The 53,910-nt window shown below is 69.9% G+C and carries 60 protein-coding genes and 1 pseudogene (1 of these 61 only partly in view); 30 read left to right on the top strand and 31 right to left on the bottom strand.

Features of this window, described 5'->3' with window-relative positions; translation table 11 throughout:
* The 5 genes from ACFZBT_RS33780 to ACFZBT_RS33760 all read left to right on the top strand — a co-directional run.
* On the top strand, nt 1–893 hold the 3' portion of the coding sequence (locus tag ACFZBT_RS33780; RefSeq protein WP_391111890.1) for a methyltransferase. The gene continues 118 nt to the left of window position 1, outside the view; 893 of the gene's 1,011 nt are visible here — the last part of the coding sequence; its start codon lies beyond the left edge, outside the window; its stop codon occupies nt 891–893.
* A gap of 102 nt (nt 894–995) precedes the next feature.
* Nucleotides 996–1,481: a DUF488 family protein gene (locus ACFZBT_RS33775; RefSeq protein ID WP_391111888.1), complete on the top strand. Its 486-nt coding sequence runs from the start codon at nt 996–998 to the stop codon at nt 1,479–1,481.
* Complete coding sequence (locus ACFZBT_RS33770; protein ID WP_391111885.1) at nt 1,478–3,154, top strand: asparaginase domain-containing protein; 1,677 nt, start codon at nt 1,478–1,480, stop codon at nt 3,152–3,154. Before ACFZBT_RS33775 ends, ACFZBT_RS33770 begins: the two co-directional genes overlap by 4 nt.
* 34 nt (nt 3,155–3,188) lie before the next feature.
* A complete protein-coding gene (locus tag ACFZBT_RS33765; RefSeq protein WP_391111882.1) occupies nt 3,189–4,040 on the top strand; it encodes a PhzF family phenazine biosynthesis isomerase in 852 nt (283 codons plus the stop codon).
* Nucleotides 4,041–4,227: 187 nt separating this feature from the next.
* A complete protein-coding gene (locus ACFZBT_RS33760) occupies nt 4,228–5,586 on the top strand; it encodes an AAA family ATPase (RefSeq protein WP_391111879.1) in 1,359 nt (452 codons plus the stop codon).
* A 92-nt stretch (nt 5,587–5,678) separates the two neighbouring features.
* Here the strand turns inward: ACFZBT_RS33760 and ACFZBT_RS33755 are convergent, their stop codons facing one another.
* Nucleotides 5,679–6,074: a Rid family hydrolase gene (locus ACFZBT_RS33755; protein ID WP_391111876.1), complete on the bottom strand. Its 396-nt coding sequence runs from the start codon at nt 6,072–6,074 to the stop codon at nt 5,679–5,681.
* 139 nt (nt 6,075–6,213) lie between these two features.
* Here ACFZBT_RS33755 and ACFZBT_RS33750 point away from each other — a divergent pair, with 139 nt between their 5' ends.
* The 3 genes from ACFZBT_RS33750 (at nt 6,214) to ACFZBT_RS33740 (ending at nt 10,219) form a co-directional block, all read left to right on the top strand.
* On the top strand, nt 6,214–7,188 hold the full coding sequence (locus ACFZBT_RS33750) for a WYL domain-containing protein (protein WP_391111873.1): 975 nt from the start codon (nt 6,214–6,216) through the stop codon (nt 7,186–7,188).
* Nucleotides 7,189–7,409: 221 nt separating this feature from the next.
* Nucleotides 7,410–8,609 carry an AAA family ATPase gene (locus ACFZBT_RS33745; RefSeq protein ID WP_391111870.1) on the top strand — a complete coding sequence of 400 codons (1,200 nt, stop codon included), beginning with the start codon at nt 7,410–7,412 and terminating at the stop codon, nt 8,607–8,609.
* Nucleotides 8,606–10,219, top strand: a complete 1,614-nt coding sequence (locus tag ACFZBT_RS33740) for a VWA domain-containing protein (RefSeq protein WP_391111867.1) — start codon at nt 8,606–8,608, stop codon at nt 10,217–10,219. The genes ACFZBT_RS33745 and ACFZBT_RS33740 overlap by 4 nt, the downstream gene beginning before the upstream one ends.
* Before the next feature lie 20 nt (nt 10,220–10,239).
* Here ACFZBT_RS33740 and ACFZBT_RS33735 read toward each other — a convergent pair whose 3' ends face one another.
* The gene (locus ACFZBT_RS33735) at nt 10,240–10,611 is read right to left on the bottom strand and encodes a VOC family protein (RefSeq protein WP_391111865.1); all 372 of its coding nucleotides are present in this window, start codon (nt 10,609–10,611) and stop codon (nt 10,240–10,242) included.
* Between the two features lie 176 nt (nt 10,612–10,787).
* Between ACFZBT_RS33735 and ACFZBT_RS33730 the strand changes: the two genes are divergently transcribed.
* Complete coding sequence (locus ACFZBT_RS33730; RefSeq protein WP_391111999.1) at nt 10,788–11,435, top strand: hypothetical protein; 648 nt, start codon at nt 10,788–10,790, stop codon at nt 11,433–11,435.
* 34 nt (nt 11,436–11,469) lie between these two features.
* On the opposite strand, the gene ACFZBT_RS33725 is transcribed toward ACFZBT_RS33730, so the two are convergent.
* Both ACFZBT_RS33725 and ACFZBT_RS33720 read right to left on the bottom strand, forming a co-directional pair.
* Entirely contained in the window at nt 11,470–11,613 is a 144-nt protein-coding gene (locus tag ACFZBT_RS33725; protein WP_391111862.1) for a hypothetical protein, read from the bottom strand.
* A 110-nt stretch (nt 11,614–11,723) separates the two neighbouring features.
* Nucleotides 11,724–12,023: pseudogene (locus ACFZBT_RS33720) on the bottom strand (class I SAM-dependent methyltransferase); the annotation flags it as partial.
* Between the two features lie 113 nt (nt 12,024–12,136).
* Here ACFZBT_RS33720 and ACFZBT_RS33715 point away from each other — a divergent pair.
* From ACFZBT_RS33715 to ACFZBT_RS33705, 3 genes are all read left to right on the top strand, one after another.
* Complete coding sequence (locus ACFZBT_RS33715; protein ID WP_391111859.1) at nt 12,137–12,661, top strand: DUF2269 domain-containing protein; 525 nt, start codon at nt 12,137–12,139, stop codon at nt 12,659–12,661.
* Between the two features lie 69 nt (nt 12,662–12,730).
* The gene (locus tag ACFZBT_RS33710) at nt 12,731–13,318 is read left to right on the top strand and encodes a WHG domain-containing protein (RefSeq protein ID WP_391111857.1); all 588 of its coding nucleotides are present in this window, start codon (nt 12,731–12,733) and stop codon (nt 13,316–13,318) included.
* A 4-nt stretch (nt 13,319–13,322) separates the two neighbouring features.
* Nucleotides 13,323–14,510 (top strand): GDSL-type esterase/lipase family protein, encoded by a 1,188-nt coding sequence (locus ACFZBT_RS33705; protein WP_391111854.1) that lies wholly within the window; start codon nt 13,323–13,325, stop codon nt 14,508–14,510.
* 6 nt (nt 14,511–14,516) lie between these two features.
* Here the strand turns inward: ACFZBT_RS33705 and ACFZBT_RS33700 are convergent, their stop codons facing one another.
* The 8 genes from ACFZBT_RS33700 to ACFZBT_RS33665 form a co-directional block, all read right to left on the bottom strand.
* Nucleotides 14,517–15,167, bottom strand: coding sequence for an RraA family protein (locus ACFZBT_RS33700; protein ID WP_391111851.1), 651 nt, complete (start codon nt 15,165–15,167; stop codon nt 14,517–14,519).
* 35 nt (nt 15,168–15,202) lie between these two features.
* Nucleotides 15,203–17,218: a HelD family protein gene (locus tag ACFZBT_RS33695; protein WP_391111848.1), complete on the bottom strand. Its 2,016-nt coding sequence runs from the start codon at nt 17,216–17,218 to the stop codon at nt 15,203–15,205.
* Between the two features lie 51 nt (nt 17,219–17,269).
* Nucleotides 17,270–17,893, bottom strand: a complete 624-nt coding sequence (locus ACFZBT_RS33690) for a TetR family transcriptional regulator (protein ID WP_391111845.1) — start codon at nt 17,891–17,893, stop codon at nt 17,270–17,272.
* A 175-nt stretch (nt 17,894–18,068) separates the two neighbouring features.
* A complete protein-coding gene (locus ACFZBT_RS33685; RefSeq protein WP_391111842.1) occupies nt 18,069–19,022 on the bottom strand; it encodes an ATP/GTP-binding protein in 954 nt (317 codons plus the stop codon).
* Nucleotides 19,023–19,107: 85 nt separating this feature from the next.
* Nucleotides 19,108–19,869 carry an HAD-IA family hydrolase gene (locus ACFZBT_RS33680; protein ID WP_391111839.1) on the bottom strand — a complete coding sequence of 254 codons (762 nt, stop codon included), beginning with the start codon at nt 19,867–19,869 and terminating at the stop codon, nt 19,108–19,110.
* Entirely contained in the window at nt 19,866–20,930 is a 1,065-nt protein-coding gene (locus ACFZBT_RS33675; protein ID WP_391111836.1) for a phosphotransferase, read from the bottom strand. The genes ACFZBT_RS33680 and ACFZBT_RS33675 overlap by 4 nt, the downstream gene beginning before the upstream one ends.
* 300 nt (nt 20,931–21,230) lie before the next feature.
* Nucleotides 21,231–21,959, bottom strand: a complete 729-nt coding sequence (locus ACFZBT_RS33670) for an HAD family hydrolase (protein ID WP_391111834.1) — start codon at nt 21,957–21,959, stop codon at nt 21,231–21,233.
* Between the two features lie 29 nt (nt 21,960–21,988).
* Nucleotides 21,989–22,867, bottom strand: coding sequence for a GntR family transcriptional regulator (locus tag ACFZBT_RS33665; RefSeq protein ID WP_391111831.1), 879 nt, complete (start codon nt 22,865–22,867; stop codon nt 21,989–21,991).
* A 146-nt stretch (nt 22,868–23,013) separates the two neighbouring features.
* Here ACFZBT_RS33665 and ACFZBT_RS33660 point away from each other — a divergent pair, with 146 nt between their 5' ends.
* Nucleotides 23,014–23,202 (top strand): hypothetical protein, encoded by a 189-nt coding sequence (locus ACFZBT_RS33660; protein ID WP_391111828.1) that lies wholly within the window; start codon nt 23,014–23,016, stop codon nt 23,200–23,202.
* Here the strand turns inward: ACFZBT_RS33660 and ACFZBT_RS33655 are convergent.
* From ACFZBT_RS33655 to ACFZBT_RS33645, 3 genes are all read right to left on the bottom strand, one after another.
* Nucleotides 23,197–24,108, bottom strand: a complete 912-nt coding sequence (locus ACFZBT_RS33655) for a GntR family transcriptional regulator (protein ID WP_391111825.1) — start codon at nt 24,106–24,108, stop codon at nt 23,197–23,199. The genes ACFZBT_RS33660 and ACFZBT_RS33655 overlap by 6 nt on opposite strands.
* A 236-nt stretch (nt 24,109–24,344) precedes the next feature.
* Nucleotides 24,345–25,598, bottom strand: a complete 1,254-nt coding sequence (locus tag ACFZBT_RS33650) for a GNAT family N-acetyltransferase (RefSeq protein ID WP_391111822.1) — start codon at nt 25,596–25,598, stop codon at nt 24,345–24,347.
* A 77-nt stretch (nt 25,599–25,675) separates the two neighbouring features.
* Nucleotides 25,676–26,308, bottom strand: coding sequence for an aerial mycelium formation protein (locus ACFZBT_RS33645; protein ID WP_391111819.1), 633 nt, complete (start codon nt 26,306–26,308; stop codon nt 25,676–25,678).
* A 212-nt stretch (nt 26,309–26,520) separates the two neighbouring features.
* On the opposite strand from ACFZBT_RS33645, the gene dtd reads away from it, so the two are divergent.
* Nucleotides 26,521–26,946, top strand: coding sequence for a D-aminoacyl-tRNA deacylase (gene dtd / locus ACFZBT_RS33640; protein WP_030242984.1), 426 nt, complete (start codon nt 26,521–26,523; stop codon nt 26,944–26,946).
* 52 nt (nt 26,947–26,998) lie between these two features.
* Here dtd and ACFZBT_RS33635 read toward each other — a convergent pair whose 3' ends face one another.
* From ACFZBT_RS33635 to ACFZBT_RS33625, 3 genes are read right to left on the bottom strand one after another with little or no spacing between them, the layout of a single operon-like run.
* Nucleotides 26,999–27,964 carry a YgfZ/GcvT domain-containing protein gene (locus ACFZBT_RS33635; protein WP_391111814.1) on the bottom strand — a complete coding sequence of 322 codons (966 nt, stop codon included), beginning with the start codon at nt 27,962–27,964 and terminating at the stop codon, nt 26,999–27,001.
* 10 nt (nt 27,965–27,974) lie between these two features.
* The gene (locus tag ACFZBT_RS33630) at nt 27,975–28,412 is read right to left on the bottom strand and encodes a transcriptional repressor (protein ID WP_391111812.1); all 438 of its coding nucleotides are present in this window, start codon (nt 28,410–28,412) and stop codon (nt 27,975–27,977) included.
* 15 nt (nt 28,413–28,427) lie between these two features.
* A complete protein-coding gene (locus tag ACFZBT_RS33625) occupies nt 28,428–29,003 on the bottom strand; it encodes an FABP family protein (RefSeq protein ID WP_261680433.1) in 576 nt (191 codons plus the stop codon).
* A gap of 234 nt (nt 29,004–29,237) precedes the next feature.
* Between ACFZBT_RS33625 and ACFZBT_RS33620 the strand changes: the two genes are divergently transcribed.
* Complete coding sequence (locus ACFZBT_RS33620; RefSeq protein WP_391111809.1) at nt 29,238–29,600, top strand: DsrE family protein; 363 nt, start codon at nt 29,238–29,240, stop codon at nt 29,598–29,600.
* Between the two features lie 120 nt (nt 29,601–29,720).
* On the opposite strand, the gene ACFZBT_RS33615 is transcribed toward ACFZBT_RS33620, so the two are convergent.
* The 8 genes from ACFZBT_RS33615 to ACFZBT_RS33580 form a co-directional block, all read right to left on the bottom strand.
* Nucleotides 29,721–29,981: a DUF3099 domain-containing protein gene (locus ACFZBT_RS33615; RefSeq protein ID WP_391111806.1), complete on the bottom strand. Its 261-nt coding sequence runs from the start codon at nt 29,979–29,981 to the stop codon at nt 29,721–29,723.
* An 85-nt stretch (nt 29,982–30,066) separates the two neighbouring features.
* Nucleotides 30,067–30,354: a DUF1416 domain-containing protein gene (locus tag ACFZBT_RS33610; protein ID WP_003991226.1), complete on the bottom strand. Its 288-nt coding sequence runs from the start codon at nt 30,352–30,354 to the stop codon at nt 30,067–30,069.
* 42 nt (nt 30,355–30,396) lie between these two features.
* Nucleotides 30,397–31,242 carry a rhodanese-like domain-containing protein gene (locus tag ACFZBT_RS33605; RefSeq protein ID WP_391111803.1) on the bottom strand — a complete coding sequence of 282 codons (846 nt, stop codon included), beginning with the start codon at nt 31,240–31,242 and terminating at the stop codon, nt 30,397–30,399.
* A gap of 135 nt (nt 31,243–31,377) precedes the next feature.
* Nucleotides 31,378–31,458 (bottom strand): putative leader peptide, encoded by an 81-nt coding sequence (locus ACFZBT_RS33600; protein ID WP_350310325.1) that lies wholly within the window; start codon nt 31,456–31,458, stop codon nt 31,378–31,380.
* 204 nt (nt 31,459–31,662) lie between these two features.
* Nucleotides 31,663–32,400, bottom strand: a complete 738-nt coding sequence (locus tag ACFZBT_RS33595) for an LmeA family phospholipid-binding protein (protein ID WP_391111801.1) — start codon at nt 32,398–32,400, stop codon at nt 31,663–31,665.
* A gap of 398 nt (nt 32,401–32,798) precedes the next feature.
* Nucleotides 32,799–33,881, bottom strand: a complete 1,083-nt coding sequence (locus ACFZBT_RS33590) for a hypothetical protein (RefSeq protein ID WP_391111799.1) — start codon at nt 33,879–33,881, stop codon at nt 32,799–32,801.
* Nucleotides 33,882–33,883: 2 nt separating this feature from the next.
* Nucleotides 33,884–34,138: a MoaD/ThiS family protein gene (locus tag ACFZBT_RS33585; RefSeq protein WP_391111796.1), complete on the bottom strand. Its 255-nt coding sequence runs from the start codon at nt 34,136–34,138 to the stop codon at nt 33,884–33,886.
* 39 nt (nt 34,139–34,177) lie between these two features.
* The gene (locus ACFZBT_RS33580) at nt 34,178–35,029 is read right to left on the bottom strand and encodes an alpha/beta fold hydrolase (protein WP_391111794.1); all 852 of its coding nucleotides are present in this window, start codon (nt 35,027–35,029) and stop codon (nt 34,178–34,180) included.
* Nucleotides 35,030–35,200: 171 nt separating this feature from the next.
* On the opposite strand from ACFZBT_RS33580, the gene ACFZBT_RS33575 reads away from it, so the two are divergent.
* From ACFZBT_RS33575 to ACFZBT_RS33540, 8 genes are all read left to right on the top strand, one after another.
* Nucleotides 35,201–35,989 (top strand): winged helix-turn-helix domain-containing protein, encoded by a 789-nt coding sequence (locus ACFZBT_RS33575; protein WP_391111792.1) that lies wholly within the window; start codon nt 35,201–35,203, stop codon nt 35,987–35,989.
* Nucleotides 35,990–36,136: 147 nt separating this feature from the next.
* On the top strand, nt 36,137–37,159 hold the full coding sequence (locus ACFZBT_RS33570) for a substrate-binding domain-containing protein (RefSeq protein ID WP_391111789.1): 1,023 nt from the start codon (nt 36,137–36,139) through the stop codon (nt 37,157–37,159).
* 112 nt (nt 37,160–37,271) lie between these two features.
* Nucleotides 37,272–38,252, top strand: a complete 981-nt coding sequence (locus ACFZBT_RS33565; RefSeq protein WP_391111786.1) for a trypsin-like peptidase domain-containing protein — start codon at nt 37,272–37,274, stop codon at nt 38,250–38,252.
* 58 nt (nt 38,253–38,310) lie between these two features.
* Complete coding sequence (locus tag ACFZBT_RS33560) at nt 38,311–38,493, top strand: hypothetical protein (RefSeq protein WP_391111784.1); 183 nt, start codon at nt 38,311–38,313, stop codon at nt 38,491–38,493.
* A 106-nt stretch (nt 38,494–38,599) separates the two neighbouring features.
* The gene (locus ACFZBT_RS33555) at nt 38,600–39,337 is read left to right on the top strand and encodes a response regulator (RefSeq protein ID WP_391111781.1); all 738 of its coding nucleotides are present in this window, start codon (nt 38,600–38,602) and stop codon (nt 39,335–39,337) included.
* Nucleotides 39,334–40,800, top strand: a complete 1,467-nt coding sequence (locus tag ACFZBT_RS33550) for an ATP-binding protein (RefSeq protein ID WP_391111778.1) — start codon at nt 39,334–39,336, stop codon at nt 40,798–40,800. The genes ACFZBT_RS33555 and ACFZBT_RS33550 overlap by 4 nt, the downstream gene beginning before the upstream one ends.
* 414 nt (nt 40,801–41,214) lie before the next feature.
* Complete coding sequence (locus ACFZBT_RS33545; protein ID WP_391111776.1) at nt 41,215–41,640, top strand: hypothetical protein; 426 nt, start codon at nt 41,215–41,217, stop codon at nt 41,638–41,640.
* Nucleotides 41,641–41,721: 81 nt separating this feature from the next.
* A complete protein-coding gene (locus ACFZBT_RS33540; protein WP_391111773.1) occupies nt 41,722–42,117 on the top strand; it encodes a hypothetical protein in 396 nt (131 codons plus the stop codon).
* A 316-nt stretch (nt 42,118–42,433) separates the two neighbouring features.
* Here the strand turns inward: ACFZBT_RS33540 and ACFZBT_RS33535 are convergent, their stop codons facing one another.
* Together ACFZBT_RS33535 and ACFZBT_RS33530 are read right to left on the bottom strand one after the other, a co-directional pair.
* Entirely contained in the window at nt 42,434–42,655 is a 222-nt protein-coding gene (locus ACFZBT_RS33535; protein WP_391111770.1) for a DUF397 domain-containing protein, read from the bottom strand.
* The gene (locus tag ACFZBT_RS33530) at nt 42,652–43,485 is read right to left on the bottom strand and encodes a Scr1 family TA system antitoxin-like transcriptional regulator (RefSeq protein ID WP_391111767.1); all 834 of its coding nucleotides are present in this window, start codon (nt 43,483–43,485) and stop codon (nt 42,652–42,654) included. The genes ACFZBT_RS33535 and ACFZBT_RS33530 overlap by 4 nt, the downstream gene beginning before the upstream one ends.
* Nucleotides 43,486–43,621: 136 nt before the next feature.
* Here ACFZBT_RS33530 and ACFZBT_RS33525 point away from each other — a divergent pair, with 136 nt between their 5' ends.
* The 4 genes from ACFZBT_RS33525 to ACFZBT_RS33510 all read left to right on the top strand — a co-directional run bounded on the left by ACFZBT_RS33525 (nt 43,622) and on the right by ACFZBT_RS33510 (nt 47,207).
* The gene (locus tag ACFZBT_RS33525) at nt 43,622–43,759 is read left to right on the top strand and encodes a hypothetical protein (RefSeq protein ID WP_391111764.1); all 138 of its coding nucleotides are present in this window, start codon (nt 43,622–43,624) and stop codon (nt 43,757–43,759) included.
* 61 nt (nt 43,760–43,820) lie between these two features.
* Nucleotides 43,821–44,084 carry a hypothetical protein gene (locus ACFZBT_RS33520; protein ID WP_391111761.1) on the top strand — a complete coding sequence of 88 codons (264 nt, stop codon included), beginning with the start codon at nt 43,821–43,823 and terminating at the stop codon, nt 44,082–44,084.
* A 190-nt stretch (nt 44,085–44,274) separates the two neighbouring features.
* Nucleotides 44,275–45,057, top strand: a complete 783-nt coding sequence (locus ACFZBT_RS33515; RefSeq protein ID WP_391111758.1) for a hypothetical protein — start codon at nt 44,275–44,277, stop codon at nt 45,055–45,057.
* A gap of 83 nt (nt 45,058–45,140) precedes the next feature.
* Entirely contained in the window at nt 45,141–47,207 is a 2,067-nt protein-coding gene (locus ACFZBT_RS33510) for a pectinesterase family protein (protein WP_391111755.1), read from the top strand.
* A gap of 69 nt (nt 47,208–47,276) precedes the next feature.
* On the opposite strand, the gene ACFZBT_RS33505 is transcribed toward ACFZBT_RS33510, so the two are convergent.
* The 3 genes from ACFZBT_RS33505 to ACFZBT_RS33495 form a co-directional block, all read right to left on the bottom strand.
* Nucleotides 47,277–48,311: a cellulase family glycosylhydrolase gene (locus tag ACFZBT_RS33505; protein ID WP_391111753.1), complete on the bottom strand. Its 1,035-nt coding sequence runs from the start codon at nt 48,309–48,311 to the stop codon at nt 47,277–47,279.
* 152 nt (nt 48,312–48,463) lie between these two features.
* On the bottom strand, nt 48,464–49,699 hold the full coding sequence (locus ACFZBT_RS33500) for an LmeA family phospholipid-binding protein (RefSeq protein ID WP_391111750.1): 1,236 nt from the start codon (nt 49,697–49,699) through the stop codon (nt 48,464–48,466).
* Between the two features lie 58 nt (nt 49,700–49,757).
* Nucleotides 49,758–51,581 (bottom strand): 5'-nucleotidase C-terminal domain-containing protein, encoded by a 1,824-nt coding sequence (locus tag ACFZBT_RS33495; protein WP_391111748.1) that lies wholly within the window; start codon nt 51,579–51,581, stop codon nt 49,758–49,760.
* 192 nt (nt 51,582–51,773) lie between these two features.
* Here ACFZBT_RS33495 and mshD point away from each other — a divergent pair, with 192 nt between their 5' ends.
* The 3 genes from mshD (at nt 51,774) to ACFZBT_RS33480 (ending at nt 53,828) form a co-directional block, all read left to right on the top strand.
* Complete coding sequence (mshD, locus tag ACFZBT_RS33490; RefSeq protein ID WP_391111745.1) at nt 51,774–52,700, top strand: mycothiol synthase; 927 nt, start codon at nt 51,774–51,776, stop codon at nt 52,698–52,700.
* Between the two features lie 112 nt (nt 52,701–52,812).
* Complete coding sequence (locus tag ACFZBT_RS33485) at nt 52,813–53,637, top strand: Scr1 family TA system antitoxin-like transcriptional regulator (RefSeq protein ID WP_391111741.1); 825 nt, start codon at nt 52,813–52,815, stop codon at nt 53,635–53,637.
* On the top strand, nt 53,634–53,828 hold the full coding sequence (locus ACFZBT_RS33480) for a DUF397 domain-containing protein (protein WP_391111738.1): 195 nt from the start codon (nt 53,634–53,636) through the stop codon (nt 53,826–53,828). Before ACFZBT_RS33485 ends, ACFZBT_RS33480 begins: the two co-directional genes overlap by 4 nt.
* The last annotated feature ends 82 nt before the right edge of the window (nt 53,829–53,910 follow it).

The following is a 53,910-nucleotide window of genomic DNA, read 5'->3' as shown; positions in this document are numbered from 1 at the left end:
TGGACACCGACGCCGAACTGGCCAAGGCGACCGGGGCGAGCGAGCGGGGCATACACCGGCTGATGCGCCTGCTGGTGGCGATGGGCATATTCGAGGGCGGCGAGTCCACCGGCTACCGCGGTACCCGGGTGAGCGCTGCCCTCCTCGAAGGCCCCCAGTCCCTGGGCGACATGTGCCTGCTGTACGGCGAGGAGTTCTACTCCGCGTGGGGTCACGCCCACCACGCCATCAGCACGGAGAGCTCGGGATTCGAAGTCGCCTACGGCCGGTCGTTCTACGAGTACCTGGGTCAGGACGCGGCCATCGCCCGCCGGTTCCAGGTCACCATGAACGCCGCGAGCATGTTCTTTCACCAGGTGCCCGAGGTCTTCGACTTCTCCGGCAGGAAGGTCGTGGACGTCGGTGGCGGCGGAGGGCACCTGCTCGCCACCATCCTCGGCGCGACGCCGGACGCCACGGGCACGCTCTTCGACCGCGAGCACATGATGCCCAAGGCGCGTGAGCACCTGTCCGCCACCGTCGGCCTGGACCGGGCCGAGCTGGTCGGGGGCGACATGTTCCAGGGCGTCCCGGCGGGAGGGGACGTCTACATCCTCTGCCGGGTGCTGGCCGGCCACGACGACGAAGCCGTCGTCGGTGTCTTCGAGCACTGCCGCCGTGCCATGGCGGACTCCTCCTCGCGGCTGTTGATCCTCGACCGGTTCGTCCAGGACGAGAACTCCACCGTGCTGCCCGCCCTGTGGGACCTGCACCTTCTGGTGACGACGGGCGGCGAGCACCGTACCGTCGACCGGATCACACGGCTGCTGGGCCGCGCCGGCCTCGAGATCGCCGGGACCGCGGAGCTGCCCATGGAGACGACCGCCCTGATCGCCGCACCGCGCACCCCGTAACCGCACGAGGGTGCGCTGAGAATGCGCCCGGGCGGCGTCACCGCTCAGGGCCGGACAACCGTCGAGTGGGGCACGAGCAACAGCGCGAACAGGAGATCCTCGGTGGTCAAGTTGGCAACGATCGGCGTCTACGGCTTCGACGGCGATTCCTTCCTGGAACGACTACGGCAGGCGGACGTGCGTCTGCTGCTCGACGTACGTCAGCGCCGCGGGGTCCGCGGACCGGACTACGCCTGGGCGAACTCCCTTCGCCTGCAGGCGGCCCTCGCCGAGGCCGGGATCGGCTATCGGCACCACCGCGAACTCGCCCCGACCACCGAACTGCGTCACCTCCAGTACGCCGAGGACGACCGCCAGGGGGTCGGCAAGCGCTCCCGCCGCGAGCTCGCCGCCGAGTACACCCGCCGCTACACCGCCGAGATCCTCGACCCGGTCGACCTCGATCCGATCGTGGCGGCGCTGCCGAGCGGCGGCATCGCGACGCTGTTCTGCGTCGAACGCGACCCCGAGGCGTGCCACCGGTCGCTTGTCGCCGAGCGGCTGGCCGAGCAGCACCACATCACCATCGAACACCTGAGGCCGCTGTGAGAGATGACATTCTCCGGTCCGGCACGCCGCGACCGCGGATCGCGGTGTTCGCCGGACCGACGGCGACGATCCTGAACACACCGGACCTGGTGACGTCGAACAAGGCCCGCGCACGCCACGGTCTGCCGCTGCGCCCCTCCCGGTTCGACATGCTGCGTCCCCAACGTCTCGCGGCCCCCGCGACGTTGTACGTCGAGGCGTTCAGCGCGCTCCCGCTCGAGAGGGACGCGCAAGGGCTGTACGCCCCGCCGGACGGCTGGCTCGACGAGGACGGCACGTTCCACGCCGAGCAGCCGTCCGACGACGCCACCCCGGTGCACGTCGTCGAGCTCGATCCCGCCGACGGTCTCTACCCCCTTCCCTACATGGGCAGGCAGGCGGACGGATCCGCCTGGGAGGAGACCTCGACGGCACCGTACGCACCACCGGCAGCCGCCCGGCAGACGTTCTACCCCGACGCCCGCCGCCTCTACGAGGAGATCGAGCGGTTCGGTCTCGCCGACCACGGCACCCCCGTCGAGCTGGGGTCCGTCGCCGACTTCGCGTTCTTCCGCGCCGCCCCGTCCGGCGGATACACCACGGGCCCCGAGTCCGAGCGCCTCGGGCAGGACTTCTTCGTCTACTACCCGTACCACCTCCAGAGCGAGCCCGGCCTGGCGAACCTCGCCCAGGCGACCAACCAGGTCCAGGCGGTCCTCGCCACGGGAGAGTTCGCCGGCGTCCAGTGGCTCGAGGGGAGCCCGACCGTCGACGAGACCCTGTACTGGCTCGGACTGATGGTCGACACGAAGGTGCCGCTCGTCGGACACGCGGCGCAGCGCCGCCACCAGTCACTGAGCGCGGACGGCGACCGCAACGTGGTGGACGGCGTGAAGTTCATCGTGTCGGGCGTCGCCCTGGACGAAGGGGGCGAGGACCGCGTCGGTGCCTGCGTGATCGTCGACGAACTCGTGTACTCGGCCCGGGACGTGACCAAGGTCGACGCCCGACCGGGCGGATACGAGGTCACCGGCGGCCACGGCGGAGTGGTCGCCGACCTCGGCGGCTACGGCCCCCCGCAGCTCACCTACCTCCCCGCCCGCAGGCACACCCACCGCTCGGAGCTGCGCCTCACCGTGCTCCCCGAGCGGGTGGGCGGCGTCGCCGGGAGCCTGGACTCGGGCGTGTTCCGCGTCGACGTCGAGACGAAGGACGCCGGGGGACTCGTACCCGCCGCCATGCCGCACGTCTCCCTCACCAAGTACAGCCGGTACGCGGCCACGGGGACCGGCACGGACGACCCGCCCGTCGCCGACGAGGAGGTCGAGATCCTCGCCCGGATCGACGCCAACCTCGCGGGCGCGCCCCTGTCCGGTTTCGTGTGCGAAGGCATGTCGCCGTTCGGGATGGCCGACCCGACGAGGAACGCGGCGCTGAGCGTCGCCGTCTTCGCCGGCATGCCGGTGGTCCGCACGGGCCGCGGCAACACCGGAGGCATGGCGTACCGCACCGACCCGGCGTTCATCTCGGGCAACAACCTCACGGCCACCAAGGCGCGCATGCTCCTCATGGCCGCACTGCTCAAGTTCGGTGCCCTGCCCCCGGCCGCGGACCCCTTCCACCCGACCCTCGACGAGCGCGCGGCCACCGAGAAGGCGGTCGCCCGGTACCAGGCCCTGTTCGACACCCACTGACCCGCGACACGACGAGCCGACGAGAACGGAAACCATGGGTACGTACGAGTATGTGGTGGCCGACGTCTTCACCGGCGTCCCGCTGGAAGGAAACCCGACCGCGGTCTTCCTGGACGCCGCCGGTCTCTCCGCCGAGCGCATGCAGCGGATCGCGCGGGAGATGCACCTGTCCGAGACCGTCTTCGTCCTCCCGGCCGAGGACGACGGCGACGTGCGGGTCCGCATCTTCACTCCGGTGAACGAGCTGCCGTTCGCCGGACATCCCACCCTGGGCACGGCCGTGGTGCTCGGCGAGACGCACGAGGCGAAGGAACTCCGGATGGAGACCGCCAAGGGCACCGTGGCGTTCGAACTGGAGCGTGACGACGAGGGCCGGACCGTCGCGGCCGGCATGTGGCAACCGCTGCCGACGTGGGAGCCCTACGACCACGCGGACGAGGTGCTCACCGCTCTCGACCTGGTGGCCACCGGCAGCACTCTGCCGGTCGAGATCTACGACAACGGGCCGCGGCACGTGTTCGTCGGCCTGGACAGCGTGGCCGCGCTCTCCGCCCTGGAGCCGAACCAGCGGATTCTCGCGAGGCTGCCCGACATGGCCGCCAACTGCTTCGCGGGCTCGGGGAACCGGTGGCGGATGCGCATGTTCTCGCCCGCTTACGGCGTGGTGGAGGACGCGGCAACCGGCTCGGCCGCCGGCTCGCTCTCGGTACACTTGGCCCGGCACGGACTGATCCCGTTCGGGGAGTGGATCGAGATCCGTCAGGGGGTGGAGATGGGTCGTCCTTCGACGATGCGCGCTCGCGCGACGGGGACGCCGGAACGGATCGATGCGGTCCAGGTGGCGGGGGCCGCCGTGGTCGTCGCCAGGGGAACGCTGTACGCGTAGCCGCCGAGAACGTATGAGTGACCTGTCCACAGAGGAAAGGGCCGCCGCGCGTGTCCAGCAGAGCATCGTCCCCCGACCGTCCCGAGGCACGGCCGGTCATCCGGGTGGGCCGGGGCGACCGAGATCCCCGGCCGGCCGGCCGCCCCCGAGACCACCGCGTGCTCGGTGCCGCAGGACGGATGCGGTGATGGCCGCCGAGGACGACGGGCTGTTCGCGTTACCGACGTCGGACGACACTCCGCCCGCCGAGCCCGTACGGGCCGGCGCGCCGCTGGCGGTACGGATGCGACCGCGCACGCCGGCCGAGGTCGTCGGCCAGGCACACCTGCTGCGCCCCGGCGCGCCCCTGCGGCGGTTGGCGGAGGGCGGGGAGGCGGCGTCCGTGCTGCTCTACGGTCCGCCCGGCACCGGAAAGACGACCCTCGCGCGGCTGCTCGCCGATGTCGCCCCGCGGCACTTCGTCGCCCTCTCGGCGCTGTCCAGCGGGGTCAAGGAACTCCGCGACGTGATGAACGACGCGCGTCGTCGCCTCGACCGCCAGAACCGGCGGACCGTGCTGTTCATCGACGAGGTGCACCGTTTCTCCAAGACCCAGCAGGACGCGCTTCTCGGCGCCGTGGAGGACAGGCTCGTGCTGCTCGTCGCGGCCACCACCGAGAACCCGTCGTTCTCGGTGGTGTCCCCGCTGCTCTCGCGCCTGCTGGTGCTGCAGTTGCGGTCCCTGACCGAGGACGAGGTCCGCGAACTGCTGCGCCGGGCCGTGAAGGACGAGCGGGGCCTCGGCGGTGCGGTCACCCTGTCACCCGAGGCCGAGGACGCCCTCGTACGCCTCGCCGCCGGCGACGCCCGGAGCGCGCTGACCGCTCTGGAGGCGAGCGCCGACGGGGTGACCGACACCGGCGGCACGGTGGTCGACGTGTCCGCGGTGGAGCGGGCCGTCGCCGAGACGAGCGTCCGCTACGACCGGCAGGGCGACCAGCACCACGACGTCGTCAGCGCGTTCATCAAGTCGATCCGCGGCTCGGACCCCGACGCCGCGCTGCACTACCTGGCCCGCATGCTCGTGGCCGGGGAGGACCCGCGGTTCATCGCGCGGCGGCTGGTGGTGCACGCCAGTGAGGATGTCGGGCTGGCCGACCCCACGGCACTACAGGCCGCCGTCGCGGCGGCGCAGACGGTCCAGCTCATCGGCATGCCCGAGGCCCGCCTCGCCCTGGCCCAGGCCACCGTGCATCTGTCCATGGCGCCGAAGTCGAACACGGTGATCGTCGGCATTGACGAGGCCATGGCCGACGTCCGGGCGGGCGCCGTCGGCGAAGTCCCCGCCCACCTGCGGTACGGCCGCTACGCGGGCGCGAGGGAACTGGGCAACGCGATCGGCTACCGATACCCCCACAGGACCTCCGAGGGAGTCCTGGAGCAGCAGTACCCGCCGGACGACCTGGTGGGGAAGGACTACTACCGCCCCACGCGGCACGGCGGGGAGCGCGTCCTGCACGAGCGCCTCACCAAGCTCCGCCGTGCCGTCCGAGGCGAGGAGAGATAGCGCTGACAGCGCGCCCGGCCCGCGGCCTGCCCGCCGAGCGCCGCTGCCCGTGCCGGTTCACGGGCACGGGCAGCGGCGGAGACACAGTCACATCATCCGACGGCGGTGCCCTCGAGCTCGACCATCTGGCCGGGGATCGCCAGGCGCGTCACACCGAGCATGGTGGTGGTGGGCGCGACCTTCGCGGCGCCCAGCCGGCCCGCCAGCACACCGTAGTGCTGGAAGAGCAGGTCGACGTCGGTCGTGTAGACGTTGAGCCGGACGAGGTTCGAGAGGGACATGCCGGCCTCGGCCAGCACCGCCTCGATGTTGTCGATGCTCAGCGCCAGCTGCGCCGCCATGTCACCGTCGTGCTCGGGCTTGCCTTCCTTGCTCATCGCGGTCTGCCCCGAGATGTACAGGGTCCGCGAGTGCCCGGATACGACCTCACCCTGGTTGAAGCCCATCTCAACCGACCACGTCACCGGGTTGACCGCGTTACGTTCCATTGCCGATTCGCTCCATCCGTTCGGTTCACTGAAGTGCCTGCGTTCAACGACTCGGCGTCCGCCGGGCTTTGTCGTCGCGCAATGGAGCCTCCCAGTAAAAGGTGACATCCTCGGTCATGTATTTGGTTAGGGTTTTCGCATGCGCGCCGACCGGTTGGTTTCTCTGGTGCTCCTGCTGCGTCAGCGCGGCCGGATGACCGCGGAAACCCTGGCTCGCGAGCTGGAGGTGTCCACCCGCACAGTCCTGCGCGACATCGAGGCCCTGTCCGCGGCCGGCGTCCCGGTCTACGCCGAGCGCGGCAGACACGGCGGTTTCGCACTGCTGCCCGACTTCCAGACGGTGCTCACCGGACTGAATCACGACGAGGCGCTCGCCCTGCTCGTGGCCGGATCGCGGCGCGGCGCACAGCTGTTCGGTCTTGGTTCGGCGCTCGCCTCGGCCATGCTCAAGGTGGTCGACGCCTTGCCCGAGGGCCTTCGGGACACGGCGGCCGATGCGGCGCGGCGCTTACTCATCGACCCGGAGACCGACCTCCTCTCACGCCGCGTGGCCACCGAGGAGATGCCCGACGCCATCGTGGCCGAGGTCCGGCGCGCGGTCTTCGCCGGACACAAGTTGCGCATCCACTACGCGGCACTGGACCAGGCCCCGAAGTGGCGCACGGTGGACCCGATCGGCCTGGTCACCGTTCGCGAACAGGGCTACCTGCTGGCCAAGAGAGCCGGCGAGGACCGCACCTACCGGCTGTCCCGGGTACGGGCCGCCGAGGAACTCGACGAACCCGCGCAGCGACCGGACACCGTCGACCTGGACCGGGCCTGGCAGGAACGCAACGCGCAGTTCCGGACCGGCGGTGACAAGGTCGCCGTACTGGTACGGGTGAACCCGGCTCGGCGGGAGCACCTGGTCGGCACCGTCCTGGCCGTCTGCGCCGAGGAAGCCGACGCGGACGGCTGGCTGCGGCTGAACGTGATCTTCCAGGATTCCCGACATGCCGAATGGGCCCTGTGGCAGCACGCCAACGACGCGGAAGTCCTGGCCCCGCAGTGGCTGCGCACCTCCCTGTGCAACCGCGCCGCCGCGATCGCCGCCCGCTATGGTCCGCCGGCCTGAGGTTCCAGCTGGACGGACCGGCCCGCACACCGAGTACGTCCCGGTTCTCCAGGTGGACGAGCACACCCTCGGGCAGGGCGACGGCCAGGGCGCCGAAGACGGGCCGGCCGATCCGCTCCTCTCCGCCGACACACGGCCCACGTAACGCGCGGCCGTCGTAGTTTCGGGGAAGGGAGCCGTCCCGGGCGGCCCAGCACAGCGCCACCGCCGAGGAGTTGAACATGGACGCACACGACGCGCAGGACACCGCCAAGAGGCTGCGGGCGATCGGCGACGAGTTGTCGGAGCGGTTCTACGAGCGGGACGACGTGGTGCGGACGCTGGTGGTGACGCTGCTGGCCGGGCAGCACTCGCTGGTGCTCGGCCCGCCCGGGACGGCGAAGTCGGAACTGGCCCGGGAGCTCACCGGCCGGGTCGAGGGCGCGGCCTACTGGGAGATCCTGCTGTCGAAGTTCACCGCGCCGACGCGGATGTTCGGCCCCATCGACGTCGCCGCGCTCGCCCGGGGCGAGTACCGCCAGGTCTACGACGGCCGTGCCACGACCGCGCATGTCGCCTTCATCGACGAGATCTTCAAGTGCTCCACGGCCGCGCTGAACGAGACCCTGGGCTACCTCAACGAGCGGATCTACCACCCCGAGAACGGCGGCGAGCCGATCCGCTGCCCCCTGATCGGCGCCATCACGGCGAGCAACGAACTGCCCGCCGGAGAGGACTCGGCCGCGATCTACGACCGGCTGCTGGTGCGGATCGAGGTCGGATACCTGGAGGACCCCTCGAACTTCGCCGCGCTGGTCCGCTCCGCCGTCGGCCGCCCGGCGGCACCGGCGCGGACGACCGTCGAACTGGCCTCCTTGCAGCACGCCGTGGCGCAGGCCGTCCCGGCCGTGGACGTCCCCGACGCGATCGTGGACGCGGTGTGCACGCTGCGGGCCGCCCTGCGCCGCAGAGAGCTCGTCGCCTCCGACCGCCGCTGGCGGCAGGCGGTGGGACTGCTCCAGGCGTCCGCGTACCTCGACGGCCGTCCCGAGGTCGCCGAGGCCGATCTGTCGGTGCTGACGCACGTGCTGTGGGACTCCCCCGCGCAGCGCCCGGCCGTCGAGCGCGAGGTGCTGCACCTGGTCAACCCCGACGCCAAGGAGGCGCTCGACCTGGCCGACACCATCGAGGAGCTGGAGGCCCAGCTCGACGCGATGGCCGGGCAGTCGCGTGAGGCGCTGAGCGAGTGGGTCATCAAGCAGGCCCACAACAAGCTGGCCATGGCCGGGAAGCGGCTGGAGAAGCTGCGCGAGGAGGCGGCGGGCGCCGGCCGTTCCACCGCCGCCATCGACCGGGTCACCGGCCGCCAGCGCGCCGTCCGCGCCCGTGTGCTCACCGAGGCCCTCGGGGTGGACGCGAGCATGGTGCAGGCCCAGCTGTGACCGGCGGCGGGCCGCACCGGCTCGAGGAGTTGGCGGCCCTGGGCGGCACGTGGCTGGGCCGGTCCGCCGCCGCCCCCGAGCGGCACACCGGGGCCGTGGTCGCGGACCGGTTCGACCGGATGGCCTGGCGTGACACCTACGACCAGTCGGCCGGGCTGCGCGAACTGGCCGGGGAACTGAGCGACCGCTACGACCACGCCGGAGACCTCCTGACCGACACGTTCCTGGCCGCCTACAAGGTCGGGCCCCGGTTGCGCGAGCCCGATGCCATGGCCCCCTCCCACCTCGTCAATCGCCAGATCATCAGCTCACTGCTGGAGTCCCCGGAGTTCACCGAGCTGCACCGGGAGACGGCTGGCGATCCCTACGCCGCCGCCATGGCCGTACTCGCCCAGGCCGCCGCGCTGCGGGGGCTGCTGGAGCGTACTCGGCAGGCCCGTGAACAGGCCGAGCGGCAGAAGCGGGCCGTGACGGGCGCGGCCGACGCCGTGAGCGGGGCGCTCCGGCGGGCCGCCGACGAGGCCGAGGCGGACGGCACGGTGCCCGCACCGGCCGCCGACGCCGTACGCCGGACGGTCGAAGCCGCCGAGACCGCCGAAGCCGCCGCGCGGCAGACCGCACAGGATGCCGCGCGGGACCTCGCCGCAGCCGCCCCCGGGATCGGTGCCGCCGCACGAACCGCGGCCGCGAAGGCCGCCGCGGCCGTACGCGAGGAGGCCGCGCTGATGCGGGCCTGGGGCGTCGGCCCCGGTGAGCTGGAGCGGATGCCGTTCGGCGACCGCGCCCGGCTCGCCGAACGCCTGCGCACCGGCCGGCTCGCCCAGTGGGCCGAACTGATCGGCCGCTTCCGGCAGATGGCCGGCGGCGAGCGCGCCCGCAAAGTGGAGAACGCCACCGGGGAACTGGTCGGCGTGACCCTCGGCGACGACCTGTCCCGCGTCATCCCCTCCGAACTCGCGAACCTCGGCCTGCCCGAGCTGCGCGCGGTGTTCGCCGTGCGCTACGCCGCCGGGGAGCTGATGCTCTACGACAGCCAGGGGGAACGGGCCACCGGCCGGGGCGCGATCATCGCCTGCGTGGACACCTCGCACTCCATGTACGAGGCGGGGCCGGGCGGCATCACCCGGGAGGCGTGGGCCAAGGCGTGCGCGCTGGCACTGCTGGACCAGGCCCGCCACGAGGGGCGCGACTTCGTCGGCATCCTGTTCTCCGCCGCCGACAGGCTGAAGGTCTTCCGCTTCCCGGCCGACGAGCCCGCGGGCATCGCCCGGACCCTCGACTTCGCGGAGACCTTCCTCGGCGGCGGCACCAGCTACCAGCGGCCGTTGTCGGCGGCCGCCGATCTGCTGGAGGAGGAGTTCAACGACGCCTCCCGCAGGCGCGGCGACATCGTGATGATCACCGACGACGACTGCGGCGTCACCGAGGAGTGGACACGCGGCTGGAACGAGTCCAAGCACCGGCTGGGTTTCCGGCTCTTCGGCGTGGCCGTCGGCGCCCCGCGCGTCGCCGAGACGGACTCGGTCCTGGACACCCTGTGCGACAACCTCCGCGCGGTGGAGGACTTCACGGATGTCCAGGCGGCCGCGGACCTCTTCAGGGTGATCTGACGCCGGTCACGACACACTGGTCACGACAGCCCCCCGACGATGCAGAAGGGATGCCCGGCCGGATCCGTGAGCACCCGCCATCTGTCCTCCTGCGGCTGATCCGGTTTACCCGCCCCCAGCTCCAGCAGCCGGGCCTCGGCCTCATCGACGTCCACGACCCTGAAACAGCAGTGCAATTGCTGCGGAACGACCTGGCCGGGCCAGTTCGGAGCCCGGTAGTCGTCGACCCGCTGGAACCCGATGTTGAACCCGCCCTCACCGTCCAGCGCCGCGAACTCGGCGTCCGATTGCGGGTGGAGCCCCAGTCCGGTGGCTTCCTGATAGAACGCCGCCAGGGCGAGCGGATCAGGGCAGTCCAAGGTGATCGCGCTCAACTTCATCAGCGGGGTCATGTCGCCTCCGTGCCGATCGCTGGGGACTCTGGCCCTGCACACCCTAGAAGCGGATGGTCGCAAAATCGTTCGACGAATCGGGTCCGGGACGGCCATGATCCGCCCTCGTGACGACTTCGCAGAATCTCCCGCTCCTCCGGGCCGCCGCCCGGAACAACGCCGAGTGGTGCGCGGCGATGTGCCGGGCGCACGGGGGAACGAGTGAGTTCGGGGCCGAAGCCTGGGCCGCCCCGGTGCGGACGCCGCTCTACTACCCCGACGCCGTGACGCTGGAGCCGGACGCCGACGTGGACGCGCTCTTGGCGCGGATCGACACGGCCTCGCCCGGCGCCTCGGTCAAGGACAGCTTCGCCGACCTCGACTTGGCGGAGGCCGGATTCCGGGTGCTGTTCGAGGCGCAGTGGATCCACCGTCCGGCGGAGGCACCCGCACCCGTAGCCACCCTCGCCTGGGACGTCGTGGGCGATCCGGACTCGCTGCGCGCCTGGGCACTGGCCTGGGACGACGGGGCCGGGGACGCGGACCTGTTCCAGCCCGGGCTGCTCGCCGACCCGGAGACCTTCGTGATCCTCGGGCGGGCCGCGGACGGCCGTATCACCGCCGGAGCGGTCGCGACCCGCAGCAAGCAGGTGGTCGGCGTCTCCAACGTCTTCGGGCGGAACGGCGGGCCCGACGCCGCTTGGCCGGTCGTCCTGCACGCGCTCGCCCAGCTCTTCCCGGCCCGGCCCGTCGTCGGCTACGAGCAGGGCGACGATCTGGCGGCTGCCCTCCGGCACGGCTTCGAGCCGCTCGGCCCGTTGCGGGTGTGGACACACGCCGGGTAGTCGGCCGGTTCGCCACCGCTTGGCTGACCTCAGTTCACTGCCAGAAGACCTCCTCGACGACGATCTGAGGATCCTCAGTGCGTCGGATGAAGGTGTAGGTCATCCAGCCGTGCCCGTTGTCGAAGAGGAGGATGCGGGATCCCTTCGACCTGCTGGACCGCAGTGGCCGGACCTTCATGCCGTCGGGAAGATCGGCGTCGCCGTCGATGCCCCGGAATCAGGGGTCCGTTGCCGTGACCAGCTCGGCCCGCGCGGCGTCGACCGTCTTCCGCACGTTCTCAGGCAGGCAGAGCCGACGGTGAAACGGAGTTCCGGGTAGGCCGCCCGGGCCAGTCCGACCATCCCCGGCGACACGTCCACGCCGAACACCGGCACTCCCAGGGCGGCCAGGTGTGCTGTCACCTTTCCAGGACCGCGGCCCAGGTCGGCGACCGGCCCAAGGGGCGCTGCGAGTTCGGCGAAGGCGGACAGCATCGCGCGGGACACCGGGTCCAGCTCGGCCGGTTCCTCGACGAGTCGGGCGCAGTCGGCGGCGACGGTGTCGTAGGCCCCTCGGACGGCGGGGAGGTGGGAGGGCGGCTCGGTCATGCCGCGAAGCCAGACGACGGCGCTGACACCCACCCCCGTACGCCGACGCCAGTACGCCGGATTACTCCCGCCGTGAGACGACCTCGCCCCGCCGCACCGGCAGCGTGTCCCCCATGACTCCGAAACTCAGCCGCCCCGCCCGCCGGGCCGCCCTGGTCGTCCACGTCACCGCCTCCGCGAGCTGGCTCGGGCTCACGCTGGGGCTGCTCGCGCTCGGAGCCACCGCTGCCACCACCGGGTCCGCCGTGACCGTGGAGGCGTCCGTCCGGGCGATGAAGCTCTTCGCCGACTGGCTGCTGCTCCCCGTCGCGTTCCTCACGCTCCTCAGCGGTCTGGTGCTGTCGCTGGGGACCGCGTGGGGTCTGGCGCGGCACCGGTGGGTCTGCACGAAGTTCTGGCTGACCCTCGCCACGACCACCGCCACGGTGTTCGCCCTGCGCCCGGGAGTGAACGCCGCGGTCGCCGCCGTCGCCGCGGGCGGTCCGCTGCCCGACGCCGGGGACGTGCTGATGGGGCCGGTCGTCTCGCTGTCCGCCTACGTCTTCATGACGGTGATCTCGCTGCTGAAGCCCTGGGGCCTGACGAGGCGGGGCAGGAGGCTGCGGACGCCCGCCCGGCGCACCCTCCAGGGCGCCTAAGGCAAAACCCTACTTGCCTAAAGACTTTAGCCAGATGCACAATCCCTTCAGGCAGAAGGGAGAGGCCATATGGCACGCGTGGGACTCACACCCGAGCGACTGACCGAGGCAGGCGCGGAACTCGCCGACGAGGTCGGCTTCGACCAGGTGACCGTCTCGGCGCTCGCCCGGCGGTTCGACGTCAAGGTCGCGAGCCTGTACTCGCACGTGAGGAACTCCCAGGACCTCCGGACCAGGATCGCCCTGCTGGCGCTCGCGGAAATGGCCGACCGGGCCGCCGACGCCCTGGCCGGACGGGCCGGCAAGGACGCCCTGCGCGCCCTCGCCGACGTCTACCGCGACTACGCCCGGGAACACCCCGGCCGCTGGGCCGCCGCCCAGCTGCGGCTCGACCCGCGGACGGCGGCCGCGAGCGCGGGCGTCCGGCACTCCCAGATGACCCGGGCGCTGCTGCGCGGCTACGACCTGACGGAACCGGACCAGACCCACGCGGTCCGCCTGCTGGGCAGCGTCTTCCACGGGTACGTCAGCCTGGAGCTCGGCGGCGGGTTCAGCCACAGCGCCCCCGGCACCGACGACACCTGGGTCCGGATCATCGACGCCCTCGACACGCTGCTGCGCAACTGGCCCGCACCCCCCACGGATCCCCGAGGCTGACACCATGCACACCGAGCACACCGAGCACGACTGGATCACCACGCCGCTCACGGCGGACCTGCTGCGCGGCGCCCTCGACCTGGAGCGCACCGAGCACGGCCTGCTCCCGCACCGGCTGCCCGCCCGGGCCCGCGCCCAGAACGACAACGCCCAGCTGGCCATGGCCGAGGCCCAGCCCTCCGGCGTACGGCTGGTCTTCCGTACCGCCGCGACGGCCGTCGAACTCGACACCCTGCGCACCAAGCGCGACTACGTCGGCTTCCCGTCCCGGCCGGACGGCCTGTACGACCTGCTCGTCGACGGCCGCCCGGCCGGCCAGGCCTCCGGAACCGGCGGCAACGTCCTCACGGTCGACATGGCCACCTGGGCCGGCGAGGTCACACCGGGCCCGGTGGGCACCGTTCGCTTCACCGGTCTGGCCGCGGGCGAGAAGGACGTCGAGATCTGGCTGCCGCACAACGAGACCACCGAGCTCGTCGCCCTGCGCACCGACGCGCCCGTGGTGCCCCTGCCGGACCGGGGCCGCAGGGTGTGGCTGCACCACGGCAGTTCGATCAGCCACGGCTCCGACGCCGCGAGCCCCACGGCCGTCTGGCCCGCGATCGCCGCGTCCCTGGGCGGTGTGGAACTGGTCAACCTCGGCTTCGGCGGCAGCGCGATGCTCGACCCGTTCACCGCGCGTGCCATGCGGGACACCCCGGCTGACCTGATCAGCGTCAAGGTGGGTATCAACATCGTCAACGGGGACGTGATGCGGCTGCGCGCCTTCGGCCCGGCCGTGCACGGCTTCCTCGACACGATCCGAGACGGGCACCCCGACACCCCGCTGCTGGTCGTCTCCCCCATCCACTGCGCGATCCACGAGGACACCCCCGGCCCCACCGCCCCGGACCTCAGCGAGATCGAGAAGGGACGGCTGCTGTTCGCCGCCATGGGCGACCCGGCGGAGACGGCAACCGGGAAGCTCACGCTCGGCGTCATCCGGGAGGAACTGGCCCGGATCGTGCGGCAGCGCGCGGCCGACGACCCGAACCTCCACTACCTCGACGGCCTCGCCCTCTACGGCGAGTCCGACGCCGCCGAACTCCCCCTCCCCGACCACGTCCACCCGGACGCCGCGACCCACCGCCGCATCGGCGAACGCTTCGGCGCCCTGGCCTTCACCGGGAAAGGCCCCTTCGCGGAACGCTGAGCCTGCTCAGCCCCCGAAGCCTCCGAAGCCCCCGGCCCCCTCGAAGCCCTGTTCCGCAAGGATCTTGTCGATGCGCGCCCGGTGGGCCGACTCCCAGTCGTCCAGGGTCTCCGCGGCCTCCTTCGCCAGCTTGGCGCGGGCCGCGGTGAGCACCTCCGCGCGGCGGGCCCCGGGCACCACCACGACGCCCTCCTCGTCGGCGACGACCATGTCACCCGGGTCGACGGCCACCCCGCCGCAGGTCACCCGCTCGCGGAGCGGCCGTGCGGCGGCCTTGGTGCCCGGGATGGGGATGACCCCGCGAGCGAACACCGGGAAGCGGGCCTCCCGCACTTCGGCGAGGTCGCGGATCAGCCCGTCGAGGACGAACGCGGCGACGCCGCGGCGCTGTGCGACGGCGCAGACGTTGCCACCGGCCAGCGCGTAGTCCAGATCGCCCGACTCCACGACGACGACCGAGCCGGGCTCGGCACGGTGGATGGCGGCGTGCAGCATCAGGTTGTCCCCGGGAGGACACCGCACGGTGAAGGCCTGCCCGGCCACCCGCGGCACCGGCCCCCACAGGGGCCGGACCCCGATGTCCATGACCTGCCCGCGGCCCAGCAGATCGGCCAGCGTGGTGGTGGGGATGTCCGTGAACGCGTCTGTGTCAGCCATGACTCGGACCCTAGCCACCCCGCACGCGCCCGTGGCTAGAACGGCAGCGGCCTCCCGTGCACCACGTCCAGCCTCGTCACCGCCCGCGTCAGCACCACGTACAACCGGTGCAGCCCCCGTGCCTCCGCCTCGGCGATCGCCGCCGGCTCGACGGCCACGACATGGTCGTACTCGAGTCCCTTGACCACGCTCGCCGGCACCAGGGCCACCCGCGCGCCGAGTTCCCCGGGCCCCGCCGCCTCGACACCGGCCGCCTCCAGGGCTGCCCGCACCCGGGGCAGGTCCGCGTCCGCCGCGACGACCCCGACCGAGCCCTCCTGCTCCAAGGCGTCCCGTACGGCGTCCACGACCGCCGCGGGCACCCCGTCCGGATCCGTCGCCCGCAGCCGCAACTCCCCGTCCCCGCGCAGCGAACGGGCCTCCGGCACATCCACGTCCAGCCGCTCCAGCAGCCGGTTGGCGAGGCCTACGACGGCACGCGGCACACGGAAGCCGACGGTCAGCCCGACCACGGCCGCGTCCGGTTTCCCCAGGTGCGCCAGGACAGTCGGCCACGACCGCGCCGCCCACGGCGTCGTCCCCTGCGCCAGATCGCCCAGCACCGTCAGCGAACCGAAGGGCGCCCGGCGGGCGATGGCCCGGCACTCCATCGGGGACAGGTCCTGCGCCTCGTCGACGACGACATGCCCATACCCCGCCGGGTGCTCGATCAACCCGGCCACCTCGTCGAGCAGCACCAGATCGGCGGCGGACCAGCGCGCCGACTTCCACGACCGGGGCGGCTTCCGCCACAGCAGCGCCCGCTGCTCGGCGCCGTCCAGCAGCCCGTCGGCCGCCCCCGCCAACACCTCGCGATCGGTGAGCAGTTCGGCCACGACCTCCTCCGGCCGCACCCGGGGCCAGACCGCGTCGAGGTACGCGGACACCGGCCGCGCCCGCTCGACCCGGCGCACCCAGGCGTTCGCCGGCGGCCCGGCCCGCCGCTCCACCCGCTCGCGCAGACACCGCACGATCCGCGCCCGCACCCGCTCCCGCCCGACCCCGTACGGCGGTTCCTCCTGCCGTACGTCCGCGACGATCCGCGTCAGCTCAGCCTCCGGCACCCGCCAGCGGTACGACCCGTCCGGCACGGCGAGCGAGCCCGCCCCCGCGGTGCGCACGCGCGCGTACAGCGCCCGCCGCAGCACCTCCGCCATCCGGGCGTCGTGCTTGACGACGCCGGCGGACTCGTCGTCGATCCCGCGGACCGGCCACCCGGCGATCTCCTCGACGAGCGTCGACTGCCGCACCCCCGTCTCGCCGAGGGCCGGCAGCACCTCCGCGATGTACGACAGGAACGTGCGGTTGGGCCCGAGGATCAGCAGACCGCCGCGCCGGATGCGCTGCGGGTGCGTGTAGAGCAGATACGCGGCGCGGTGCAAGCCCACGGCCGTCTTGCCGGTGCCCGGCGCGCCCTGCACGCACACCGACAGCGTGAGGTCCCCGCGTACGAGGTCGTCCTGCTCGGGCTGGATGGTCGCGGCGATGTCCCGCATGGGCCCGACGCGAGGCCGTTCGATCTCCCGGGCGACGATCCGGCTGGCCCGGCTCTCCCCCTGCCCCAGGTGCTCGTCCTCCAGGCCGGTGAGGTCGCCGGAGTACCCGCGGCTGCCGGGCGCCCACCCGAACCGCCGGCGTACGGCGACGCCCTGCGGGTCATGGGCGGAGGCCTGGTAGAAGGCGCGCGAGACGGGTGCGCGCCAGTCGACGACGAGGGGCGGTTCGGCGGGGTGCTCGGAGATCCGCAGCCGCCCGATGTGCAACTGCCCCTCCTCCCCCTGCAGCGCCCCGAAGAACAAGGGCCCCTCGGGCAGTTCCCGCAAGGCCTTGGCATGGCTGCGCAGCCGGTACCCGAGCACCTCCGCGTCGGCACCGGAGGCCGAGACGTCCTCCCCGATGACGACCTGTTCACCGGCGCCCTCGACCATCGCGGCGAGGGCGGCCCGGCAGCGCTCGTGATGGGCGCGTTCCCGGTCGAGTACGTGCTGAAGGGCAGGCTCGGTCGACGTCATTCCACCGAGCCTAGAGCAAAAACGTAACCGAGTTAAATTTATTACTCAGAATCACCCGGGCTCACCCCGGAACCGTGCCGGCAACCCGGCCGCCAGCCACCCGAACGCCCGCCCCGCCGCCGCCACCGCGTCCGCCCGCACGTCAGCCACCCGCTCCCCCGCCGCGATCCGCCGCCAGTTCTCCAGCGCGAGCACCCGCAGTACGGCCATGATCTGCCCGGCCGCCAGCCGCGCGTCCAGATCGCCCCCGAGCACCTCGGCCAGCGCGGCCTCCGACCGCTCCTGGTGCGTGTGCGCGCGGGCGACCAGGGAGGGCGCCCCATAGAGCAGGGCATGGAAGGCGAGCACCTGCGGATGGTCGTTGAGCCCGGTCACGGGGTCACTCCGCTCCAGCCCGTCCAGAAAGTGCCGCCGCAACGCCTCCACCGGTGCCCCCTCCGCCCCGGCCACCACCCGCGCGGCCTCCCCCTCGTGGTCGGCGATCCGGTACAGCACCAGATCCTCCTTGGCCGGGAAGTACCGGAACAGCGTCGGCTTGGAGATCTCGGCCGCCGCCGCCACCTCGGCGACGGACACCGCGTCGAACCCTCTCTCCAGAAAGAGGCGGATGGCGGTGTCCGACACGGTCTGGTACATCCGCCGCTTCTTGCGTTCGCGGAGGCCGGTGTCACTCATGACCAGAGCCTACGGCGGTCAGGGTCAGGGCAGCACCTCGCCGGACAGAGGTCGGGGTCGAAGGCACAGGCGGGCTTCCACCTGCGCACCCACGTCACCCGAACCACCCGAACCACCCGAACCACCCGAACCACCCGACGATCCTGAGCTCATCAGAGACGCTGCTCCTGTCGCCTCAGGAGACCTCCGGCCGCCCCGGCGTCGTGCCGGACAGTTCTGTGGTGAACGTACGCGCGCGCTTCCAGAGGGTGCCGAACAGATCCACGCGCCGCTTGACGATCTCCCGTGCCTCGTCGCCGTCGTCCTTGGCCCAGCGGGTCAGCAAGGAGTCGTAGCCTTGTGGATCCAGGACGTGACCGCGTCTCGGGTCGACCTTGTCGTAGATGCCCTCGTACACGACGTCTTCGTTGATGAAGTAGAGCTTGAGCCAGGGCGACATGTGAAGCACGCGGAACTCGACGCGCAGAGTCCCCTGGCCGTTGCGGTTCATACGCTCCGCCTGGTCCTTCAGCCACTCCTCGTGGGTGGCGATTCGGCGCACGAGGCTCGCCCGGAATCCGGGAGCGTCACCGGCCTTGCCGTCCGCGCCCACCCGGCCTGGAAACTCGATCTCCTTGGTGAAGTCCGGTATGAGGACGCGAAGTGCGATGGTGCGTCCGGCGCGCTGAGGCAGCCCTGGGAGTATGCGCTTGACCAGGGGGTCCGCGAACGTCTCGCCGGTGAACCCCAGCATCGAGAGTGTGACGTGTTTCTCGCGTTCAAGAACGTTTTTGAACTGTGCCTCCAGCGCCGTGGGCGGGACTCCGCGCGGGCGGAGCGCCTGGTTCAGGCGCCGTACTTCCTCATCCAGCCTCTGCGTCACGGACTGCAGTTCCGCCTCTGCCCGCCGCTGCTCGGAGTGCCCCGCGTTGAGACGCTGAACCTCGGCGTAGAGCACGTACCCGACCACTGTGAGCAGCGCGCCGCCCAGGTAGACCTTGTCCTGCAGGGCGTCACCGACGGGCTTCACGAACTGGGCCACCAGTCCGACCACGAACACGGCGAACAGGAAGAGCCTCGTGACCGTGGGCTCCGCGCGCCCCCACCCGGCTGCCAGTCTCCTGGTCCACGACGAGCCTGGGTCCGACACCGATTCCCCCCGCGGGCCAGCGATTTGAGTCGAGCCAGCCTCATCGTGCCCTGCCGGACGGGCGACCAGGAAGAGTCCTACGTCATCACCACGGAATCATGGTTGAGAAGTGGTCGAAGCGGGACAGCACGACAGGCGCACCCGCCTCCCAAAGCTCTTTCGCCTCATCCGCATCACGCGCGTATCCCACGAACTTCACACCGGCCTTCTCGGCCGCGGCGAGGTCCGTCACCGTGTCCCCGAACATCAGCGCGTCCCCCGCGTCCGCACCCAGCACCCGCAGGGCGCGGTCCAGACAGTCGGGGTGGGGTTTGAGCCGCCTGGGGTTGTCGGTACGGCCGTAGAGGTGGTCTGCGAAGCAACGGCGAAGGCGCATCCGACGCAAGTACATGTCGACGGCGCCCGGGGAGTTGTTGGTGGTGATGGCGATCCGCACGCCCTCCTTCGCCAGGCGCCGGACCAGCGCGCTCGCCCCGCGCGTGGGCGGCGCGCTCTGCGCCGCTTCCCTCTCCCCCTCAACGAGCCGCGCCTCCAGCGCCGCCACCAGATCACTTCCAGGAAGCGCCAGGTCCACGGCCCGCAGTACGTCCTGGGGGTCGATGGACACCAGCGTCGCCGGTGGCAGGAGGTCCAGCGCGTCCTGCTCCGCGACAATCCCCCGCAGGGCATCCGCCAGTGGCTTAGAGGACCTGTCGGGGAACAGCCGGCACAAGGGCCCGTCGAAGTCGAACAGGACGCAACGTCCGTTCACGATCTGCTTCGCGGCATCCAGCAGCAGATCCTCGTCGTCAAGCCTCCTCACCTGCGTGGTTGCGTGATTCCGCGCGAGGTTCCGGCGTACGGTCATGGCGCGGCCCTCGGCGCGGTCGTCATGTGCCACTCCCGGAGGGCTTCCAGGATCTGCTCCAAGTCCGGCACCTCCACCAGCATCAGCGGTTCACGTGCCCGCCCCATGGCTCGGCTCACCCGCTCCGCCGCCGCCTGGAAGTGCGCCTTCTCCGCATCATCCGGCAGTGCGAGAGCCGCACGCATGACGTCGGGGAACACAGACTGGGCGTATTCGAAGGCCAGGTAGGTCTCCAGATCCTTGTCCAGGCCGCTGGTCAGATCGTGGTAGTCGGCCTCAGTCATCGCCTGGGCCCACAGGTCGGTCATCACTGCCTGTTCCTGTTTGCCGTACCCCATGCGCACCATATGAGTCGCGAGATCATGAAGCGGGTCCCCGCATATGGCCAACTCCCAGTCGATCACGGAGATTCGCCCTCGTCGCACCAGGACATTGGCACGGTGGACGTCGGTGTGCAGGAGCCTGAACGGCCGGGATGTCAGACCCTGGTGGTTCTCCTTGAACGTCGCCATCGCGCCCCGGGGGATGCCCACCGCGTCGAAAAGGCCACCGAAGCGATGCCGGTTCGGCTGGTGGACGCGTTGCTCGGTGAAATCGATGAGCCAGTGCAGGAAGGCCTGGCTGTCGCCGTCGGCCGGCCAGTCCTCGGGGGGCGGCGGGAGCTCCTCGACCGGCACCTTGGCAGCCCTGACGAAGAACGCGGCGAACTCGCGCATCAGCTTGTCGTCGATGACACCGTCAAAGTTCCGGTCGCTGAGTACCTTGCCCCTGCGATACCGGTGCAGGGAGCGGTCGCCCAGCACGGCGCGGCAGCGCGGCACCTCACGCAGATGCCTGCAGACGACCTCGAGGACATCCGCCTCACATGGCCAGATGCGCGGGACGACCTCGATCGTGTTGAGTGGCACCCGGTACTTGAATCGCGTGTACGGCACGGCACCGATCAGCAGCGCCAGCAACAGCCCCACACGTAGCACGTAGTTGGTGTTGTGGTGCCCCTTGAGCACCTTTCCCGTGCCCTGGAGCCGGCGAGACTCCAAAAGGCTGTGCGCGAGCGACAAGCGCGCTCCATGTTGCTGAGGGGGCACGATGGCCGAGACTAGCGCCTCACGCTGATGAACATGTCGGCATGTGCACAATCTTCCGATCCTTGTGGCCCGTCAACAAACGCATTCGTGCACGTCCGGGCGACGATCGCCGGTTTGCCCCGACTCATTCGGTTGGACGACCGCACGAGCGAGACAACCCGTTCGGAGCCTAATCCAGCCAGACGGAGGTCCGGACAGACCCGATACGAGGAAGCAGGCAGGTGGGCCGGTTGCCTGGCAGGCGAGCCCGGACTGCAGGTGAAGGCGTGCCTGTCACACAGGAGTGCCGCCTACGCGCAGCAGCGTCAGCAGCGGCTCCAGGGACGTCAGGACCACCCCGGCCCCGGCGTTCTTCAGGAGCTTTGCCTTGCGTTCGTTGCGGGCGTAGCCCAGGAACGGCACCCCGGCGTGGGACGCCGCCTCGTGGTCGGAGGGTGTGTCGCCGACCATCAGGGCGTCGGACGGGGCCGCGCCCATCGCGCTCAGCGCCCGGTTGAGGCAGTGCGGGTCCGGCTTCAGATGACGCAGTTCCCGGGTGCGGCCGTAGATGTGGGGCTGGAAGCAGCCGACGAGGCCGCGGCCCGTGAGGTACTCGACGACCACGAGCGGGGAGTTGTTGGTGGTGATCGCCAGCCGGGCCCCCACCGCGGTCCAGGTGCGGATCAGCGGGTCCGCGTACGCGGTCGGCATCGCCGAGGACGCGGCCAGCCGTTCCTCCTGGGTCAGACGCGCCTCCAGATCGGCGACCAGATCACTGCCGGGGTGCCGGCGGTCCACGGCGCGCAGCACCACGTGCGGGTCGAGGGACTCCCGCTCGCCCTCCGTCAGCAGCCCGTGCAGCCCATGGCCCTCCAGCCAGGACACCAGGTCGCTCGCCACCCGTTCCGCCGAATGATTGGCGAACAGCCGGCAGATGGGCCCGTCGAAGTCCCACAGCACGACGCGGGCGCGTCTGATCAGGTTCCGGAGTTCGTGCGGATCCGTTTCCGTCTGGACTGTCACCGCACCGGTCCGCGTCGTATCAGAAGTCACTAGGAGAGTGTCAGGTCCGTCGTGATGGTTGCCCAGAGGGCGTCGAACCACTTCTGGGATTCCTGGACGAACGCCGCGTCCCGCTGACCCGATCGCTTCACGAAGGAGAAGAGAAGCGAGTGGGAGCCCAGCGCGTCGTACATGTCCAGGGTCTGGCTGCCCCACTCCTCCTCGCGCCTGGTCAGCATGTAGTAGCCGATCAGCGCCTCCTCCTGGTTGAGGAGGTACAGCTTCACCGGCGGGGTGAAGGGCAGCGCGCGGAACGTGACGTGGACGTCGATGCCGTGCGTGGAGCGCAGGGCCAGGAAATTGTGCTGGAGGACCTGCCCCTGGGCGTTGCGCATGGACAGCCAGCGCTGGTGGACCGGGTTGTCGTCGCCGTGCGCCTCCACGGGGACGGGGAAGGCCAGCTCGATGTCCCGGGAGGGCACGAGGATGCGGACGTCGATCGACTCGGGGTGGATACGGCCCTCGTGGATCAGGCGGAGCGGTTCGCCGATGGCGACCATCAGGGTCTCCGCCGTGTGGCAGACCACGTCCACACGGACGCGGCGCGCCGAGAACGCCTCCGTGAGGCGGGGCGCCAGGCCGACCATCGTCGGCTGGGGCTCGCCCCGGGCCGGAGCGGGCGCGGCGATCCGCGGGGGGCTGCCCTTGCTGACGTTGGTGAGGAGACCGTCCTCCTGGAGTGCCCGCAGGGCCTGGCGGACGGCGCCGCGTTCCACACCGAACTCCTCCGCGAGGTCGGCCTGGGTGGGCAGGCGGTCCCCGGGCTTGAGCTCACCCGTGCGGATGCGTTCCCGCAGGTGGTCGGCGATCTCCTGGGGCGAGAACCTTCTGCTGCCGTTCACTGCCACGTTCTCCTGGGTCACGACCAAACGCTACAACTTTGATCCATCTGGCGGGAGTTGTTTGAAAGTTGTTTATGACTAGGGGCCAAGTGGGGACAACTTAATCAGAGTTGGTTGCCAACTCCCTTGAGTTGGCGGAAGTTTTGCTTCCGGACTTCCGAAGGGGGAAACCAATGCCCGCCCTCACTCTCCTCGCCGCCATCGCGGTCGTCGCCTTCGAGCAGTTCGTCCAGTGGAAGTACGGCCCGGCCGGCATCGTCGGCCTGCTCCTTCTCACCGTGGGGCTCAAGGCCAACAACTCGGCGGTCAGCTCCACGGGAGCCGTCGTGATCGCGCTGCTGGTCCTGAGGACCGCCCTATGAGCTCGTGAGCACCAGCTCCGAACTGATCGTCTCCCACAGGGCGTTGAACCACAGGTACGACTGCTCGACGAAGGTCGTGTCACGCGGCCCCGGTCCCTGCCGGAAGGAGAACAGCATCGACTGGGTGCCCCGCGCGTCGAACATCTCCCTCCGCTCATGGTCGATCTCGGCCTCCCGGCGCGTCAGCGTGTAGTACGCGAACAGCGCCTCCGAGCCGTTGAGCAGGTACAGCTTCACCGGCGGGGTGAAGGGCAGCGCCCGGAACGTGACATGCACATCGATGCCGTGCGTGGCGCGCAGGGCCAGCAGATTGTGCTGGAGGACCTGCCCCTGGGCGTTGCGCATGGCCAGCCACCGCTCGTGCACCCAGTCGTCGCCGCGCCCCCCGACCGGCACCGGGAAGGCGAGGTCGATGTCCCGGCTGGGCAGCAGGACCCGGACGTCGACCTTGGCCGGTTTCAGCCGTCCGGCGTGGATCTGCCGCAGCGGTTCGCCGATCGCCAGCGTGAGGGAGATGGAGGTCAGGCACACGGCGTCGATCTCGACGTGCTCCGCGGCGAACGCCGTCGCGATCCGGGGCGCGAGGCCCACGGTCGTGGGCACGGGCGGGGCCTGCGGGCCGGTCAGCGCCCTGGCGAGGTCGGAGGCGACGGTCGCCGGGCTTCCCTTGGACACGTTGGTGAGCAGCTGCTCGGACTGCAGGATGCGCAGCGCCTGGCGCACGGCACCGCGCTCGACGCCGAACTCGTCGGCGAGCTGCGCCTGCGTCGGCATGCGCTCACCGGACCGCAGCGCTCCTGACCTGATCCGGGCGCGCAGTTCGTCGGCCACCTCTTGATGTGTTCTCTGTGGCCGTTGCGACCTCTTCCGCCCATTGACGGAGGTGTGTTCCGGGTCCACAACCAAACAGTACAACTTCCCGCCATCTTCCGGCAGTTCAGCGCTAGGTGGTTATGAGACGCTTCCAAGCGGCTATAAGTACAGTGAAGTTGGTCGCCAACTTATGCCATCCACTCTCCACCTACGGGCCTCCCTTCCGGAGGGGAGCCGGGAGCCCGGCAGGTGAGCACCACCGCACAACAACCACAACCGAACAGCTCGCTACGGATGCGGGTCCCAGTACGTCGACAGAGGGGAGCGGCTCAGAACATGTCCGGGCACCAAGGCCGCCTGGACGTACGCAGCAGGGCGTCGGCCTTCCGGGCGGCGCCCGCTCGTTCTTCCCGCACCCGCCCCAGCGCCGCCAGCCGCACCGCCGACTCGTCCCCCAGCCACAGGGCCCCCAGCTCGCCCACCTCCAGTACGAGTTCCGCGCTCTCGGTGGTCTGAACGCAGGACGCCCCCGCTGCGGAGGCCTCCAGCCGGTACCGCCCACCGGTCAGTCCGTCCACACCGGCGACCTCCAGCACCAGCGACCCCTCCCCCTCGTACGTCCGCGCCTCCAGCGCCCGTACGACGTCCAGGATCCGCACCCACAGGAAGTCCGCCAGCGACGTGATCCTGGCCGCCCGCGGATCCGGCAGGAAGTGCGGGAGCAGATCGTCGGGCGCCCGCCAGCCGCTCTTCACCGTCACGACCCAGTCGATGGAGCAGAGGTAGTGCCACAGGGCGCGCTCCGCGGCCGGGGTCACTCCGATCAGCCCTCGCACGGTCGCCGTGTTCAACGGCTGCTTGGCCTCGCCCCAGTTGTCGTCCACGTCATAGGCGGCCATGCCCTCGACCTCGCCGGACGCCGAGCGGTACACGGCGAAGAAGGGCATCTTCCACGCCGGGTCGAACTTCACGGCGCCGGTGTTCAGCTTCCACCACAGCTCGTCGCGGTCGATGACACCGGGCTGGGTGCGGCGCAGCCGCTCGTGCAGTTCGGGGCCGAGCTTGCGGACGTCGTCGCCGTCCACCAGGTCGATCCGCCCGCCGTCCGCGGGCCCCGCCCAGCGGGCGTCGAGGCCGGTGCGCGGCACATCGACCGTCCACTCGGACATCCAGGTCGCGGGCCCGAAGCCGTACCGGCCGTAGATCGGGTACTCGGCGGCGATCAGCGTCGCGACGACGTCCCCGCGGTCCTTCGCGGCCGCCAGGTCCCGCGCCATCATCCGGCTGAGCAGCCCGCGGCGGCGGTGGGTGGCGGTGACGGTGACCCCCGTGACGGCGTCGGCCGGCACGCTCGCCCCGCCCACGGCCGTGAGCTGCTGCTCGAAGGACCGGAAGGTCGCCACACACCGGCCGCCGTCGAAGGCGCCGAGGAAGCGCCCCGGGACGAAGTTCCGGCGACGGCCCTCGATCTCCTCCGGGGAGACCACCGGCCCTCGCAGAAAGCCGGTGTGCACGGCACGCAGCCATTCGGCGTGCTCGGCTTCGTCGATGGGACGTATGTCGATGTCGGCTTCGCGGGTCATGGGCTCACGCTAGGCGGAGGGCCGGTGGGTGTCGCGCGGATTTCCGGGCACCGGCCCTCCCCCTGTCCGGCAGCGGCTCAGACGAGCAGGTCGTCGACCTGCGCCTCCCCTTCGCGGTAGCGGCGGGCGATCTCCGCGCCGCACTCGTCGGCCGTGCGCTGGAGCCGCCGGCGCCGCCGGGACACCTGCTGCTCGTAGCGCACGAGCCGTCCCATCGCCGTGTTCAGCTCCAGGTCCGTCCGCGCCCCCAGGTCGGACAGCTCGACCTCGCCGAGCATCTCCGCGGCCAGCCGCCGGGACTCCTCGCCCTGCGGGGTGGAGAGGGTCACATGGCGGGCGGAGGAGCGGTGCCGGGCCGGGGCGTCCCGCAGGATCTCCGCCAGCCGCTCGACGACGGACACCTCCGCGGGTGCGGCGACGGCGGCCACCTCCGCCGGTGCACGCCGCTCCAACTCCGCGCGCAGGATGTCGATCCGCCCCTGGAGCAGCCGCCGTACATAGCTGAGGTCGGCCTCGTCGCGCTGGGCCTCGCGGCGCACCGCGCGCAGCTCGGTCAGGCTCAGCGCGGTCTGATCGGGCTCGGGAGCGTCCGAGGGCAGCCGCGGGCTGTCCGTGCGCTGTGTGGGCGGCCGGTGGTACTCCGTCGCCCCGATCCCCGTGTACGTCGACCAGACAGCCCCCGACTGCTGCCCGGTGCTTGATGTGCTCATGTGCCTCAACCGTCCCCTCGACCGGTGTGTGCATGCATCGTGCCACCCCAAGTGGCCGCTATGGGAACGAGTGCCCCCGATAGACCCCAGATGGGCGGTTAAGCAGCAAAATACGGCCGAGCGCGGCCCGTTGGCGCCCGGCGCAAACCACCCGTTCGTGCCATCCGCACACCACCCGCGGCGTGACGTTCACCGCCCTGCATGATGGACGTATGCGAGCAGTGGTGCAGAGGGTGGACGGCGCGAGCGTCGTCGTGGACGGCGAGACCGTGGGCGCGATCGAGGGCGAGGGGCTGTGCGTCCTGGTCGGCGTCACACACGAGGACACCAAGGAGAAGGCGGCCCAGCTGGCCCGCAAACTGTGGTCGATCCGCATGCTGCACGACGAGAAGTCGTGCAGCGACATCGACGCCCCGCTCCTGGTGATCAGCCAGTTCACCCTCTACGGCGACGCCCGCAAGGGCCGCCGCCCCACCTGGAACGCCGCGGCCCCCGGCGATGTCGCCGAGCCCCTGGTCGACGAGGTGGTCGCCCAGCTGCGCTCCCTCGGCGCGACGGTGGCCACGGGCCGCTTCGGGGCGGCGATGAGGGTATCGCTGACGAACGACGGCCCGTTCACCGTGCAGATCGAAATCTGACCCGAAAGGTCTACAAGTCGTACGGCGCGACGACGACTCTCGGCACGAAGACCTACGGCTCGACGACGACTTCCTGGGCCGCGGCGGTGTCCCCGGCCACCAGCGGCGCGTCCACGGCCACGTTCCGCTTCACCAGGGCGAGGGCGACCGGCCCCAGCTCGTGGTGACGGGCGGACGTCGTGATGAAACCGACCTTCCGGCCGTCGGGCCCGTCGTCCGCGAGCCGCAGCTCCGTCCCGACGGCCGGCAGATGAACCTCACTGCCGTCCAGGTGCAGGAAGACCAGCCGCCGCGGCGGCTTGCCCAGGTTCTGCACCCGGGCGACCGTCTCCTGGCCCCGGTAGCAGCCCTTCTGCAGATGCACCGCCGAGCCGATCCAGCCCAGCTCGTGCGGGATGGTGCGGTGGTCCGTCTCGAAACCGAGCCGGGGCCGGTGCTGCTCCACCCGCAGCGCCTCGTAGGCCAGGATCCCGGCCGGCGGCCCGGCCTGCTCGGCGAAGGCCTCCAGCTCGGCGCGCGGCAGGAACAGGTCCCGCCCGTGCGGCGTCTCCCGCACGACGGCCCCCTGAGGCACCTCGGCGATGGAGCCGGCCGGCAGGTGCACCACCGCGGTGTCGGCGGTCCGGTCGGCGACCTCCACCCGGTAGAAGAACTTCATCGACTCCAGGTACGCGATCAGCGCGTCCTGGGTGCCCGGCTCGACATGGGCCCAGACCGTCCCGCCGTCGTCGACGAGATACAGGGCGTGCTCGATGTGGCCGTTCGCGGAGAGGATCAGCGCCTCGGTGGCCCGGCCCGCGGGGAGGTCGCTCACGTGCTGGGTGAGCAGCAGGTGCAGCCAGGCCAGCCGGTCCTCGCCGGTGACGGCGACGACCCCCCGGTGCGAGAGATCGACGAAACCGGTGCCGTCGGCGAGGGCACGCTGCTCGCGGAACAGGTCGCCGTAGTGGGCGGCGACGCCTTCGTCCACGCCCTCGGCGGGGACGGCGCCGGGCAGGGTCAGCAGGGGGCTCTTCATATACGTAAGCCTACGACTCGGTAGTTGAAGCCTTGAGCGCGCAGTCCTTACACCGGCCGAAGATCGCGAAGTGCTTCATGTCGGTGTCGAAGCCGAACGTCCGCCGCAGCTTGTCGGTGAACTCGGCGGCCACGGAGACATCCGCCTCGATGACGTTCTGGCAGTCACGGCAGACCAGGTGGAGATGGTGGTGCCGGTCCGCGAGGTGGTACGTCGGCGCCCCGTGTCCCAGATGGGCGTGACTGACCAGCCCGAGCTCCTCCAGGAGCTCCAGGGTCCGGTAGACGGTGGAGACGTTGACCCCCGACGCCGTCTTCCGCACTTCCACGAGGATGTCGTCGGGGGTCGCGTGCTCCAGGGTGTCCACGGCTTCGAGCACGAGTTGCCGCTGCGGGGTCAGCCGGTAGCCGCGCTGCCGCAGATCGCTCTTCCAGTCGGTGCTCACCACACCTCGAGTCTAGAACTACTTGAAGAAGGCGATGCCGTCGTCCGGCATGTCGTCGGGCAGGGCCTTGGCCCAGCGCTCGACCTCCTCCGGAGTGACGACCTTCTTCAGATGGGCGGACATGTAGGGGCGCAGCTCGACCTCGGGGGTCTGCTTCTCGCCGACCCACATCAGGTCGCTCTTGACGTAGCCGTAGAGCCGCTTGCCGCCCGTGTAGGGCTGGGAGGCGGCCGTGCGGGCCACGGCGTCCGTCACGAGGTCGATCTGGGGCTTCTGGTCGGCCAGCTCGCCGTACCAGATCTCGATGACGCCGTCGTCGCGGGTCATCGTCACCTCGACCTTGCGGTTCGCGTCGATGCGCCAGAAGCCGTGCTCGGACTCCAGGGGACGGACCTTGTTGCCGTCGTTGTCCAGCACCCAGGAGTGCGAGTGGTACTCCAGGAAGTCCCGGCCGTCGTGGGTGAAGGTGACCTCCTGGCCGAAGTTGCACTTCTCGGAGCCGGGGAAGTCGTGCACACCGGCACCCGCCCAGTTGCCGAGCAGGAAGGCGAGCGGGACGAGGTCCTTGTGAAGGTCGGACGGGATCTCGATCATGGGAACTTCCTAGACGGGGGTCAGCGCTGGCCCTGGTACAGCTTCTTCACGGTCAGTCCGGCGAAGGCGAGGACGCCCACGGCGACCAGGACCAACAGGATTTCGAAGAAGATCTCCACGGGGTGCTCCTTGAGCGGGTGCGAATGGGTGCACAGGGCCGGAGGCCAGCTTACGCGGGCGCCTTCGGCACTTCGATTCCGGAGTGGGCTTCCGGTCCGGACTAGGCTTCCGGCTATGGCGAAGAAGCTGGTGATCAAGGTGACGGCGGGGGCCGACGCCCCCGAACGGTGCTCTCAGGCGTTCACGGTGGCGGCGGTCGCCGTCGCCAGCGGCGTCGAGGTCTCCCTGTGGCTGACCGGCGAGTCCGCCTGGTTCGCCCTGCCCGGCAGGGCCGCCGACTTCGACCTCCCGCACGCTGCACCCCTGCCCGACCTGCTCGACTCGGTCCTGGCGGCCGGCCGCGTCACGCTGTGCACGCAGTGCGCGGCCCGCCGCGAGATCACGGAGAAGGACGTCATCGACGGCGTCCGCATCGCGGGCGCGCAGGTCTTCGTCCAGGAGTCCCTGGCGGACGACACCCAGGCGCTCGTCTACTGAGCCTGCGGGCTTGTGTCCGTGTGGAGGCAGAAGGGGTGCCGAGCCGGATCGAGCAGCACCCGGACCTCGGCCTGCGGCTGGGCTGCCGCGAGTCGCCCGCCGCACGCGAGAAGAGGCCGGTCACCGCGGCCGCTTCTTGCCGTCCAGCTCGTCCCACCACTCGTCGGACTGAGGGTCGCCGGACGGGTCGTCCCACCACCGGTCCTCCGGCCCCCGCCGGTTCGCGACCATGGCCGCCACCGGCGGAATGACCATGGCGACCACACACATCCCGACGGCCACGGGGATCGACCACAGCCGCACGACACCCCAGGCCAGAACAAAGAGGCCGATGCAGAGGCCCATCATCGCGAAGTACGTCCGCCGCCGTCGTGCGTACATACGTCCAGCGTAGATCCGGGCAGCCCGAAGGGCCGCACCCCAGGCGTCCAACCCGGGGGGTGCGGCCCTTGAGAACCTGTCGCCGTCAGACGGCGATCGCGACCTCCGCCAGTCCGCCCTGCTGGGCGACGACCGTGCGGTCGGCGGTGGCGCCGGGCACGAGGGCACGGACGGTCCAGGTGCCCTCGGCCGCGTAGAAGCGGAACTGTCCGGTCGCCGAGGTCGGCACCTCGGCCGTGAACTCGCCGGTCGAGTCCAGCAGACGGACGTAGCCCACCACGGGCTCGCCGTCCTTGGTCACCTGACCCTGGATCGTGGTCTCACCGGGCTTGATCGTCGAGGCGTCGGGGCCGCCGGCCTTCGCTCCACACATGTCGTTCTCCTGAAGGGGGTGATGAAAGGTCGGTCGGAGGTCTTACTTGTTGGCGCCGAGTTCGATCGGCACGCCCACCAGGGAGCCGTACTCGGTCCAGGAGCCGTCGTAGTTCTTGACGTTCTCCACACCGAGCAGCTCGTGCAGCACGAACCAGGTCAGCGCGGAGCGCTCACCGATGCGGCAGTAGGCGATGGTGTCCTTGGCCAGGTCGACCTGCTCCTCGGCGTAGAGCTCCTTGAGCTCGTCGTCCGACTTGAAGGTGCCGTCGTCGTTGGCGTTCTTGGACCACGGGATGTTCCGGGCGCTCGGCACGTGGCCGGGGCGCTGGGACTGCTCCTGCGGCAGGTGGGCGGGCGCGAGCAGCTTGCCGCTGAACTCGTCGGGAGACCGGACGTCGACCAGGTTCTGCGAACCGATGGCCGCCACCACGTCGTCACGGAAGGCGCGGATGGACGTGTCCTGGGCCTTGGCCTTGTAGTCCGTCTTCGGACGCTCCGGAACCTCGTCACCGGCGACCAGCTCGCGGGCGTCGAGCTCCCACTTCTTGCGGCCGCCGTCGAGGAGCTTGACGTTGTCGTGGCCGTACAGCTTGAAGTACCAGTACGCGTACGAGGCGAACCAGTTGTTGTTGCCGCCGTACAGGACCACCGTGTGGTCGTTGCCGATGCCCTTGTCCGACAGGAGCTTCTCGAAGCCCTCCTGGTCGACGAAGTCACGGCGGACCGGGTCCTGGAGGTCGTCGGTCCAGTCGATGCGGATCGCGTTCCTGATGTGGTTCTTGTCGTACGCGGACGTGTCCTCGTCCACCTCGACGATCGCGATGGTCGGGTCGTCCAGGTGCTCCTGAAGCCAGTCGGCGTCTACCAGGACGTCGCTGCGGCTCATGCTCTTTCTCCTCCGGGGCAGTTACGGCGGGGCGTGCGAGGTATGCGGGCACGCGCCCCTGACGGGGGCGGCGCACGGGTGCCCTTGATCCAGGGCGGCGGGGATGCGCGCGTCGGAGCAGGCCGACTCGGTCGCTCAGAAGGTGCGACAGAGCATGGCGGCGACGCGGCACAGGTCTACTGCCCGCCGCTTCGTGAGATCCGCCTGTCGCTTCATGCCCTCGATCGTAGGGACGGTCGGGCGCGCGTGTCACCGGTGTGTCGCATATTGAGACGCAAAGATCCGCCATTTGGGATCAACGACCGGCCCGCGCGCCTCCCGCACGGCATCCGGCCGCCTGCGTCCACCCTCACATCTACGCTACGGACTCCGCCGTCTCGCCCACCGGACAGCCCTGGTCGGTGCCGCCTCGCGCCTTGCCTACCCGGCGAGTCGGACGTTGGAACCCTTCACCGTGATCTCCACGCCGTTCGGCGCCGCCTGGACCGAGTCCAGCTTGATGCCACCGGGCAGGCCGTCGATCTTCTGCTGGAAGTCGGTGATCGCCCGGACCCGGTTCTCGGCGATGTCGACGCCGCCGAACTTGGGCAGGCCGTCGGCCTTCACCCGCACCTCGCCGTCGACCACCGTCACCGAGCTGAGCACGGAGACCGGCTCGGGCAGCTTGGTGCCGAGGACGGTCGCCTCGACGGTGACCTTGATCTTGCCGTTGCCGCCGTCGGAGAGGCCCACGACGTTGGCGGTGACGCCCGGGGCGACCTGGGTCGGCTCGGACTTCGCAGTCTTCAGCAGCTCGTCGTAGGCGATGGTCGCGGTGCCGGTGGCGCTGGTGGCCGTGGCGGAGCTGTAGTCGCCGGAGAACTCGACGCCCTGCATGTCGGCCTTGAGGTCGTCGATCCGGATCTTCTGGGCGCCGTTGCCCGCGGCGGCCTCGTAGTCCTGGATGCCGACCTCGATGTCGTCCAGGGAACCGCCGGCGACCTGGGTGAGGAACGGGAAGCCCTTGATGGAGACATCGGGGGTCGCCGAGAGGTTCTCCGTCGTCTTCAGACGGTCGGCGGCCTCGTCCTCGGCGAAGTTCACCGCGACGCGGTCGGCGATCACGAAGAGCCCGCCCAGGATCACGACGACGATCAGCAGTATTCGCAGTGCGCGCATACGGTGTTTCCCCCACCTCGGCGGTTGGACGGCGGTCCGTTCCCTGACGACCGGGTGGCCGCCCAAGCGTGAGGGTAACTCCGTGGGATGTGAGCGCCCGGGATTTGTCGATCATCTGTGACAGGCAGAAGTTCTACGTCGGTGCTGGGGCGGGGCGTCGCGCAGCTCGGCGCGACGAGGTGCCGCTGCGCCCACCCGTGCCGCCCCGAGCAGCACGCATGCCCGCAGCTGGGGCGCCGGCCCCGCACCCGTGTACGGCGAGAAGGGGCCGTGTCGGGGGGTGTCCGCCCGCAGTGGTTGGCGCGTCAACGCCAGTGAGTCGGTACGCAACCCCATCGCGCCAATCCGAGGACGGACACCCCCCGGCGCGGCCCCGACCCACCATGGCCCCGCAGGCGCTAGGCCAGGGCCCGCCCCAACAGGTACACCGCCGGTGCCGCAGCGGCCAGAGGCAGCGCCACGCCCGCCGTGAAGTGGACGAAGCGGGACGGGTAGTCGTAACTGGCGACCCGGTGGCCGATCAGCGCGCAGGCGCCCGCGCCCGCTCCCAGCAGGGCACCAGGTGTGCCGAGGCCCGTCATCGCACCGGCCGCGACGCCCGCGCCCGCCGCCGCGAGCAGCGCCACCACCACAGAAGCCGGGGTCGGCAACGGCAGGGCGCGCGCCAGGACCGCGACGGCCACCGCGACCGCTCCCACCGTCACCGCCTCCGCGTCGGCCGCGAGATAGCCCCCGGCCACGATCGCCAGCGCCGAGGCCGCGACCGTCGCCATCAGGCCGTACATCCGCTCGTCCGGGTCGGCGTGCGACCGCAGCTGGAGGACCAGCGCGAGCAGCACCCACACCCCGAGCGTGCCCAGGATCGCCGACGGCGAGCGGTCCGACACCAGCAGCGCCGCGTCCGCGGCCAGCGCCCCCGCGAAGCCCAGCGCGATGCCCTGCCGCGCCGGCCACATCCCGTTCAGCCGGAACCAGCCCGCCGCGGTGACGGCCTGGAGGACGACGAGGGGAACCAACAGCGCGTACGTGCCGACGGCCGCGGCACCCGCCAGCAGCAGCCCGAGCAGCGCGGTCAGCGCGGCCGGCTGCATCCCCGGCTCGATGATCGGCGACCGCCCCTCCGCCCGTGCCCGCTGCGCGTCGGTGACGCGCGCGTTCCCGCCGACGGTGGCGGGGCCGTACACGGAATCGGGAGCGGGAGTGCCGGGGGCCGCCTCGGGAGCCGGAGCCGCGTACGCCTGCGGCGGCAGATACGCCGTCTCCTCAGCCGCCGCCGTCACCGGCTGGTGTGTCTGCGTCTCCCAGGTCTGCCCCTGCCACTGCTGCGTGTACTGCGGGTGCTGCGGGTGCTGCTGAGCGGCGTACGGATCGTCGTACGGCTGCTGCCCGGGCCACGCCTGCGGCTGCGGCTGTTGTTGCTGTTGTTGCTGCTGGTGCTGCTGCCCGTAAGGGTCGTAGCCCCCATGCGGCTGGTTGCTCATCGTCATCCTCCTGCGAACGGCGGGAGCACCTCGACCGTGCCGCCGTCGGCCAGCCGTACCGTCTCATGCCCGCGGGTGCCCACGGGGTCACCGTCGACGAGGAACGAGCATCGCCGCAGGACACGCTCGAGTTCGCCGGGGTGTCGCGCGCGCACCCCGTCGAGCGCCTCGGCGAGCGTGACCGCCTCGTACGGCTCCTCGGCCACCCCGGCCGCGGCCTTGGCAGCGGCCCAGTAGCGCACCGTGACCTTTGGCATCTGCTTCCTCAATGAAACTCGACGGTGAACTTTGTCAGGCTAGCCCGCCCGGCCGGCGCCCCACGCCCCGATCCGGGCCAGCAGCTCGTCGCTCGCCGCGTGCTCGGCATGCCCCATGCCCGACTCGACCCACAGTTCGCCCTGGTCACCGGCGGCCGCGGCCAGCATGCGGGGGTGGTCGAGCGGGAAGTAGCCGTCGGCGTCGCCGTGCACGATCAGCAGGGGCGTGGGGGCGATCCTCGCCGCCGCCTCGACCGGGGAGAGGGGGACCGGGTCCCAGTCCCGGTGGTGGATGCGCGTACCGAAGCCGTACCGGCTCACCGCACGCCCCTCGGGCCGCGTGACCAGCCAGTGCAGCCGGCGCATGGGAGCCGTCCCCCGGTAGTACCAGCGTGCGGGCGCGCTGACGGACACCACCGCGTCCGTGCCGGCCTCGTACAGGGCCGCATGCCGCAGCACCACCGACCCGCCCATCGAGAATCCCACCGTCACCACGCGCGCGTGCCCGAGTTCCCGGGCCCACTCCACGGCCACCGCCAGGTCGAGCACCTCCCGGTCCCCGACCGTGGACCGCCCGCCGGACGCGCCGTGGCCCCGGAAGGAGAAGGTGACGACGGCCCCGTGCCGGGCGAACGCCCCGGCCACCCGCCGCACGTGCGGCCGGTCCACGGCACCGGTGAAGCCGTGGGCGACGACGAACACGGGATGAGCGGAAGGCGTCCCGGAGGCGTCGTATACAGCGGTACCCGGGTCGTATACGGCATCGATCGTCACACCGTCGGCGGTGCGCAAAAAGGCCCGCACAGCAGTCCGCACAGGCGTTCTGGCGTCCGTCTCGGAGTGCGGACGAACGGTGGAACGTGCCACATGACCTGCCGGACCAGAGCTCATGTGGGCTATTCTGCTGGGCAGAGGACTCGGGCAGCGTTGCCCCCGGGTCCTTTTGTGCTTTCGGAAGCGTTGTATACGAAGCGGGAAACCGCAGGTGTACGGGCCTTCGGGATCGCAGAGCTGTGCTGTACCAACAAACGTCCTCGCAGGGACCGAGGAGGAACCAGACGTATGAGTTCTCTGCTGCTCCTGACCAACGCCCTCCAGCCGTCGACGGAGGTGCTCCCCGCCCTCGGCCTGCTCCTGCACAACGTGCGAGTGGCCCCCGCGGAGGGCCCCGCCCTCGTCGACACCCCGGGTGCCGATGTCATCCTCGTCGACGGCAGGCGCGACCTGCCGCAGGTCCGCAGCCTGTGCCAGCTGCTGCGCTCGACCGGACCGGGCTGCCCGCTGATCCTCGTCGTCACGGAGGGCGGCCTCGCCGCCGTCACCGCGGACTGGGGCATCGACGACGTACTGCTCGACACCGCCGGCCCGGCGGAGGTCGAGGCCCGGCTGCGGCTGTCCATGGGACGGCAGCAGATCGTCAGCGACGACTCCCCGATGGAGATCCGCAACGGCGACCTGTCGGTCGACGAGGCGACCTACTCCGCCAAGCTCAAGGGCCGGGTCCTCGACCTCACCTTCAAGGAGTTCGAGCTCCTGAAGTACCTCGCCCAGCACCCCGGCCGCGTCTTCACGCGCGCCCAGCTGCTGCAGGAGGTGTGGGGCTACGACTACTTCGGCGGCACGCGCACGGTCGACGTGCACGTACGACGCCTGCGCGCCAAGCTCGGACCCGAGCACGAGTCGCTGATCGGCACCGTCCGGAACGTCGGTTATCGATTCGTTACGCCGGAGAAGCCGGAGAAGATGGAGCGCGCCACCGAGGAAGCGAAGGCGAAGGCGGCCAAGGCAAAGCAGGACAGTACGGACAATTCACCCGCCCTGGACGCGGCTGAAGCCCGCGCCAAGGCGTAAAGAGGCGTAAAGAGGCGTATCGCGGTGCCCGCCTGGGCATCGCTTTCCGCACGGAGTCGAGCGGGGCGCCAGGACAGCGGTCGGGATATCGTACGGAACCTCCTTTACGCCCTGCCCAGAGCGGGTATATCCGCGTAGACTCCGCGCGTGGCCAAGGTGACTCGGGATGATGTGGCGCGGCTGGCAGGGACTTCCACTGCCGTGGTCAGCTATGTCATCAACAACGGACCCCGGCCGGTCGCCCCGGCCACGCGCGAGCGTGTACTCGCCGCGATCAAGGAACTGGGGTACCGGCCCGACCGCGTGGCCCAGGCCATGGCGTCCCGGCGTACGGATCTCATAGGCCTGATCGTGCCGGACGCGCGCCAGCCCTTCTTCGGGGAGATGGCGCACGCGGTCGAACAGGCGGCGTCCGAGCGCGGAAAGATGGTGCTCGTCGGGAACTCCGACTACATCGGCGAGCGCGAGGTCCACTATCTGCGCGCCTTCCTCGGCATGCGCGTCTCGGGGCTGATCCTCGTCAGCCACGCACTCAACGACCTGGCGGCCGCCGAGATCGAGGCCTGGGACGCCCGGGTCGTGCTGCTGCACGAGCGGCCCGAGTCCATCGACGACGTCGCCGTCGTCACCGACGACCTCGACGGCGCCGAACTCGCCGTACGGCACCTGCTGGAGCACGGCTACGAGTACGTCGCCTGTATGGGCGGCATCGCGGAGACCCCCGTGGTCGGCGACCCGGTCTCCGACCACGTCGAGGGCTGGCGGCGCGCGATGGACGAGGCCGGCATCTCCACGGAGGGCCGCCTCTTCGAGGCCCTCTACAACCGCTACGACGCCTACCAGGCCGCCCTGAAGATCCTCTCCGGCCCCGAGCGGCCGCCCGCGATCTTCTGCTCCACCGACGACCAGGCGATCGGCCTGCTGCGGGCGGCGCGCGAGCTGCGCATCGACGTCCCCGGTGAGCTGGCGGTGGCCGGGTTCGACGACATCAAGGAGGCGGCGCTCGCCGACCCGCCCCTGACGACGGTCGCCTCCGACCGTCCGGCGATGGCCCGCGCGGCGGTGGACCTCGTCCTCGACGACGGCCTGCGGGTCGCGGGAGCGCGGCGGGAGCGGCTGAAGGTGTTTCCCTCGCGGCTGGTGACACGGCGGTCCTGCGGCTGCCCGTAGCCTCCGGCGGTTGAGCGGGGCAGGGCGCCTTTATATCGGGCATACGAGGTTCTGTCGGGCTTCTCAGGGAGCACTCAGGAAGCTCTCATGGTCGGGCGACAAGCTCTGAGACATGACCGAGAGCATGTACTCCCAGCATGGATCCTCTCCCGTGAACCCCGAGTGGCCGCCTCCGCCGCCCCACCCCCCGGTGGAGCCGGCCCCGCGCAAGAAGCGCCGCGGGCCGGTGGCCCTGCTCGCCGCCGTGGCGATCGTCGCCGCGGCGATAGGCGGCGGCACCGCCTACGGCATCCAGGAGCTGACCGGCAACGACACCGTCACCTCCAGCTCCACCAGCACCAACGTCGTGCCGTCCAGCCAGAAGGGCACGGTCTCCGGGGTCGCCAAGGCGGTCAGCCCCAGCATCGTCGAGATCAGCGCCGACTCCAACGCCGGGTCCTCCACCGGCTCCGGTGTGATCATCACGAGCGACGGCGAGATCATCACCAACAACCACGTCGTCGCCGGTGCCTCGCAGATCAAGGTGACGACCAACGACGGCAAGTCCTACACCGCCGAGGTCGTCGGCACCGACAGCAAGAAGGACCTGGCGCTGATCAAGCTGGAGAACGCCTCCGGCCTGAAGGCCGCGACGCTCGGCGACTCGGCCGGGGTGGGCGTCGGCGACCAGGTCGTGGCGATCGGCTCCCCCGAGGGCCTGACCGGCACCGTCACCAGCGGCATCATCTCCGCCCTCGACCGGGACGTCACGGTCTCCACGGACGAGAGCCAGGGCCAGGAACAGGGGCAGGGTCAGGGTCAGCAGGGCGGCGAGTGGCCGTTCGAGTTCGGCGGCCGGGAGTTCAACGGCGACACCGGCTCGGACACGACGACGTACAAGGCGCTCCAGACCGACGCGTCCCTCAACCCGGGCAACTCCGGCGGCGCGCTGATCGACATGAACGGCAACATCATCGGGATCAACTCCGCGATGTACTCGGCGGCGGGCGCGTCCTCGTCCGCCGCGGCGGGCAGCGTGGGCCTGGGCTTCGCGATCCCGATCAACACCGTCAAGGCCGACCTCGCGAAGCTGCGGGCCGGTTCCACGGAATGAGCTGGCTCGCAATGAGCTCGTCCGGAATGAGCTTGTGCACGGAGTGAGGAGCAGGGCGATGATCCAGCAGGTCGAACACACGGAGTCCGGCGGCGATCCGGCCGGGGTCGGGCTGGCCCTGGCGGTGGCGTACGAGCTGCACGCGCCGACGGGCCGGGCACCGGAAGTGGCGTCGGCGGCGGCCAAGGCGGCCCGGCGGGCGGGCCGGGCCGCCGCCCGACGCCGCACCGCACGGGCCTGACGTTCCTTCCTCCCGGCACCGCACGCGGTCATGCGAGGCTGAGACCGTCAGACAGCCCGGCCCAGCCCAGCCCCGCCCCCCCTTCACACCCGAGGACCCCGAGCCCATGAGCCCCGCAGACGGCGACCGTGACCCCCAGCGCATCCTGATCGTCGACGACGAGCCGGCGGTACGCGAAGCACTTCAGCGCAGTCTCGCCTTCGAGGGGTACGGGACCGAGGTCGCCGTCGACGGCGCGGACGCGCTGGTGAAGCACGCGGCGTACCGGCCCGACCTGGTCGTCCTCGACATCCAGATGCCCCGCATGGACGGCCTGACCGCCGCCCGCCGCATCCGCGCCACCGGCGACACGACGCCCATCCTGATGCTCACGGCCCGCGACACCGTCGGCGACCGGGTCACGGGCCTGGACGCGGGCGCCGACGACTACCTGGTCAAGCCCTTCGAGCTGGACGAGCTCTTCGCCCGCATCCGCGCCCTGCTGCGCCGCAGCTCCTACGCGGCGGCCGTGGGCGCGGGCGACCCGGCCGACGAGGACGCGCTCACCTTCGCCGACCTGCGCATGGACCTCGCGACGCGCGAGGTGACCAGGGCCGGCCGCCAGGTGGAGCTGACCCGTACGGAGTTCACGCTCCTGGAGATGTTCATGGCCCACCCGCGCCAGGTCCTCACGCGGGAGCAGATCCTCAAGGCGGTCTGGGGCTTCGACTTCGAGCCGTCGTCGAACTCCCTCGACGTCTACGTCATGTACCTGCGCCGCAAGACCGAGGCGGGCGGCGAACCCCGCCTCGTCCACACGGTGCGCGGTGTCGGATACGTACTCCGGGCGGGCGGCGCGGAGTGAACAAGGTCGCACGCCGGTTCCGCTCCCTGCCGATCCGGTCCCGACTGGCGCTGCTGGTGGCGGCGGCGGTGGCGTTCGCGGTGGCGGCGGTGTCGGTGACGTGCTGGTTCATCGTGCAGGGGAAGTTGTACGACCAGGTGGACGGGGACCTGAAGTCGTCCTTCCGGACCATGCAGGCGGACGAGTTCGACGCGCTGACGAAGACGTGTCCCCAGAACCCGTCGAACACGCTCGGCGGGGCGCCGCGGCCGCAGACCTACGCACAAGTCGTCAGGTCCGACGGCAAGGTATGCCGCTTCAGCAGTCTCATGCCACAGGTGAAGGTGTCGAGCGGCGACAAGGACATCGCGCGGAATCCCGACCCCAGAACGTTCCAGCTGCGCAACGGCACGGACAGCGAAGGCAATTCGGTACGCGTGCTGACCACGGCGGTCACCGTGCAGGACGGCCCGTTCGAGCAGGGCGTGGCCGCCGACTACGCGCTGGTCATCGCGGTCCCTCTCAAGGGGACCGAGTCCACGCTCAACGAACTGGCGCTGATCCTGCTGCTGGTCTCGGGCGTAGGGGTGTTCGGCGCGGGAGCGGCCGGTCTCACGGTCGCCAGGGCGGGCCTGCGCCCGGTCGACAAACTCACCGAGGCGGTCGAGCATGTGGCCCGCACGGAGGACCTGGACGTCCGTATCCCGGTGGACGACGACAGCGACGACGAAGTGGCCCGCCTCTCCCGCTCGTTCAACTCGATGACCTCGGCCCTGGCCAGCTCCCGAGAACTCCAGCAACAGCTCATCGCGGACGCGGGCCACGAACTGCGCACGCCACTGACCTCGTTGCGCACCAACATCGAACTCCTCACCCGCAGCGAGGAGACAGGCCGCCCCATCCCCGAGGCCGACCGCAAGGCCCTGCTCGCCTCGGTGAAGGCCCAGATGACGGAACTGGCCGCACTCATCGGCGACCTCCAGGAACTCTCCCGCCCGGACACGGGCCAGCACTCGGGCCGTACTCAGATCGTCGCCTGGCACGACACGGTCGAGTCGGCGCTACGACGTGCGCGACTGCGGGGCCCGGAGCTGCAGATCACGGCGGACGTACAGCCTTGGTTCGTCCGAGCGGAACCCTCCGCCCTGGAACGGGCGGTGGTCAACATCCTCGACAACGCGGTGAAGTTCAGCCCCGAGTCCGGCACGATCGAGGTCCGCCTCACCGCAGGCACCCTCACGGTCCGCGACCACGGCCCGGGCATCCCCGCCGACGAACTCCCCCACGTCTTCGACCGCTTCTGGCGGTCCCCGAGCGCGCGGGCCCTGCCGGGCTCGGGCCTGGGCCTGTCGATCGTGGCCCGCACCGTGCAGCAGGCGGGCGGCGAGGTGTCCCTGTCCCACGCGGACGGGGGCGGCACGGTGGCGACGGTACGACTGCCGGGGGCGGCGGTACCTCCACCGGAGGATCTGCCCTCGTCCTGAGGTAGGGGCGATCAGCTGAGCAAGGGGCCGAAGACCGCAAACGGGCCTGGCGAATGCAACCAAGATACTGCGACTGAAAGATCGTGACGCGCTTCACACTCCATACGGAGCGTGAGCGGAATTGATCACTCCGTCACCCGTCTTGCCCCCTTGATCCCATTCTTGGACAACCGCGAATGCATCAGAGAGTCGCCGGCGGCAAGCGAGGCTTGACCGGCGAAGGGCCATAAACACTGGTCGAGAATGGACTCCCGGTATACAGTCCTGATCACCGCCGGTAATTGTCGATCGCATTGCATATCTGTGCGACGACAGGATTCGCGCGCCATGAACGGGGGTTCCTGCGCATAGCGAGATCCTACGGTTCGGTGTTCCGCGAGACCCAACGACTCAATGACCCAATGGGGGAGAAAAATGCTTCGCAAGCTGCGCATGCGCCATCTTGTAACTGTGGCAGTTGCCATGCCCACCGCCATGATCCTCGCCTCCGGTAGTGCGCAAGCCGCCGGAAACACGACCCTCGTCTACACAGCCGATGGGGGCAGCATCATGGGCGGAAAGGCGATCCTGTTTGGCAACTCGAGCCCGGAAAGACTTCAGGCCTGCGATACAGAGACGGATGGCCACAGCGTCATCGCCCTGGTGACGTGGAACGATCACGGCCCTCGCGGTGCGGAAATCGTGGACTCTGATGGATCGTCCGATTTCTGCGACAACAAGCCCGGGAACATAAAGATAGTGCAGATACCGGAGGGAGCCGGGTACATGGTTACGGCGTGCCTTTACGAGTCGGGATCCAAGAAGAAGTGGGCCTGCGACTCCAAGTCCGGCGCGGCGTGATCAAAAGCCTCTCCACGGGTGTCAACTCAGACGCGCTCAGCTAAAGCGCGTACTCACCACTGAAACAAGAAAGGAACGGCTATGGCTAAACCGTTCACCCGGATTGCAGTTGTCGGCGCATCCCTCGCCGTGGTCTACGCTGGATCTACGCCGGCCTGGGCTGCGGATGTGGGAGTTCAGTGGGAAAACAAGGTGATATCCCTTTCTGCTGGGCGAGGCGACATGGCCTTCCACGACGATGGTGACGTCTTCGAGGTCTGTGACACCAAAGCGGATGGCGCGGGTGTCACTGGCTCTGTGTACGAGAGGGACCCCGTGACGCTGAATGTCAAGAAGGTCCGGTCCGTCAGTGACGGTGGAGACGCCGGCTGCGGCAAGATCAGCGACTACGACGTCGGCAGATGGCAGATTTACATGCTCCTTGACAGCCATGCTGCCGGTGTACCCTCCGTAAAATCAGAGTGGTTCGGCGAGTAACAAGCAACCAAGCAGACCAACCAGCGTGCCCCAGAGCATTTCTGGTACACCATCTGGCGGGAGATGTGGCTGAAGACCCAGAGCGTCGACAGAGGTCCGAACGGGCATCGGCCATCGGATGTGTGATGGGGTTCGCAATTCTGGTGGCAGCGGTCGCATGGACGATGATCTTTGGTCGCTAGCGTATGTTCGGTGAAGCAGCCTGTTCGGCTCAATTCACACCGCGGAACGTGTAGTGGAAGATCACGTGGTAGGCCAGTCGCCCTCTCGTCCGGTGCCGACCGTTGCCGCCGCTGCCTGATTGCTCGACGAGCTTTCACCGGTCGGTGTGGACAGACCTCCCGGCCTTGACGCCGACCAGGAACGACATCCAGGGGCTCGCGCCGAACACGAGTATCGGGCTGTGGGGGAGCTTGCTGTCGCGGACCGGGAGTATGCCGGGGTGGCCGTCGGCGACCTCCAGGCAGTTGGTCTGCCCTCCATCGCTGTAGGACGACTTTCGCCACACGGCGGTACTGAGGTCGAGGGTTCGGTTCATGATTTGCACTCCTCCAAGAGACGCTTGATGAACACTGTCGACTCCTCCGGAGTCAGCGCCGCGTCCCTGACGAGATCGTAGGACCAGCGGAAGGACAAGACCTTGTCCGGGTCGTCGATCAACTCGCCGAAGCTGTTGCCTTCCACGTAGGCAACGGGGTCTCCGACTCGTTGCCACAACAGCGTGAGGTGGCTGTTCATGAGGTCGTGAACGCCTGCCGCGTGAGGCAGCACCTGAAGGGCGACCGATGGCAACTCGGCCGCATCCAGCAAGCGCGACAACTGGTCGGCCCACACCTTCGCATCGGGCACGGGGCGTCGAAGCGCCCCCTCGTCCAGGATCACGCGGATGCTGGGCGCCGGGTCGCGGTAGAGCAACTCCTGTCGCCCCATGCGCAAGGCCACCTGTTCCTCGATCTCCTCGCTGTTGCCAGCCGTTGTCTGGGCTCTGGACAACCCTGACAACACCGTGCGGGCATACTCTTCGGTCTGCAACAGCCCAGGCACCGCCAGCTGGAACATCCACATGACCCGAGCCGTCGCCTCCAGCTCCATGAACGCCTTGTACTTGTCCTTGATGACCTCCTTGCGCGCGTCCCGCCACAGGCGAAGAAGCAGGTCACCGGACTCGTAGTAGCTGTCAAGGTCCTCCATGACCGACCGTTTGGAAAGCCGCTCCCCCTTCTCCAGGCGGAAGAGATAGCTCTTGTCGTACGCCGTCTCCGCCGACAGCTGCGCAAGCGTCTTGCCTGCCTTCTCCCGCAGGAACCGCAGAGTCCGTCCGAGCTCAGCTCGCCTCGACTCCCGTTCTTCGTCAACGAATTCGCCCATGTCACCCCTCCCCGTTGCCTGGCGCCCAGACAACGCCAGCCCTCTTCCAGAGCGTACGCGCGAGCCGTAACCATCAGGGCACGAACGGTAATCACCGCTCGTCAACCCCTGCCTGCCTCCCCGAAGGGGACACCCCATGCGCCTACGCCTCCGCGCCGCCGAACTCTGCGAGTCCCTGCTCCTCGCCCTCGTACGACTCCTGCTGCCCGCCCGAGGGCGTCATCGAGCCGCCACGGCGCCCCCGCCCCGCGCATCCCCCGGCCCCTCCACGTAGAGCCCCTCGTCATGGACACCCCATTGGTGCGGCCCTACCTCCGTGACCTGGAGATCTACGCATGAGGCTGCTCCCCTGGGCCGGCGACGACGGCAAGGCCTGTTACCTGTCCACCGACGCCCCCCACAGCCGTCTCTCACAGCTCGCCGACGACGTCGAGGCCGCTCAACTCGCCTCCGCCGAGCAGGTGCTCGCGGGCGCCAGGGCCGTACTCGCAGACGCCAAGGCCGGTGAACGCGCCGTGCGTTTCGCGCTGACGAGGGCCGTGGAGTCCCTGGGAGACGTGCTGCGCGTCGCGGTCAGCCGAGACAGCGGCACCCGATAAAGCAGGACAAGCCCGCCCCCTAGCTGTCGATGTCCTGTCGTACCCACCAGTACCGCAAACACTCGCACCCGTTCTGGCATCTTCACTGCCGTCACAGAACGACAAGCAGGAGTGAGCGACCCCCATGCGTCTCATTCGTAAGTCAACTCTCAGGAAATCCGGCCTTGTTGCCGCTTCCACCGCCCTCGCCATGACCGGTCTGCTGGCCGGCGCGGGGACCGCCTCCGCCGGACCCGCCGGGGCGACCAACATCCGGGGCGTCGACCCCGGTGACACCGACCGGATGATCGAGCGGCTGTGCGGTCAGGAGACGAGCCTGACGGGCGTCTACGGTGCCCTCAACGTCGAGACCGGTGAGTTCAAGACCCAGGACGAGTACCTGCGGGACGTCTTCGGGCTGTGGAAGCCCGCCGGGCCGTGGGAGCTCTTCCGCGGCTGGTGCGGGTACGCCGAGGCCTCGACCTGGTCCATCAAGGGCGACACCGTCCGCACGTCCCGGTGGATCGGCAACAAGGGCTCCGCCGACGACAAGGAGACCTTCGTCAGCAGCTACAGCACCAAGACGTTCGCGAAGAAGAGCGTCGGCGGCACCATCAGCCTCTCCCTCGCCAAGAGCATCTTCAGCGGAACCGTGGGCGGCAGCGCCGGGTACGAGTGGGGCTGGGAGAAGGAGTCCAAGTTCGAGACCCGCAGCGAGAAGACCATTCCGCCCTGCCGGCAGGTCGCCGTGACCTGGACGCCGTATCAGCGCGTGGTGCGCGTGAACCCTGTCTTCCACGTCGAGGACTACCAGTGGAACAAGGGCGACGGCGACCGGACCGTGCACAGCTGGCGTGACCGGGGGTACCAGACGATCTACTCGCACGGGTACTACATCGACGGCATCTCCGACAAGCTCCTCCCCAGCGGCCAGCCCGACGGCCGTGAGGACAAGATCGAGGAGAAGCTCGACCCCGCGTCCTGCACGAAGTAAGGCAGACAGCACGAGGCGGCAACCTTTCCGTGTGGGGCGGCGACTGATCAGCGGTCATTCCCCCACACGGATCGGATCGCCGTATGAGTGAGCCGCGCAGCAAGGCCCGTCATCGTCACCGCAGAAGCCGCACCGCCCTGGCCGTCACGGTCCCCCTGGCCCTGACGGCCGCCGGCACCCTCGCCTACGGCAGCGACCTCGGCGTGCTCGGCGGCAGCGGCCGGGAGGCCTCCGCAGCCGCCCCGGCCTGGGCGACAGCCACCGCCGACGGGTTCGCCTCCGTCAACTCCCTCGGGCAGAACGGGACGTACGGCGGGCGGGACGGCAAGACCGTCACGGTGAAGACACAGGCCGAGTTGGAGAAGTACGCCACCGCCGCCGAGCCGTACGTCATCGTCGTCGCCGGGGCCATCAACATGAACCCGGTCGGCAAAGAGATCAAGGTCCAGTCCGACAAGACCATCGTGGGTCAGGGGACTTCCGGGCACATCGTCGGCGGGGGCTTCTTCCTCGGGTCCGGTGTGCACAATGTGATCATCCGGAACTTGACCATCCGGGATGCCTACCAGGGCATCTGGAACGACAAGGACCATGACTTCGACGCCGTCCAGATGGACGGCGCCCATCACGTCTGGATCGATCACAACGATCTGCGGCACATGGCCGACGGGCTCATCGACGTCCGCAAGGACTCGACGAACGTCACCGTCTCCTGGAACAAGCTGAGCGACAACAACAAGACCTTCGGCATCGGCTGGACCGAGAACGTCAAGACCGACATCACGATCCACCACAACTGGATCCGCGAGACCGAGCAGCGCAACCCCTCGACCGACAACGCCGCTCACGCGCACCTCTACAACAACTTCCTCGAGGACGCCGCCGGTACCGCCATCAAGTCGTCGTACGGCAACTACTCGCGCGGCGCGACGAAGATGGTCCTGGAGAACTCCTACTTCCAGGGTGTCAAGAACCCCGTCATCAAGGACAGCGGCGCCGCGATCGTGCAGCGCGGGAGCGTCTTCTCCGGGACCAGTGGACGGAACGAGAGCGGCGGGAGCGCCTTCGATCCGAAGGCCTACTACCCGTACACCCTCGACCAGGCCGCCGACATCCCCGGCATCCTCCGGTCCGGGGCCGGGCCCCGTACCGGTATCGGTACGACGGCCGCCGCCTCCACCAAGGCCGCCGCCGCGACCACCCTCACCGTCGCCGCCGACGGCAGCGGCCAGTACCGGACCGTGCAGGCCGCCGTGAACGCCGTACCGGCGAACAATCCCGCCCGCGTGGTCATCGCCGTGAAGCCGGGGACGTACCGGGAACTCGTGAAGGTGCCGTCCAACAAGCCGCACGTCACCATCCAGGGCACCGGCGGCAGCCGCAAGGACACGACGATCGTCTACAACAACGCGGCCGGTACGCCCAAGCCCGGCGGCGGTACGTACGGCACCGGTGGGAGCGCCACCGTCGCCGTCGAGGCCGACGACTTCCAGGCGCGGAATTTGACCATCTCCAACGACTTCGACGAGAAGGCCAACCAGAGCCTCAGCGGGCATCAGGCCGTCGCCCTGCGGACCGCCGCCGACAAGGTGTTCCTGGACGGGATCATCGTCAACGGCGACCAGGACACGCTGCTGCTCGACACCGCCGCCAAGGACAAGCTCGGGCGGGTCTACGTCAGCAATTCCTACGTCACCGGCAACGTCGACTTCATCTTCGGGCGGGCCACGGCCGTCGTCGACAAGTCCGTCATCACGCTGAAGAAGCGCTGGGACGGGACCTCGGCCGGATACGTCACGGCTCCCAGTACGGCCGCCAACCGCAAGGGCATCCTGATCGCCAACTCCACGGTGAACGGCGATGTGTCGAACGGCAGCTTCTATCTCGGGCGGCCCTGGCACGCGGGTGGGGACGCGTCCCTCGATCCGCAGACCACCGTCCGGAACACGAGCCTCAGCGCCGCGGTCAAGTCCACACCGTGGACCGACATGAGCGGCTTCTCGTGGAAGGACGACCGGTTCGCCGAGTACAAGAACAGCGGGGCGGGGGCGGGCGGCGCGAGCGGCAACCGGCCGCACCTCACCGACGCGCAGGCCGCCGGCCAGGAGGTCGCGGACTGGCTCGCGGGCTGGACGCCCTCGGCGTCCTGAGAACTCCCTTCCGGGTTCGGCTGACGAGCGGCGCCGAACCCGGAAGGGTCACCATGCCTCGGGAGAGGCTTACTGCTTCCAGGCGTAGTGCAGCCGGTCCAGGCCGCTCTGGTTGTTCACCTTCAGGCTGAGCTTCGTGCCCGTGCCCTGGAGGGTGGTGAGGGAGTAGGTGTCGCCGTTGCGCAGGCCGGGCCAGTAGACCGAGCCGAGGCCCAGCTCCCGGATGGTGTCGGTCGCGGCCTGGATGTAGGCGATCTCGTTGGAGGTGCCCACCGGGCCGTTGTAGTCCAGGCCGGTGGTCATGGAGGCGCCGAACTCGTCGAGGATCGTGCGGGAGGCGCAGTCGCCGATGCGCGACTTGAAGTCCGCCTTCCACTGGTCGACGCTCGTCCAGTCGGTGTGCCAGAAGCCGTAGTTGTGCAGGGCGAGGCGGGTGCCCTTGAGGCGCGGGTCGGCGCAGACCGGCTTGACGTCCTCGCTGTACTTGTAGCCGCCGATCAGGATCCGGTCGCGGGGTATGAAGCGGTGGCTGCTCACCCACTGCGCGGCGATGTCGGTCCACTCCTGGGCGGTGTAGCCGAACGGCTCGTTCATCGGCTCGAAGTACACCTTGGAGTTGTGGGCGTAGGAGGTGGTGATCCGCGCCCACATGCGGTCCCAGGAGGCCTGGTCGTCGATCTTGCCGTCCTTGGCGTTGTCGGCCTCCCAGTAGCCCAGGATGACCTTGAAGCCCTTGGCGGTGGCGGCGTCGATCGCGGCCCGGTACGACTTCCAGAACGGGCCGTTCACCGAGGTCGGGTTGACCGGGAGACGGACGGTGTTGGCGCCGAGCTTGGAGAAGCCGGTGATGATCGCCTTCGACTTGGCGTACGTGGTGGCGTAGCCGTCGGTGGTGGACAGGCCCGAGGGCACGACCGCGTCATCGGCGTAGTTGTCGCGCGGGTCGGCCCAGTTGACGCCCTTGAAGTCGCTGACGGGCGGCGGCGTGGCGGGGCGGTGGGCGGGTGAGGCGGCGGCGGGGGAGGCGAGCGCTCCGCCGAATGCCGTGACACAGGCCAGCAGCGCCCCCACGCAAGCTGTCCCGCGATGGTTCCTTTGAGACACGACATCCCCTTCTGAGCAGGTGCGAAGGTGAGCAGCCCGCAGTGGACCGCTCAGTGGAGCACGAAACTAGAAGGGGACTCGAACATAGGTCAACACTTCTGCACACAAAGTTTCACCCAGGGAGGGGCCCGGGGCCTGGGAGGCGGGGCGGATCAGCCGCCCACCGACAGCCCCGACCCCGACAGCCGCACCTTGATGCCGTCCTCCTCGACCCGTACGTCCTCCAGCTTCACATCCCCCTGCTCCGGCTTGGGCAGCTCGAACGCCAGCGCCAGACGGTCGGCCAGGACCGGGCGGGTCAGGCTCGACAGCTCGCCGAGGAGGTCGGGGTCGAGGCCCAGGCGCTTGAGCACCTCGGGGTTGTTCAGGGCGAGGTCGATGAGGTTGAGGCGTTCGGCCTGGCGGGCGAAGCGCGGGGAGCCGGTCAGCTCGGCGAGCTTGCCGTCGTCGGCCAGGGCCTCGTCCACGGTCGCCTCGGGCACGCCCATGCGCTGCACGATGGCCGGCACCGACAGCAGCGCCTTGGCCTTCTGGGTCTCCCGGGCCAGGTCGGCGGAGGCCTTGGGCGTCAGATGCAGTCCCTCCGAGGCCCGCTTGCCGGGGCGGTAGGTGGCCAGGTCCCCGATGTCCAGGCGCATGCCGCCGATCTCCGTGGCGATGCCCCGCTCCCCCTGCCGCTGGATCCGGGCCTCGGCCCGCAGCTTCAGGTTGTGCCCGGCGACCGGCAGGGTGCCGCGCGCCCGCACCCGGTCCCGGCCCTCGCCGGTGAACGTCACCTGGGAGGCGCCGAGTTCGCGGTTGAGGTCCTCGAAGGACAGCATGACGTCCCCGTCGAAGCGGGGAACATCCGCGCCGCGCACGGAGGTCAGACCGTCGGCGTTCAGCCGCACGTCATGGGCCGTGGCCGACACCTTCGCCAGCGAGACCCGGTCGGCGGCGACGTCCGGGACGGTCACCTTCACCGACTCCAGCCGCTTGTCGGCGAGCTGGGTGAGGAAGGGGAAGCCGCCGATCTCCACCTCGGGCGCGGCGGCCAGGTCCAGGCGGTCCTTGAGGGTGCCCGCGGCCTTGTGCTCGGCGTACAGCACCGCCCAGCGGTCACCGAGGGCGGCGAACGATGCGAGAACGACCAGGCCCACCACCGCCTTCACCGCGAGCGGCAGCCCGGCGAAACGATTCTTTCGACGTCGGCCGCCACGGCGGTGGTCGGGCGGCGACCACTCCGGCTCCGGCTCGTCCCGCTGCTCCGCGTCCTCGCCGAGGAAGTCCTGCAGAGGGGTCGCCTCCAGAGGCCCGTCGTCGAGGGTGCCGAGTTCGTCGTAGGGGTTGAGGGGCTGCTCGGAGCGGTCGTCGGGATGATGCGTGTCTATGCGGTGGGGGGTGCGCATCGTCTCATCCGACCATGCGCACCGCCCCTCCCCGCAACCTGAACCCCGCCTATGCGATTTACTTCACGATCGTGATGCGGTCCGCATTGGGCGGCGCGATCGGGTTACCGGCCGACGAGTTGGCCGTCAGGTACTGCTCCAGAGCGGCCAGGTCGTCGAGGCCGACGACGTCGTTCGTGCCCTGGCCCAGCGTCGGGAATCCGTCGCCGCCGCCCGCGAGGAAGCTGTTCGTCGCGACGCGGTAGGTGGCCGCCGGGTCGATGGCCGCACCGTTCAGCTTGATGCTGTCCGTGACCACTCGGTCGGCGCCGGACTTGGTGAGGTCCAGCGTGTAGGTCAGGCCCGACGACACCTGGAGCACCTTCGGCGCCGCCGCGTTCGCGCCGGTCACCTGCTCCTTGAGGACCTGGATCAGCTGCGCGCCCGTGAAGTTCTGCAGGTTCACGGTGTTCGCGAACGGCTGGACCGTGAAGCCCTCGGCGTACGTCACGACACCGTCGCCCTCACCGGCCTTCGCCGCGTACGTCAGCGGCGCGCGGATACCACCGGGGTTCATCAGGGCCAGGTCGGTCTCCGGGTCGAGCTTCTTGCCGTACGCGAGCTGGGCGTCGGCGATCAGGTCGCCGAGCGGGGACTCGCTGCCGGTGTTGCCGATGTCGCCGGAGATGTAGCCGATCGGCTTGTTGCCGATGGGCGCGGCCAGGGTGTTCCACTTGCTGATCAGCTCGGTCATGTCGGGCGCCTTGGGGACGTCCCGGGTGACCACGCGGTTCGCCGACTTCACGGCCGTACGGGCGATGTCGCCGGTCTTGCGGTCGTACGTCAGCGTCGTGTCGGTGTAGAGGCGGCCGAAGGACGCGGCCGAGGTGACCATGCGGGGCTTGCCCGACGGGTCGTCGATCGAGCACACGTACGCGTTGTGGGTGTGGCCGGTGACCAGCGCGTCCACCTGCGGCGTGACGTTCTTGGCGATGTCGACGATCGGCCCGGAGACACCGTCGCCCGCGCCCGGGGAGTCACAGTCGTAGTTGTACGACGTCGACGCCGGGAAGCCGCCCTCGTGGATGAGGGCGACAATCGACTTCACGCCCTTCTTCCGCAGCTCCTTGGCGTACTTGTTGATCGTCTCGACCTCGTCCTTGAAGGTCAGGCCCTTGACGCCCTCGGCGGAGACGATGTCCGGGGTGCCCTCCAGGGTCACGCCGATGAAGCCGACCTTGACGTCCTTCTTCTTCCACACCCAGTAGGGCTTGAGGATCGGCTTCTTCGTCTTCTCGTCGAGGACGTTGGCGGCCAGGTAGGGGAAGTCGGCGCCCTTGAACTTCTTGTCCGTGTAGCAGCCGTCCTTCGGGTGGCAGCCGCCCTTCTGCAGGCGGCCCAGCTCCTTGGCGCCCTCGTCGAACTCGTGGTTGCCGACGGACGTGACGTCGAGGTCGAGCTTGTTCAGCGCCTCGATGGTCGGCTCGTCGTGGAAGAGCCCGGAGATCAGCGGGGAGGCACCGACCATGTCGCCACCGGCGGCGGTGACGGAGTACTTCTCGCCCTTGCGGGCCTCACGCAGGTGCGTGGCCAGGTACTCGACACCACCGGCGTCGATGGTCTTCGTCGTACCGTCCGCCTGCTGCTCGGTGACCCGGCCGGACGAACCGGCCGGCGGCTCCAGGTTGCCGTGCAGGTCGTTGAACGACAGCAGCTGCACATCCTGGTAGCGGCCGGGCCAGTGACCGCCCTTGCGCTGGTCCTCGCCGGCGGTCGCCGACCCCGGCAGCCCGGCGGCGGCCAGCGCGCCGACGGTGACGACACCGGCGGCGAGAGCGGCGAAACGGTTCGTACGACGTCTACGGCGCTCCTGGTGCACCGGTGCCGGTGAAGTGGCTGGCATACGCCCCCCTGTCGGGTCTGCAGTTGTGTCTGCTGCTGGTCTGCTGCTGGTCTGCTTTTGTGTCTGCTCGGACGGTGATGTCGTCCGGCGCAGCCTAGAGTCAACGCGCGTAGCGCGACAGGGCTTTCGTGGTTACGACCTGGTTGCTTCTTTGCCGCCGTTTTCCCGGTGGGTCCCCGTACCCTCGTACGCATGACCAGCGACGACACCGTACGGCCCGGACGCCCCCGCTCGATCGAGACCCTTGCCGCGCTCTCCCCCGAGCAGACCGAGGCCGTGCTCGGACTGCTCGCCGAGGCGGCCCGGACCGACGGGCAGCAGGCGGTGTCCGAACAGGGCCGGTTGCAGTTGCGCGGCGGCGAGCGGGAGGGCGTGGCCCATCTGCTGCTCACCGTCGACGGCGAACTCGTCGGCTACGCCCAGCTGGAGGACACCGACCCGGTCGAGCCGCCGGCCGCCGAGTTGGTCGTCCACCCCGGGCATCGCGGGCACGGACACGGTCGGGCACTCGGCTCCGCCCTGCTGGCCGCCTCCGGCAAGCGGCTGCGGGTGTGGGCGCACGGCGGCCACTCCGCCGCCCGGCATCTCGCGCAGGTCCTGGGCCTGACGCTGTTTCGCGAACTGCGCCAGATGCGCCGCCCGTTGACCGGCTTCGACGCGCCCTACCCGAAGCTCCCCCCGGGCGTCAGCGTCCGCCCCTTCGTCCCCGGCCGGGACGACGCGGCCTGGCTCGCCGTGAACGCCGCCGCCTTCGCCCACCACCCCGAGCAGGGCTCCCTCACCCAGCGGGACCTCGACGACCGCAAGTCCGAGCCGTGGTTCGACCCCGCCGGTTTCTTCCTCGCCTTCCGCGGCGACGAACTCGTCGGCTTCCACTGGACCAAGGTCCACGCCGAGGAGGGCCTCGGCGAGGTCTACGTACTCGGCGTCGGCCCCGGCGCCCAGGGCGGCGGCCTCGGCAAGTCCCTCACCACGATCGGCCTGCGGCACCTGGCGCGGCAGGGCCTGCCGACGGCGATGCTCTACGTCGACGCCGACAACAAGGCGGCGGTGACGGTGTACGAACGGCTGGGGTTCGAGACGCACGAGGTGGATCTGATGTACCGGACGGAGACCTGACAGCCCGGTGACGAGCGGTGATTACTTTTCGCGCCTGACTCGTCACTGATCGCGCGTACGCTGCGGAAGAGGTCCGGTGTTGCCTGGCGCGCAGGCAACGGGGAGGGGTGGCGTGGGCGAGAAGGTTGACGCGGAGCCGGTATCCGGGCGGGCGATGCTCGGGCAGACGCTGAGGGTCCTGCGGGAGAAGGCCGGGAAGTCACTGGGGCAGTTGGCTGACGAGACCGGCTACGAGAAGAGTTATCTGAGCCGGCTGGAGTCGGGTGAGCGGCTGTCCAAGGTCACGGTCATGGAGGATCTGGACGGGTACTACGGCACGGGTGACCTGCTCTTGAGCCACTGGAAGGCGGCTCGGCTGGATGCGTTCAAGGATCAGTACAAGAAGTTCATGGCGCTGGAGGCGACAGCGCGGATCATGTGGAAGTTCTCGCCGGGGATTCCCGGGCTGCTGCAGACCGAGGACTTCGCTCGCGGGGTGTTGTCCGGCGCTCGGACAACGGCTGACGGAGACGAGGCTGTCGAGGAGCAAGTAGCCGCTCGGCTCGGACGGCAGTCTGTGCTGAGGCAGAAGCCGGAACCCGAGGTCCGGATCATCATGGACGAGTTCGCGCTCCGACGTCCCGCCGCCCTGGGCAAGACATGGCACGACCAGTTACTGCACCTTGAAGCCGCCGCGCTGTGGCCCAACTTGGCGCTCCAGGTACTGCCGTTCTCGGCAGGTGCGCATCACCATATGAACGGATCGCTGACGCTGCTCTGGCAGAGGAATGGAAGCGCCGTTGCCTACACGGAAGGCAACAGCGGTGGTCGGCTGATCGAAGATCTGGACGAGGTTCTTCGGGAGCGATCGTCCTACGATCGGCTTCGCGACCTGGCGCTGTCCCCCTCGGACTCGCTCGCGTTCATCAGGGCCGTACTGGAGGAGCACAGATCATGACGAGCACCCGCGACCTCACCACCGCCGTGTGGCGCAAGTCGTCCTACAGCGACGGTGGAGACAACAACTGCGTCGAGGTCGCCAACACCCCCGCCACGATCCACATCCGAGACTCCAAGACCCCGGACACTCCCTACGTAACTGTCGCTTCCACGACGTGGGCGTCGTTTCTCACCTACGTCACCGACTGACTGTCGGGGCCGCCCGCTTCTTGGCAGTGTCGTGCTTCCACGGCCTGCCTCAAGGGCGCTGCGCGTCGGCTTCGCCGATCGG

The sequence above is a fragment of the Streptomyces sp. NPDC008137 genome, assembly GCF_042957035.1.
Taxonomy (GTDB): Bacteria; Actinomycetota; Actinomycetes; order Streptomycetales; family Streptomycetaceae; genus Streptomyces.
Note: the sequence above shows the minus strand (reverse complement) of the source record. Positions and strands in the feature narration are given on the sequence as shown.

Bases quoted from the DNA above. Each gene is read 5' to 3' on its own strand.
- ACFZBT_RS33765 (WP_391111882.1), top strand. From the start codon at position 3,189: ATGGGTACGTACGAGTATGTGGTGGCCGACGTCTTCACCGGCGTCCCG.
- ACFZBT_RS33760 (WP_391111879.1), top strand. From the start codon at position 4,228: ATGGCCGCCGAGGACGACGGGCTGTTCGCGTTACCGACGTCGGACGAC.
- ACFZBT_RS33755 (WP_391111876.1), bottom strand. From the start codon at position 6,074: ATGGAACGTAACGCGGTCAACCCGGTGACGTGGTCGGTTGAGATGGGC.
- ACFZBT_RS33750 (WP_391111873.1), top strand. From the start codon at position 6,214: ATGCGCGCCGACCGGTTGGTTTCTCTGGTGCTCCTGCTGCGTCAGCGC.
- ACFZBT_RS33745 (WP_391111870.1), top strand. From the start codon at position 7,410: ATGGACGCACACGACGCGCAGGACACCGCCAAGAGGCTGCGGGCGATC.
- ACFZBT_RS33735 (WP_391111865.1), bottom strand. From the start codon at position 10,611: ATGACCCCGCTGATGAAGTTGAGCGCGATCACCTTGGACTGCCCTGAT.
- ACFZBT_RS33730 (WP_391111999.1), top strand. From the start codon at position 10,788: ATGTGCCGGGCGCACGGGGGAACGAGTGAGTTCGGGGCCGAAGCCTGG.
- ACFZBT_RS33725 (WP_391111862.1), bottom strand. From the start codon at position 11,613: ATGAAGGTCCGGCCACTGCGGTCCAGCAGGTCGAAGGGATCCCGCATC.
- ACFZBT_RS33715 (WP_391111859.1), top strand. From the start codon at position 12,137: ATGACTCCGAAACTCAGCCGCCCCGCCCGCCGGGCCGCCCTGGTCGTC.
- ACFZBT_RS33710 (WP_391111857.1), top strand. From the start codon at position 12,731: ATGGCACGCGTGGGACTCACACCCGAGCGACTGACCGAGGCAGGCGCG.
- ACFZBT_RS33705 (WP_391111854.1), top strand. From the start codon at position 13,323: ATGCACACCGAGCACACCGAGCACGACTGGATCACCACGCCGCTCACG.
- ACFZBT_RS33700 (WP_391111851.1), bottom strand. From the start codon at position 15,167: ATGGCTGACACAGACGCGTTCACGGACATCCCCACCACCACGCTGGCC.
- ACFZBT_RS33695 (WP_391111848.1), bottom strand. From the start codon at position 17,218: ATGACGTCGACCGAGCCTGCCCTTCAGCACGTACTCGACCGGGAACGC.
- ACFZBT_RS33690 (WP_391111845.1), bottom strand. From the start codon at position 17,893: ATGAGTGACACCGGCCTCCGCGAACGCAAGAAGCGGCGGATGTACCAG.
- ACFZBT_RS33680 (WP_391111839.1), bottom strand. From the start codon at position 19,869: ATGACCGTACGCCGGAACCTCGCGCGGAATCACGCAACCACGCAGGTG.
- ACFZBT_RS33660 (WP_391111828.1), top strand. From the start codon at position 23,014: ATGCCCGCCCTCACTCTCCTCGCCGCCATCGCGGTCGTCGCCTTCGAG.
- ACFZBT_RS33650 (WP_391111822.1), bottom strand. From the start codon at position 25,598: ATGACCCGCGAAGCCGACATCGACATACGTCCCATCGACGAAGCCGAG.
- ACFZBT_RS33645 (WP_391111819.1), bottom strand. From the start codon at position 26,308: ATGAGCACATCAAGCACCGGGCAGCAGTCGGGGGCTGTCTGGTCGACG.
- dtd (WP_030242984.1), top strand. From the start codon at position 26,521: ATGCGAGCAGTGGTGCAGAGGGTGGACGGCGCGAGCGTCGTCGTGGAC.
- ACFZBT_RS33635 (WP_391111814.1), bottom strand. From the start codon at position 27,964: ATGAAGAGCCCCCTGCTGACCCTGCCCGGCGCCGTCCCCGCCGAGGGC.
- ACFZBT_RS33625 (WP_261680433.1), bottom strand. From the start codon at position 29,003: ATGATCGAGATCCCGTCCGACCTTCACAAGGACCTCGTCCCGCTCGCC.
- ACFZBT_RS33620 (WP_391111809.1), top strand. From the start codon at position 29,238: ATGGCGAAGAAGCTGGTGATCAAGGTGACGGCGGGGGCCGACGCCCCC.
- ACFZBT_RS33615 (WP_391111806.1), bottom strand. From the start codon at position 29,981: ATGTACGCACGACGGCGGCGGACGTACTTCGCGATGATGGGCCTCTGC.
- ACFZBT_RS33610 (WP_003991226.1), bottom strand. From the start codon at position 30,354: ATGTGTGGAGCGAAGGCCGGCGGCCCCGACGCCTCGACGATCAAGCCC.
- ACFZBT_RS33605 (WP_391111803.1), bottom strand. From the start codon at position 31,242: ATGAGCCGCAGCGACGTCCTGGTAGACGCCGACTGGCTTCAGGAGCAC.
- ACFZBT_RS33600 (WP_350310325.1), bottom strand. From the start codon at position 31,458: ATGAAGCGACAGGCGGATCTCACGAAGCGGCGGGCAGTAGACCTGTGC.
- ACFZBT_RS33595 (WP_391111801.1), bottom strand. From the start codon at position 32,400: ATGCGCGCACTGCGAATACTGCTGATCGTCGTCGTGATCCTGGGCGGG.
- ACFZBT_RS33590 (WP_391111799.1), bottom strand. From the start codon at position 33,881: ATGAGCAACCAGCCGCATGGGGGCTACGACCCTTACGGGCAGCAGCAC.
- ACFZBT_RS33585 (WP_391111796.1), bottom strand. From the start codon at position 34,138: ATGCCAAAGGTCACGGTGCGCTACTGGGCCGCTGCCAAGGCCGCGGCC.
- ACFZBT_RS33580 (WP_391111794.1), bottom strand. From the start codon at position 35,029: ATGAGCTCTGGTCCGGCAGGTCATGTGGCACGTTCCACCGTTCGTCCG.
- ACFZBT_RS33575 (WP_391111792.1), top strand. From the start codon at position 35,201: ATGAGTTCTCTGCTGCTCCTGACCAACGCCCTCCAGCCGTCGACGGAG.
- ACFZBT_RS33565 (WP_391111786.1), top strand. From the start codon at position 37,272: ATGACCGAGAGCATGTACTCCCAGCATGGATCCTCTCCCGTGAACCCC.
- ACFZBT_RS33560 (WP_391111784.1), top strand. From the start codon at position 38,311: ATGATCCAGCAGGTCGAACACACGGAGTCCGGCGGCGATCCGGCCGGG.
- ACFZBT_RS33555 (WP_391111781.1), top strand. From the start codon at position 38,600: ATGAGCCCCGCAGACGGCGACCGTGACCCCCAGCGCATCCTGATCGTC.
- ACFZBT_RS33545 (WP_391111776.1), top strand. From the start codon at position 41,215: ATGCTTCGCAAGCTGCGCATGCGCCATCTTGTAACTGTGGCAGTTGCC.
- ACFZBT_RS33540 (WP_391111773.1), top strand. From the start codon at position 41,722: ATGGCTAAACCGTTCACCCGGATTGCAGTTGTCGGCGCATCCCTCGCC.
- ACFZBT_RS33535 (WP_391111770.1), bottom strand. From the start codon at position 42,655: ATGAACCGAACCCTCGACCTCAGTACCGCCGTGTGGCGAAAGTCGTCC.
- ACFZBT_RS33530 (WP_391111767.1), bottom strand. From the start codon at position 43,485: ATGGGCGAATTCGTTGACGAAGAACGGGAGTCGAGGCGAGCTGAGCTC.
- ACFZBT_RS33525 (WP_391111764.1), top strand. From the start codon at position 43,622: ATGCGCCTACGCCTCCGCGCCGCCGAACTCTGCGAGTCCCTGCTCCTC.
- ACFZBT_RS33520 (WP_391111761.1), top strand. From the start codon at position 43,821: ATGAGGCTGCTCCCCTGGGCCGGCGACGACGGCAAGGCCTGTTACCTG.
- ACFZBT_RS33515 (WP_391111758.1), top strand. From the start codon at position 44,275: ATGACCGGTCTGCTGGCCGGCGCGGGGACCGCCTCCGCCGGACCCGCC.
- ACFZBT_RS33510 (WP_391111755.1), top strand. From the start codon at position 45,141: ATGAGTGAGCCGCGCAGCAAGGCCCGTCATCGTCACCGCAGAAGCCGC.
- ACFZBT_RS33500 (WP_391111750.1), bottom strand. From the start codon at position 49,699: ATGCGCACCCCCCACCGCATAGACACGCATCATCCCGACGACCGCTCC.
- ACFZBT_RS33495 (WP_391111748.1), bottom strand. From the start codon at position 51,581: ATGCCAGCCACTTCACCGGCACCGGTGCACCAGGAGCGCCGTAGACGT.
- mshD (WP_391111745.1), top strand. From the start codon at position 51,774: ATGACCAGCGACGACACCGTACGGCCCGGACGCCCCCGCTCGATCGAG.
- ACFZBT_RS33480 (WP_391111738.1), top strand. From the start codon at position 53,634: ATGACGAGCACCCGCGACCTCACCACCGCCGTGTGGCGCAAGTCGTCC.